The sequence below is a fragment of the Tsukamurella spumae genome (assembly GCF_012396015.1).
Taxonomy (GTDB): Bacteria; Actinomycetota; Actinomycetes; order Mycobacteriales; family Mycobacteriaceae; genus Tsukamurella; species Tsukamurella spumae.
The window spans coordinates 113,750-169,229 of record NZ_JAAXOQ010000005.1; the positions used below are offsets into that span (position 1 = coordinate 113,750).

General features: G+C 70.3%; 58 protein-coding genes, 1 tRNA gene and 2 pseudogenes (2 of these 61 cut by a window edge). 41 read left to right on the forward strand and 20 right to left on the reverse strand.

Annotated elements, in window-relative coordinates:
- The 7 genes from HF999_RS05390 to HF999_RS05420 all read left to right on the forward strand — a co-directional run.
- On the forward strand, positions 1–1,249 hold the 3' portion of the coding sequence (locus tag HF999_RS05390; RefSeq protein ID WP_312854028.1) for a phage portal protein. It extends 80 nt beyond the left edge of the window; only the last 1,249 of its 1,329 coding nucleotides appear in the window; its start codon lies off the left edge, out of view; the stop codon is at positions 1,247–1,249.
- Positions 1,246–1,794: a hypothetical protein gene (locus tag HF999_RS05395; RefSeq protein ID WP_168544876.1), complete on the forward strand. Its 549-nt coding sequence runs from the start codon at positions 1,246–1,248 to the stop codon at positions 1,792–1,794. The genes HF999_RS05390 and HF999_RS05395 overlap by 4 nt, the downstream gene beginning before the upstream one ends.
- The gene (locus HF999_RS05400; RefSeq protein WP_168544877.1) at positions 1,791–2,231 is read left to right on the forward strand and encodes a hypothetical protein; all 441 of its coding nucleotides are present in this window, start codon (positions 1,791–1,793) and stop codon (positions 2,229–2,231) included. Before HF999_RS05395 ends, HF999_RS05400 begins: the two co-directional genes overlap by 4 nt.
- Positions 2,179–3,186, forward strand: a complete 1,008-nt coding sequence (locus tag HF999_RS05405) for a phage major capsid protein (RefSeq protein WP_168544878.1) — start codon at positions 2,179–2,181, stop codon at positions 3,184–3,186. Before HF999_RS05400 ends, HF999_RS05405 begins: the two co-directional genes overlap by 53 nt.
- Positions 3,187–3,189: 3 nt before the next feature.
- Positions 3,190–3,510: a hypothetical protein gene (locus tag HF999_RS05410; RefSeq protein WP_168544879.1), complete on the forward strand. Its 321-nt coding sequence runs from the start codon at positions 3,190–3,192 to the stop codon at positions 3,508–3,510.
- Positions 3,507–3,815, forward strand: coding sequence for a hypothetical protein (locus HF999_RS05415; protein ID WP_168544880.1), 309 nt, complete (start codon positions 3,507–3,509; stop codon positions 3,813–3,815). Before HF999_RS05410 ends, HF999_RS05415 begins: the two co-directional genes overlap by 4 nt.
- 181 nt (positions 3,816–3,996) lie before the next feature.
- Entirely contained in the window at positions 3,997–4,239 is a 243-nt protein-coding gene (locus HF999_RS05420) for a hypothetical protein (RefSeq protein WP_168544881.1), read from the forward strand.
- A gap of 68 nt (positions 4,240–4,307) precedes the next feature.
- Here the strand turns inward: HF999_RS05420 and HF999_RS05425 are convergent.
- Positions 4,308–4,381: transfer RNA gene (locus tag HF999_RS05425), tRNA-Pro, on the reverse strand.
- 136 nt (positions 4,382–4,517) lie between these two features.
- Here HF999_RS05425 and HF999_RS05430 point away from each other — a divergent pair.
- On the forward strand, positions 4,518–5,183 hold the full coding sequence (locus HF999_RS05430) for a DUF1361 domain-containing protein (RefSeq protein ID WP_168544882.1): 666 nt from the start codon (positions 4,518–4,520) through the stop codon (positions 5,181–5,183).
- Between the two features lie 19 nt (positions 5,184–5,202).
- The gene (locus HF999_RS05435) at positions 5,203–5,523 is read left to right on the forward strand and encodes a hypothetical protein (protein WP_168544883.1); all 321 of its coding nucleotides are present in this window, start codon (positions 5,203–5,205) and stop codon (positions 5,521–5,523) included.
- 40 nt (positions 5,524–5,563) lie between these two features.
- Here HF999_RS05435 and HF999_RS05440 read toward each other — a convergent pair whose 3' ends face one another.
- From HF999_RS05440 to HF999_RS05450, 3 genes are all read right to left on the reverse strand, one after another.
- Positions 5,564–5,932, reverse strand: a complete 369-nt coding sequence (locus HF999_RS05440) for a DUF488 domain-containing protein (RefSeq protein WP_168544884.1) — start codon at positions 5,930–5,932, stop codon at positions 5,564–5,566.
- Entirely contained in the window at positions 5,929–6,702 is a 774-nt protein-coding gene (locus HF999_RS05445; RefSeq protein ID WP_168544885.1) for a uracil-DNA glycosylase, read from the reverse strand. The genes HF999_RS05440 and HF999_RS05445 overlap by 4 nt, the downstream gene beginning before the upstream one ends.
- Positions 6,703–6,940: 238 nt before the next feature.
- Positions 6,941–7,327, reverse strand: a complete 387-nt coding sequence (locus HF999_RS05450; RefSeq protein ID WP_168544886.1) for a DUF1304 domain-containing protein — start codon at positions 7,325–7,327, stop codon at positions 6,941–6,943.
- Positions 7,328–7,518: 191 nt separating this feature from the next.
- On the opposite strand from HF999_RS05450, the gene tig reads away from it, so the two are divergent.
- From tig to aroQ, 5 genes are all read left to right on the forward strand, one after another.
- Positions 7,519–8,931, forward strand: coding sequence for a trigger factor (gene tig / locus HF999_RS05455; protein WP_168544887.1), 1,413 nt, complete (start codon positions 7,519–7,521; stop codon positions 8,929–8,931).
- A gap of 138 nt (positions 8,932–9,069) precedes the next feature.
- Complete coding sequence (locus tag HF999_RS05460; RefSeq protein ID WP_210733490.1) at positions 9,070–9,663, forward strand: ATP-dependent Clp protease proteolytic subunit; 594 nt, start codon at positions 9,070–9,072, stop codon at positions 9,661–9,663.
- Positions 9,664–9,681: 18 nt separating this feature from the next.
- Positions 9,682–10,344 carry an ATP-dependent Clp protease proteolytic subunit gene (locus HF999_RS05465; protein ID WP_168544888.1) on the forward strand — a complete coding sequence of 221 codons (663 nt, stop codon included), beginning with the start codon at positions 9,682–9,684 and terminating at the stop codon, positions 10,342–10,344.
- Between the two features lie 185 nt (positions 10,345–10,529).
- Positions 10,530–11,804, forward strand: a complete 1,275-nt coding sequence (gene clpX, locus HF999_RS05470) for an ATP-dependent Clp protease ATP-binding subunit ClpX (protein ID WP_168544889.1) — start codon at positions 10,530–10,532, stop codon at positions 11,802–11,804.
- Between the two features lie 66 nt (positions 11,805–11,870).
- A complete protein-coding gene (aroQ, locus tag HF999_RS05475; protein ID WP_168544890.1) occupies positions 11,871–12,314 on the forward strand; it encodes a type II 3-dehydroquinate dehydratase in 444 nt (147 codons plus the stop codon).
- Positions 12,315–12,363: 49 nt separating this feature from the next.
- Here aroQ and HF999_RS05480 read toward each other — a convergent pair whose 3' ends face one another.
- Positions 12,364–13,002: a TetR/AcrR family transcriptional regulator gene (locus HF999_RS05480; protein ID WP_168544891.1), complete on the reverse strand. Its 639-nt coding sequence runs from the start codon at positions 13,000–13,002 to the stop codon at positions 12,364–12,366.
- 92 nt (positions 13,003–13,094) lie between these two features.
- Between HF999_RS05480 and HF999_RS05485 the strand changes: the two are divergent.
- Positions 13,095–13,736, forward strand: a pseudogene (locus tag HF999_RS05485) (shikimate dehydrogenase); the annotation flags it as partial.
- Positions 13,737–13,743: 7 nt separating this feature from the next.
- Here the strand turns inward: HF999_RS05485 and HF999_RS05490 are convergent.
- The 6 genes from HF999_RS05490 to pcaH are packed head-to-tail and all read right to left on the reverse strand — an operon-like array spanning position 13,744 to position 19,730.
- Positions 13,744–14,955, reverse strand: coding sequence for an acetyl-CoA C-acetyltransferase (locus HF999_RS05490; protein WP_168544892.1), 1,212 nt, complete (start codon positions 14,953–14,955; stop codon positions 13,744–13,746).
- A gap of 32 nt (positions 14,956–14,987) precedes the next feature.
- Positions 14,988–15,824 carry an IclR family transcriptional regulator domain-containing protein gene (locus tag HF999_RS05495; protein WP_168544893.1) on the reverse strand — a complete coding sequence of 279 codons (837 nt, stop codon included), beginning with the start codon at positions 15,822–15,824 and terminating at the stop codon, positions 14,988–14,990.
- 3 nt (positions 15,825–15,827) lie between these two features.
- Positions 15,828–17,015: a bifunctional 3-oxoadipate enol-lactonase/4-carboxymuconolactone decarboxylase PcaDC gene (gene pcaDC, locus HF999_RS05500; protein ID WP_168544894.1), complete on the reverse strand. Its 1,188-nt coding sequence runs from the start codon at positions 17,013–17,015 to the stop codon at positions 15,828–15,830.
- Positions 17,012–18,370 carry a lyase family protein gene (locus tag HF999_RS05505; RefSeq protein WP_168544895.1) on the reverse strand — a complete coding sequence of 453 codons (1,359 nt, stop codon included), beginning with the start codon at positions 18,368–18,370 and terminating at the stop codon, positions 17,012–17,014. The genes pcaDC and HF999_RS05505 overlap by 4 nt, the downstream gene beginning before the upstream one ends.
- Positions 18,371–18,395: 25 nt before the next feature.
- The gene (gene pcaG / locus HF999_RS05510; protein ID WP_168544896.1) at positions 18,396–19,022 is read right to left on the reverse strand and encodes a protocatechuate 3,4-dioxygenase subunit alpha; all 627 of its coding nucleotides are present in this window, start codon (positions 19,020–19,022) and stop codon (positions 18,396–18,398) included.
- Positions 19,023–19,025: 3 nt separating this feature from the next.
- The gene (gene pcaH / locus HF999_RS05515) at positions 19,026–19,730 is read right to left on the reverse strand and encodes a protocatechuate 3,4-dioxygenase subunit beta (RefSeq protein WP_168544897.1); all 705 of its coding nucleotides are present in this window, start codon (positions 19,728–19,730) and stop codon (positions 19,026–19,028) included.
- 145 nt (positions 19,731–19,875) lie between these two features.
- On the opposite strand from pcaH, the gene HF999_RS05520 reads away from it, so the two are divergent.
- The 11 genes from HF999_RS05520 (at position 19,876) to proB (ending at position 33,135) form a co-directional block, all read left to right on the forward strand.
- Entirely contained in the window at positions 19,876–20,625 is a 750-nt protein-coding gene (locus HF999_RS05520; protein ID WP_168544898.1) for a CoA transferase subunit A, read from the forward strand.
- Positions 20,622–21,296 carry a 3-oxoacid CoA-transferase subunit B gene (locus tag HF999_RS05525; RefSeq protein ID WP_168544899.1) on the forward strand — a complete coding sequence of 225 codons (675 nt, stop codon included), beginning with the start codon at positions 20,622–20,624 and terminating at the stop codon, positions 21,294–21,296. Before HF999_RS05520 ends, HF999_RS05525 begins: the two co-directional genes overlap by 4 nt.
- 13 nt (positions 21,297–21,309) lie before the next feature.
- Entirely contained in the window at positions 21,310–24,012 is a 2,703-nt protein-coding gene (locus HF999_RS05530; RefSeq protein WP_168544900.1) for a valine--tRNA ligase, read from the forward strand.
- Positions 24,009–25,436: a bifunctional tetrahydrofolate synthase/dihydrofolate synthase gene (gene folC, locus HF999_RS05535; protein ID WP_168544901.1), complete on the forward strand. Its 1,428-nt coding sequence runs from the start codon at positions 24,009–24,011 to the stop codon at positions 25,434–25,436. The genes HF999_RS05530 and folC overlap by 4 nt, the downstream gene beginning before the upstream one ends.
- Positions 25,433–25,831 carry a DUF4233 domain-containing protein gene (locus tag HF999_RS05540; RefSeq protein ID WP_168544902.1) on the forward strand — a complete coding sequence of 133 codons (399 nt, stop codon included), beginning with the start codon at positions 25,433–25,435 and terminating at the stop codon, positions 25,829–25,831. The genes folC and HF999_RS05540 overlap by 4 nt, the downstream gene beginning before the upstream one ends.
- Before the next feature lie 63 nt (positions 25,832–25,894).
- Complete coding sequence (ndk, locus tag HF999_RS05545; protein WP_168544903.1) at positions 25,895–26,308, forward strand: nucleoside-diphosphate kinase; 414 nt, start codon at positions 25,895–25,897, stop codon at positions 26,306–26,308.
- A 303-nt stretch (positions 26,309–26,611) separates the two neighbouring features.
- Entirely contained in the window at positions 26,612–29,650 is a 3,039-nt protein-coding gene (locus tag HF999_RS05550) for a translation initiation factor IF-2 N-terminal domain-containing protein (protein ID WP_168544904.1), read from the forward strand.
- A 150-nt stretch (positions 29,651–29,800) separates the two neighbouring features.
- Positions 29,801–30,112 (forward strand): 50S ribosomal protein L21, encoded by a 312-nt coding sequence (gene rplU, locus HF999_RS05555; RefSeq protein ID WP_068571018.1) that lies wholly within the window; start codon positions 29,801–29,803, stop codon positions 30,110–30,112.
- 45 nt (positions 30,113–30,157) lie between these two features.
- Positions 30,158–30,421 carry a 50S ribosomal protein L27 gene (gene rpmA, locus HF999_RS05560; protein ID WP_168544905.1) on the forward strand — a complete coding sequence of 88 codons (264 nt, stop codon included), beginning with the start codon at positions 30,158–30,160 and terminating at the stop codon, positions 30,419–30,421.
- Positions 30,422–30,535: 114 nt separating this feature from the next.
- A complete protein-coding gene (obgE, locus tag HF999_RS05565; RefSeq protein ID WP_168544906.1) occupies positions 30,536–31,996 on the forward strand; it encodes a GTPase ObgE in 1,461 nt (486 codons plus the stop codon).
- Between the two features lie 44 nt (positions 31,997–32,040).
- Positions 32,041–33,135 carry a glutamate 5-kinase gene (proB, locus tag HF999_RS05570; RefSeq protein ID WP_168544962.1) on the forward strand — a complete coding sequence of 365 codons (1,095 nt, stop codon included), beginning with the start codon at positions 32,041–32,043 and terminating at the stop codon, positions 33,133–33,135.
- A gap of 19 nt (positions 33,136–33,154) precedes the next feature.
- Here proB and HF999_RS05575 read toward each other — a convergent pair whose 3' ends face one another.
- Positions 33,155–33,598: an SRPBCC family protein gene (locus HF999_RS05575; protein ID WP_168544907.1), complete on the reverse strand. Its 444-nt coding sequence runs from the start codon at positions 33,596–33,598 to the stop codon at positions 33,155–33,157.
- Between the two features lie 110 nt (positions 33,599–33,708).
- On the opposite strand from HF999_RS05575, the gene HF999_RS05580 reads away from it, so the two are divergent.
- From HF999_RS05580 to HF999_RS05595, 4 genes and pseudogenes are all read left to right on the forward strand, one after another.
- The gene (locus HF999_RS05580; RefSeq protein ID WP_168544908.1) at positions 33,709–34,716 is read left to right on the forward strand and encodes an AurF N-oxygenase family protein; all 1,008 of its coding nucleotides are present in this window, start codon (positions 33,709–33,711) and stop codon (positions 34,714–34,716) included.
- A 111-nt stretch (positions 34,717–34,827) separates the two neighbouring features.
- On the forward strand, positions 34,828–35,445 hold the full coding sequence (locus tag HF999_RS05585; RefSeq protein ID WP_168544909.1) for a ClpP family protease: 618 nt from the start codon (positions 34,828–34,830) through the stop codon (positions 35,443–35,445).
- Positions 35,442–35,950 (forward strand): annotated as a pseudogene (locus HF999_RS05590) (ClpP family protease). The gene HF999_RS05585 and the pseudogene HF999_RS05590 overlap by 4 nt, the downstream one beginning before the upstream one ends.
- A gap of 192 nt (positions 35,951–36,142) precedes the next feature.
- Entirely contained in the window at positions 36,143–37,144 is a 1,002-nt protein-coding gene (locus HF999_RS05595; protein WP_168544910.1) for a glycoside hydrolase family 3 N-terminal domain-containing protein, read from the forward strand.
- A 43-nt stretch (positions 37,145–37,187) separates the two neighbouring features.
- Here the strand turns inward: HF999_RS05595 and HF999_RS05600 are convergent, their stop codons facing one another.
- The gene (locus tag HF999_RS05600; protein ID WP_168544911.1) at positions 37,188–38,054 is read right to left on the reverse strand and encodes a Sir2 family NAD-dependent protein deacetylase; all 867 of its coding nucleotides are present in this window, start codon (positions 38,052–38,054) and stop codon (positions 37,188–37,190) included.
- A gap of 37 nt (positions 38,055–38,091) precedes the next feature.
- Positions 38,092–39,126, reverse strand: coding sequence for a magnesium and cobalt transport protein CorA (locus HF999_RS05605; RefSeq protein ID WP_168544912.1), 1,035 nt, complete (start codon positions 39,124–39,126; stop codon positions 38,092–38,094).
- Between the two features lie 111 nt (positions 39,127–39,237).
- Here HF999_RS05605 and HF999_RS05610 point away from each other — a divergent pair, with 111 nt between their 5' ends.
- The gene (locus HF999_RS05610; protein ID WP_312854029.1) at positions 39,238–40,608 is read left to right on the forward strand and encodes an MFS transporter; all 1,371 of its coding nucleotides are present in this window, start codon (positions 39,238–39,240) and stop codon (positions 40,606–40,608) included.
- 13 nt (positions 40,609–40,621) lie between these two features.
- Complete coding sequence (locus HF999_RS05615) at positions 40,622–41,977, forward strand: MFS transporter (RefSeq protein ID WP_168544913.1); 1,356 nt, start codon at positions 40,622–40,624, stop codon at positions 41,975–41,977.
- Between the two features lie 92 nt (positions 41,978–42,069).
- Here HF999_RS05615 and HF999_RS05620 read toward each other — a convergent pair whose 3' ends face one another.
- From HF999_RS05620 to HF999_RS05640, 5 genes are all read right to left on the reverse strand, one after another.
- Positions 42,070–42,822 (reverse strand): isocitrate lyase/PEP mutase family protein, encoded by a 753-nt coding sequence (locus HF999_RS05620; RefSeq protein ID WP_168544914.1) that lies wholly within the window; start codon positions 42,820–42,822, stop codon positions 42,070–42,072.
- Between the two features lie 320 nt (positions 42,823–43,142).
- Positions 43,143–43,535, reverse strand: coding sequence for an ectoine synthase (locus tag HF999_RS05625; protein WP_168544915.1), 393 nt, complete (start codon positions 43,533–43,535; stop codon positions 43,143–43,145).
- The gene (ectB, locus tag HF999_RS05630) at positions 43,536–44,831 is read right to left on the reverse strand and encodes a diaminobutyrate--2-oxoglutarate transaminase (protein WP_168544916.1); all 1,296 of its coding nucleotides are present in this window, start codon (positions 44,829–44,831) and stop codon (positions 43,536–43,538) included.
- Positions 44,832–44,866: 35 nt separating this feature from the next.
- Positions 44,867–45,397: a diaminobutyrate acetyltransferase gene (gene ectA, locus HF999_RS05635; protein WP_168544917.1), complete on the reverse strand. Its 531-nt coding sequence runs from the start codon at positions 45,395–45,397 to the stop codon at positions 44,867–44,869.
- 157 nt (positions 45,398–45,554) lie between these two features.
- Entirely contained in the window at positions 45,555–46,418 is an 864-nt protein-coding gene (locus HF999_RS05640) for a ribokinase (RefSeq protein ID WP_168544918.1), read from the reverse strand.
- Between the two features lie 40 nt (positions 46,419–46,458).
- Here HF999_RS05640 and HF999_RS05645 point away from each other — a divergent pair, with 40 nt between their 5' ends.
- The gene (locus HF999_RS05645) at positions 46,459–46,839 is read left to right on the forward strand and encodes a VOC family protein (protein WP_168544919.1); all 381 of its coding nucleotides are present in this window, start codon (positions 46,459–46,461) and stop codon (positions 46,837–46,839) included.
- 75 nt (positions 46,840–46,914) lie between these two features.
- Complete coding sequence (locus HF999_RS05650) at positions 46,915–48,300, forward strand: LLM class flavin-dependent oxidoreductase (protein WP_168544920.1); 1,386 nt, start codon at positions 46,915–46,917, stop codon at positions 48,298–48,300.
- On the opposite strand, the gene HF999_RS05655 is transcribed toward HF999_RS05650, so the two are convergent.
- Complete coding sequence (locus tag HF999_RS05655; protein WP_168544921.1) at positions 48,287–49,897, reverse strand: alkaline phosphatase D family protein; 1,611 nt, start codon at positions 49,895–49,897, stop codon at positions 48,287–48,289. The genes HF999_RS05650 and HF999_RS05655 overlap by 14 nt on opposite strands.
- A 217-nt stretch (positions 49,898–50,114) precedes the next feature.
- On the opposite strand from HF999_RS05655, the gene HF999_RS05660 reads away from it, so the two are divergent.
- The 7 genes from HF999_RS05660 to mutM all read left to right on the forward strand — a co-directional run.
- Positions 50,115–51,530 carry an MFS transporter gene (locus HF999_RS05660; protein WP_168544922.1) on the forward strand — a complete coding sequence of 472 codons (1,416 nt, stop codon included), beginning with the start codon at positions 50,115–50,117 and terminating at the stop codon, positions 51,528–51,530.
- 21 nt (positions 51,531–51,551) lie between these two features.
- On the forward strand, positions 51,552–52,112 hold the full coding sequence (rsmD, locus tag HF999_RS05665) for a 16S rRNA (guanine(966)-N(2))-methyltransferase RsmD (RefSeq protein WP_168544923.1): 561 nt from the start codon (positions 51,552–51,554) through the stop codon (positions 52,110–52,112).
- Positions 52,109–52,582 (forward strand): pantetheine-phosphate adenylyltransferase, encoded by a 474-nt coding sequence (gene coaD / locus HF999_RS05670; RefSeq protein ID WP_168544924.1) that lies wholly within the window; start codon positions 52,109–52,111, stop codon positions 52,580–52,582. Before rsmD ends, coaD begins: the two co-directional genes overlap by 4 nt.
- 130 nt (positions 52,583–52,712) lie before the next feature.
- Positions 52,713–53,513, forward strand: coding sequence for a DivIVA domain-containing protein (locus tag HF999_RS05675; RefSeq protein WP_168544925.1), 801 nt, complete (start codon positions 52,713–52,715; stop codon positions 53,511–53,513).
- A gap of 50 nt (positions 53,514–53,563) precedes the next feature.
- The gene (locus HF999_RS05680; protein ID WP_168544926.1) at positions 53,564–54,148 is read left to right on the forward strand and encodes a YceD family protein; all 585 of its coding nucleotides are present in this window, start codon (positions 53,564–53,566) and stop codon (positions 54,146–54,148) included.
- Positions 54,145–54,921: a ribonuclease III gene (gene rnc, locus HF999_RS05685; protein WP_168544927.1), complete on the forward strand. Its 777-nt coding sequence runs from the start codon at positions 54,145–54,147 to the stop codon at positions 54,919–54,921. The genes HF999_RS05680 and rnc overlap by 4 nt, the downstream gene beginning before the upstream one ends.
- Positions 54,921–55,480 carry the 5' portion of a bifunctional DNA-formamidopyrimidine glycosylase/DNA-(apurinic or apyrimidinic site) lyase gene (gene mutM / locus HF999_RS05690; RefSeq protein WP_168544928.1) on the forward strand. The gene runs 304 nt beyond the window's last position, so 560 of the gene's 864 nt are visible here — the first part of the coding sequence; it begins with the start codon at positions 54,921–54,923; its stop codon lies off the right edge, out of view. The genes rnc and mutM overlap by 1 nt, the downstream gene beginning before the upstream one ends.

Here is a 55,480-nt window from a genome sequence, read left to right on the forward strand (position 1 = left end):
CGCCGGCAGCCAGCCGCTCGCCTTCCTCTCGCCCGAGGCGCGCAAGGCCCTCGGCGACCGCCTCGGCCGCATGTCCAGCAACATCCCCCGCCTGGCCGTGAACAGTGTGGCCGAGCGGCTGCGGGTGACCGGGTTCACCGGCGCTGACGTGTGGGCCGACTGGATCCGCAACGACCTCGACCAGCTCGCCCCGGTACTGCACCGCGAGGCGCTGTTGCTCGGCACCGGCTACGCGCTCGTCTGGGCCGGGCCGGATGGCCGCCCGCAGGTGAGCATCGAGAGCGCGCGGCAGTGCTCGATGATCCTCGACCCCGGCACCCGCCGCCCTGTGGCCGCGGCGAAGCGGTGGACCACCGACACCACCACCGAGGCCACGATCTTCGAGCCCCACCAGATCACCCGCCTGCGGGCGAACAACACCGGCGCCACCACGGCCGGGTTCACCGTGATCGACCAGTGGGAGAACACCCTGGGCGTCGTGCCGCTGGTGCGACTGGCGAACACCGATCGGATCCTCGGCGACCCCGTCAGCGAGATCGACGACCTGGTGCCGCTCGTCGACGCCCTCAACAAGACCCTCGCGGACATGCTCGTCGGCTCCGAGTTCTACGCCCGGCCCCGCCGCTGGGCGACCGGCCTCGAGCTCGAGGAGCGCGAGCGTCGCGACGACGCGGGCGCGGTGGTCCTCGACGACGAGGGGGAGCCGATCATGGACGCGGTCAATCCCATCGAGGAGAACGACCGCATGGCCGTCAACGAGTCCTCCGAGGGCAAGTTCGGGCAGTTCGAGGCCGCGGACCTCGGCAGCTACGAGTCGTCGGTGCGGATCCTCGTCTCGCAGATCATGGCCGTGTCGTCGCTGCCGGCGCACTACATCGGCGTGCTGTCCTCGCAGCCCTCGTCCGCGGACGCCCTGCGGGCCGCCGAGGCCGCGCTCACCGCCCGCGCCGAGGCCCGGCAGCAGACGTTCGGCCGCGCCTGGGAGCAGGTCGCCCGCCTCATCGTCGCCGTGCGCGACGGGGCAGACCCCGAGACCGTCGAGGCCCGCGTGCAGTGGGCGGACCCGGCGACCCGCTCGGTGGCGCAGGAGGCCGACGCGGTGGTCAAGCTCTACCAGTCCGGCCTGCTGCCCGCGGACTACGCGCTCGCCAAGCTCGGATACTCCGACGACGACGTGGCGAAGATCCGCACCGCGCGCCGCACCGAGCAGCTCGACAAGGCCGCCGTCGACGGCCTGGGCGCGGCGTGAGCGGCTTCGCCGACCGGCTCGCCGCGCTGGCAGCCTCGACCGACCGCCGCGTCATGGCGCTGTACGACTCGTACGAGGCCGGGCGGATCACCGCCGAGGAGTTCGTCGAGCTGGCCGAGCAGGTGCTCGACGCCGGGGCCGAGCGGGCCGCAGCGGTCGCGGACGTGGCCGCCGCCGCGGTCGCCGGGGCCGCGATCGGTGGCGTGCTGCTGCCGCTCGGCGCCCCGCGGCCCTCGCTCGCCGAGCTGGCCGCCGAGGTCGACGCGCAGGATCCCGTCGGCCGGCCCCTGAACACGCTGCTCGACGACCGCACGGCGCTGTCGATCGAGGCGCAGGACCGCGTCAAGGTCACCGGTCAGGCGGTCCTCAAGCGCGCCCTGCGCGAGCACGGCGTCAAGAAGTGGCGCCGCCGCCTCGACGGTGGCGCGTGCGAGCTGTGCCGCAAGCTCGCCGAGACCACGTTGCCGATCACGGCGCGGATGTACCGACACCGCAACTGCGGCTGCACAACTCAACCCATCACCAGCAAGGAGAACGACCAGTGACCGCACCCCAGAGCACCACCGAGACCACCGAGCCGACTGCACCCGAGGGCGAGCAGGCCGCCCCCGACGCGCTCGATACCGAGCCCCAGGACCAGCCCGAGGGTGACACGTTCCCCCGCGCGTACGTCGAGGAACTGCGCACCGAGAACCGTGAGCGCCGCATGGCCGCCGAGGAGGCGACGGGCCGGGCCGACGCTCTCGCCGGCCGCCTGCACGCCGCGCTCGTCGCTGCGACCGGCAAGCTCGCCGATCCCAGCGACCTCCCGTTCGACGCCGCGCACCTCGACGACGACGCCGCCCTCACCGAGGCGATCGACGAGCTGCTCGCCCGCAAGCCGCACCTCGCGGCCCGGCGCGTGGCCGGGGACGTAGGCCAGGGTGCCCGTGGCGGGGCCGAGTCGGTCGACCTCATCGGGCTCATGCGCTCACGCGCCTAACGAACATGGTTGCCACTCAGGCCCGCTCCCGTGCGATACTGGGAGCGGGCCTGATGCCCATTTCCGCCGTGAGGCTCGACGCCGAGGCATTCACACCTCACGTCTGGAGAACATCATGGCTCCCGCCACCACTACCGCGAATCCCACGCTTCTGCAGGAGCAGATCGCCAACATTCTCGTCGCCCCGCTCGAGGCCGCCTCGGTCGTCCTCGCCGCCGGCCCCCAGATCTTCGACACCGCCTCGCCGCTGCGGATCCCGCGACTGACCGGCGGCGCCACTGTCGGGTTCGTCGCCGAGGGCGCCGTCATCCCCGAATCGGGTGTCGCGTTCGACGAGGTCAAGCTCATGCCCTCGGACCGCAAGAGCCTCAAGGTCATCACCAGCGTCACCAATGAGCTGCTGCGGCAGTCCGTGATCGGCCTCGACGCCGTGCTCAAGACCCGCCTGGTCACCGATACCGCGAACGCCCTCGACACCGCGCTCCTGACCGGCACCGGTGCCACCAAGTCGATCACCGGCCTGGTCAACCAGACCGGCGTGCAGACCGGCGTGCTCGACGTGACCGACGCCGACAGCCTGCTCGACGCGCTCGCCCTCGCCCACGCCGCCGAGGTCACCCCGAACCGCTGGTTCATCAACAGCCAGGACTTCATCGCCCTGCGCAAGATCAAGGACACCAGCGGCAAGTACATCCTGCAGGCCGACCTCACCGCGGACGCGACCTACCTCCTGTTCGGCATCGCCGTCACCGTCACCAACAAGCTGCCCGCGGGCAAGGCCGCGCTGGTCGACATGAACCAGGTCGCCATCGCCCGCGACATCGACCCCAGCGTGACCATCGACGCGGGCGGCGACTACTTCAAGACCGACAGCCAGGGCATCCGCGTCGTCACCCGCTACGACCTCGGCCTGCTGCACCCGCAGGGCGTCGTGATCCTCAACAAGGCGCCGTAGCCCGTGGCCGCGACCACCGGTGCCGACGTTGCCTCGCTGCTCGACCGCAGCAGCGAGGCGGCGTTCGTCGCCGTCTGCAACCAGGCCGTGAGCATCGCCCGCGCCCTGTGCTCGGCGTACACCCGCGGCCGCGGCTTCACCGCAGGCGTCGGCACCGACGAGCTCGAGACCGTCGTGCGGCTCGTCGCCATCCGCTACGCCACCAACCCCGAGAACCTGCGCGCCGAACAGCTCGGCGACTACAAGCGCGACATGCAGGTGATCGACGGGTTCACCCTCGCCGAGCAAGTGGTGCTCAACCGCTACCGGAAGCGTGCCCGGTGATCCCCAAGCGGCTCCTGCCGCAGAAGGTCACGTACGCGCCCTACCTCGGCAGCGGCCCCGAGGGCGACGTGTACGACGATCCCATCACCGTGCCGGCGCGCGTGCAGTTCCAGAACAAGCTCATCCGCGACAACACCGGCGTCGAGGTGATCTCCGCGGCCACGATCTACCTACAGCCGCAGACCACACCGCCCACCGTCGGCACGCTCGTCGATCTCCCCGACGGCACCTCGCGCCCCGTCATCGCCTTCGCGCTCACCGTCGGGGCGCGCACCACCGAACTGCTCACCGTCGAGGTGAGCTGAGCGCCGGGGGCCGGCCGGAGAACTAGGAATCCGCCGACCGGCCCCTGGACGCCCACACACGGGCCGCGACCCGATGCAGTCGGGGTACGCGGCAAGGACCGGCACCGTCACGGGTGACATACCGCCGGTCCTGGGGCCGTCCCGCACCACGCGGGGCGGCCCTTTCCCGTACCTTCACGGAATGAACGACGACCGTGTTGCTGCCAAGCTGGCCTCGATCCACTGGAAGGAGGAGCAGTACCTGCGCAACCGCGCCGGCCGCGAGCGCCAGGACCACATAGCGATCCAGCGGTCAATTCTCGAGCGTCATCAGCCGCAAGATGGCGCGTGGGGCGCGCCCTGCACTGGCGATCACGACCCCGCGGTCGCGTGGCCCTGCGAGACGGTTCTCAGCGCCGACAACCCCGTGAACTACCTCGACTAGCGGCAGATCATTGGGCACATACTGGGCACGCGCTCCGCTGATACTGCTCTGACCTGCTGTAAAGCCGGTCGGGATGACAGGATTTGAACCTGCGACCCTTCGCTCCCAAAGCGAATGCGCTACCAAGCTGCGCCACATCCCGTGATCACTTGAGTGACCAGGTAGAGCGTACCCGGGGTGGTGGACCCGACCGCGCCCGCGTCGCTGCGACGAGTCGCGGATGGTTCGTCGGAACTGACTGCTGCTAACCAATTCCTGCAGGCTGGCAAACTGGTCGGATGACGAGAACGCGCGGCACCCTGCTGCTGGCATCCCTGCTCGCCACCACCGTGCTGACCGTGGTCCTCGGGACCACCGACCCCGCCGCGCCGCTCACGTACCCGAGCCGGTTCCTCATCTGGAACCTCTTCCTCGCCTGGATTCCGATGCTGTTCGCGCTCGGCTTCCAGGCGGTGCGGCGCCGCTGGGCGCTCGTCCCGCTCGGGCTGGGCTGGCTGGCGTTCCTGCCGAACTCGCCGTACCTGGTGACCGATCTCGTGCACCTCGGGGACGGCGAGAACATGTGGCGGCACGTGCTCCAGTACGGGTTCGCGGCGTGGACGGGGATCCTGCTCGGCGTGGTCTCGATGCTGCTGGTGCACCGTCGCGTGCAGCGCGAGTTCGGCGCGCGGTGGGGCTGGCTCGTGGTGCTGTTGTCCGTCGGACTGTGCGCGATCGGCGTCGTGATCGGGCGGTTCCAGCGCTGGAACTCGTGGGACCTGGTGACGCGGCCGGACGCCGTCGTGTTCGCCACGCTCGACTGGGTGACCTCGCCCTTCTCGTACGTGCAGTCCACCGGGGTCGCGGCTGCGGTGGCGGCGTTCTTCGGGCTCGCGTACCTGACGATCTTCTCCCTCACGCCGCCGGTCGCCGCGGAGACGGAGGCGGCCCCGGACCGCGTGTGAAGGGCGTACCGTCGACCACGTGTACCTGGAGCGATTCGTCGCGGACGGCTACCTGGACGCCGACCGCGCAGACAGGCTCGGCTGGGAGTCCGGGCGGTACGCCTCGCGGATCTATCTGATCGTGGGCGGGCGGCGCCTGCTCGCGCAGAACCTGCCGCTGTGCTGGGCGGACCTCGATGTCGCGCCGGGCACGCCGATATCCCTGGAAGTCACCAGTGGGAACCGCGGACTGCTCGAGGACGAGCAGCGTGCCATCGCGGGGTTCGCGGACCGCTTCCGCGAGGTTCTGATCCCGCCGCAGCCGCGCCGGGCCGGCCGCTGGTGGTCCCGCAGGGGCTGATGCCCCGCCCGTCGGTGTCGGTCCGAGATGGTCGGATCCGTCAAGCTTCGAGCGGGTCACGCCCCTCGAGGAGGGCGGCCAGGACGTGCGCCTGACTGATCCCTTGCGCCTTGGACGCGGTCAGCAGCGTGACGGGCCCGTTCGCCACGAGCTTCGCGAGATCCGCGTACGCCGCCGCGGCTTCGGGCTCCGCGAGCTCGGCGCGGTAGCGCGAGACGAACTCGGGGTACTTCGCCGGATCGTGCTCGTACCACCGGCGCAGCTCGGTGGTCGGCGCCACCTGTTTGCACCACTCGAACAGGTCGGCCCGGTCCGTGCTGACCCCGCGCGGCCACAGTCGGTCGACGAGGACCCGCTTCCCATCCGTGGCCTCCTCGGCCTCGTACACCCGCTTGACCCGGACCGTCATGTCGCGCCCTCCATCGTTCGCTCGGCTGCGATGCGCCTCGCGTCTCGCAGCACCTCCTCCAGCATGGCCGGTGTGAGTCGTCCGGTGAAGGTGTTCTGCTGGCTCACATGGAAACACCCGAGGACGGTGAGCCGGCGTCCGTCCGGGTGCCGCAGGTCCACGCGTGCGCCGTGGCCGAACTTCGGGCGGGGACGGGGGATGGTCCAGCCGCCCTCCGTGAGCACGGAGAACAGTGCCTGCCAACCGAACCCGCCCAGCACGACGGCGACGCGCACCGTCGGGAGGAGTTCGAATTCGCGCGCCAGGAAGGGGGAGCACGTGCGGCGCTCGTCCGGGGTCGGCTTGTTGTCCGGCGGCGCACAATGGACGGGGGAGCTGATCCGCACGTCGACGAGCTCGAGGCCGTCGTCGATCGCGGTGGCCGTGGGCTGATTCGCCAGGCCCACCGCGTGCAGCGCGGCGAACAACACGTCCCCGCTGCGATCGCCGGTGAACATCCGGCCCGTGCGGTTCGCGCCGTGCGCCGCGGGCGCCAGCCCGACGATGAGGATCGACGCGTCGACCGGCCCGAACCCGGGAATCGGCTTGCCCCAGTAGGTCTGGTCCGCGAAGGACGCGCGTTTGACCCGCGCGACCTCCTCGCGCCAGGCGACGAGCCGCGGGCACGCCCGGCAGGTGGTGATCAGCGCGTCCAGCTCCGGCACGGTCCGCGCGCGTCCCGCCGCCGACGGTGCCGCCTCCGGCCGGGTGGATCGGACTCGCGTGGGCATGCTTCGAGCCTATGCCCGTGGCGGTACGGCGCGGGGGCGACGAACCTCCGCTGGGATGCGAAGAAAACCTGCTCCGGATATGGGCGAGGCCGGTGGCACCTGTAACGCGCCCCGGCCTCTGTTTTCACTGAGCGGTTTACAGTCACGCTCACGAACTTGAGTACCACGATAGCAGGGTTCGTCGAGTATTCGAAATCGTGTACGACGCGCGCAGGTCGAACTCCGGCTGTGGGTGCGTCTACTGCAGTGCGAGCCCGATGCCCAGGAACACCACCGCGAGCAGCGGCGCGACGCCCTGGATCGAGGCCGCGCGGAGCTTGGTCCGGTCGGAGAGGGCCAGCACGAGGGCCGCCGCCAGCATCGAGCCGACGCCCACCAGGATCAGGGTCGCGCCGACCGCGCGCTGCGGCCCGAACAGCGCGAGCCCGAGGAACACCGCGACCGCGAGGAACAGGTTGTAGAAGCCCTGATTGAAGGCGAGCGGCCGGGTGATCTCCGCCGTCTCCTCGGTCGTGCCGAAGGCGCCGCGCGCCCGCGCCGAGGTCCACGCGATCGATTCCAGGTAGAAGATGAAGCAGTGTAGGAGCGCCGCGACGGCGGCGAGGACGAGTCCGACGAGGATCATGCGCTCATCATCGCTGATCGCCCGACCGCCCATGCCCCCGCCCCGGCCCGTCGGCGTCCGCCCGGGCTGTCAGGGGCCCGGAACCGTCGCGTACGATTGTCCGAGTGCCGTGGGCCCGACGGGGCCCCGTGCTGCCCGCAGGAAACCGCACATCAGGCGGCCTCCTGCTGATACCAACCCGAGGAGAACGAGTGAAGAGCACCGTCGAGCAGCTGAGCCCGACTCGCGTCCGCCTGAGTGTCGAGGTTCCCTTCGACGAGCTCGCGCCCGATTTCGATCGCGCCTATGAGACGCTCGCGCAGCAGGTCAACATCCCCGGCTTCCGCAAGGGCAAGGCCCCCGCGAAGCTGATCGAGGCGCGCGTCGGCCGCGATGCCGTGCTCTCGCAGGTGATCAACGACGCGCTGCCCGGCAAGTACAGCCAGGCCGTCCTCGACGCCGAGGTCAAGGCTCTGGGGCAGCCCGAGATCGACATCGACAAGCTCGAGTACGGCGAGACCTTCTCGTTCACCGCCGAGGTCGACGTGCGCCCGGAGATCACGCTGCCCGACTACTCGGCCATCGAGGTCGAGGTCCCGTCGCTCGAGGTGACGGATGCCGATGTCGACGAGCAGATCGAGGGCCTGCGCGCCCGCTTCGGCACCCTCAAGGGCGTCGAGCGCGCCGTCGAGACCGGCGACTTCATCACCATCGACCTGTCGGCCACCGTCGACGGTGCGGACGTCGAGGACGCCAAGACCACCGGTCTGTCGCACGAGGTCGGCAACGGCCAGCTGATCGACGGCCTCGACGAGGCGGTCGTCGGCCTGTCGGCGGGCGAGTCGAAGACCTTCCCGACCACCCTGGTGGCCGGCGAGTTCGCGGGCAAGGAGGCGGACGTCACCGTCGTCGTCGGTTCCGTCAAGGAGCGCGAGCTGCCCGAGCTGGACGACGAGTTCGCCCAGCTGGCGAGCGAGTTCGACACCGTCGACGAGCTGCGCGCCGACCTGCGTGAGCGCGTCGAGCAGAACAAGAAGCTGGGCCAGGCCGCGGACATCCGCGACGCCGTGCTCGACAAGCTGCTCGAGTCCGTCGAGGTCCCGCTGCCCGAGGCCGTCGTCAAGGAGCAGACCGACGCCAACGTGCACGACGTGCTGCACCAGGTGGGCCACAACGAGGAGCTCCTCGAGACCGCGCTCAAGGCGCAGGGCACCACGCGCGAGGAGTTCGAGAACCAGGCCCGCGAGTCGGCCGAGAAGCAGGTGAAGGTCCAGCTGCTGCTCGACGCGATCGCGGACGCCCAGGACGTGCAGGTCGACCAGCAGGAGCTGCAGGAGCACATCCTGTTCCAGTCGCAGCGCTACGGTGTGCAGCCCGCCGAGTTCATCCAGCAGATCCAGCAGGCCGGGCAGCTGCCCGCCCTGTTCCAGGAGGTCCGCCGGGGCAAGGGCCTCGCGGACGTCGTGCTCGAGGTGACGGTCAAGGACGCCGACGGCAACGCCGTCGACACCAAGGCCCTGTTCGACCGTGACGACGCCGGCGAGGAGCTGGCCGAGGAGGCCGCGTCCGAGGAGGCCGTGGTCGCCGAGGCCGAGGAGATCACCGCCGAGGACTCCGCGAAGTAGGCCCGTCGCACGATCGCCCCGCAGCCGGAATCGGCTGCGGGGCTTTCTGCCCTCAGCGGAGCCGGGCGCGCCGGGGGACGTTCCGTCCCTGTGCGTTCGTTAGTGTCGATGTCAGCAAAGAAAGGCAGGGAGCAGCGGATGACCTCCAACCCCATCATGCGGACCGGACTCGCCGGTTTGAACCTCAACGATTCGGTGTACAGCCGCCTCCTGGAGTCGCGGATCATCTTCCTCGGCAGTGAGGTGAACGACGACATCGCGAACCAGCTCTGCGCGCAGATGCTGCTGCTCTCCGCGGAGGATCCGACCAAGGACATCAACCTCTACATCAACTCGCCCGGCGGCAGCATCTCCGCCGGCATGGCGATCTTCGACACCATGGAGTTCGTCGAGTGCGATGTCGCGACCTACGCGATGGGCATGGCGGCGTCGATGGGCGAGTTCCTGCTCGCCGCGGGCGCCAAGGGCAAGCGCTACGCGCTCCCGCACGCGCGCATCATGATGCATCAGCCGTCCGCAGGCATCGGCGGCACCGCGGCCGATATCGCGATCCAGGCCGAGCTCTACCGCAAGACCAAGATCGAGATGAACCGCCTCAATGCGCAGTTCACCGGCCAGTCGATCGAGAAGATCGAGGCCGACGCGGACCGCGACAACTGGTTCACGGCCGAGGAGGCCCGCGATTACGGCTTCGTCGACCACGTCGTCAGCCGCGCGAGCGCCGTCAAGTAGCGAGAGGACTTCACTTCAATGACCGACGGTTTCCCCCAGAACACGGCGCAGGGTCTGCACCTGCCGCCGCAGTCCCGCTACACGATTCCGCAGTTCTTCGAGCGCGCCGCCAACGGTGAGCAGCGGGTCATGGACCCGTACGCCAAGCTCTTCGACGAGCGCATCATCTTCCTCAAGACCCAGGTCGACGAGGTCTCGGCGAACGACGTGATGGCGCAGCTGCTGGTGCTCGAGTCCCAGGACCCGGACCGCGACATCACGCTGTACATCAACTCGCCCGGCGGCAGCGTCTACGACGCGCTCGGCATCTACGACACGATGCAGTACGTCCACTGCGACGTGGCGACGGTCGTGCTCGGCACCGCGGCCTCCGCGGCGGCCATCCTGCTCGCCGGCGGCACGCCGGGTAAGCGCGCCGCGCTGCCCAACTCGACGGTGCTCATCCACCAGCCGCGCAGCGGCGGCGGTGCCCGCGGGCAGGTCTCGGACCTGGAGATCCAGGCGGCCGAGATCGAGCGCGTGCGCAACCGACTCGACGAGATCCTGGCGAACCACACGGGCCAGACCTTCGAGCAGATCCGCAAGGACACCGACCGCGACAACATCCTCACGGCCGACCAGGCCAAGGAGTACGGCATCGTCGACACGGTGTTCCCGTACCGCAAGGCGTCCGCCAAGTAATTCGAGCGGGTGACCGGGGGCGCGACACGCCGCGTGAGCGGGTTCCGCGACCCCCGGCGCCACCTGCAGCAAGCTGTTCATATCGGTCGCCGGGAGTTCGGTTCGCGGGTACCGTCGACATCAGAGATCGGCTGCCCTCGGGACCGCGGGCAGGCCAGTCATCGGCAAGGGAAGTAGGGCACGGCATGGCACGGATCGGGGACGGCGCAGACCTGTTGAAGTGCTCCTTCTGCGGAAAGAGCCAGAAGCAGGTCAAGAAGCTGATCGCCGGTCCCGGCGTGTACATCTGCGATGAGTGCATCGACCTGTGCAACGAGATCATCGAGGAGGAGCTCGCGGAGTCCAGCGATGTGAAGCTGGACGAGCTCCCCAAGCCGGTCGAGATCCGCGACTTCCTCGACAACTACGTGATCGGGCAGGACTCGGCGAAGCGGAATCTCGCGGTGGCGGTCTACAACCACTACAAGCGGATCCAGGCGGGCGAGCGCAAGGACGCGCGCGGCGAGAACGTGGAGCTGGCGAAGTCCAACATCCTCATGCTCGGCCCCACGGGCTGCGGCAAGACCTACCTCGCGCAGACGCTGGCGAAGATGCTCAACGTGCCCTTCGCCATCGCCGACGCCACCGCGCTCACCGAGGCGGGCTACGTCGGCGAGGACGTGGAGAACATCCTCCTCAAGCTGATCCAGGCCGCCGACTACGACGTCAAGCGCGCCGAGACCGGCATCATCTACATCGACGAGGTCGACAAGATCGCCCGCAAGAGCGAGAACCCGTCCATCACGCGCGACGTGTCCGGCGAGGGCGTGCAGCAGGCGCTGCTGAAGATCCTCGAGGGCACGCAGGCCAGCGTCCCGCCGCAGGGCGGCCGCAAGCACCCGCACCAGGAGTTCATCCAGATCGACACGACGAACGTGCTGTTCATCGTCGCCGGAGCCTTCGCCGGGCTGGAGAAGGTCGTGGGCGACCGGATCGGCAAGCGGGGCCTGGGGTTCGGCAACGAGGTGCGCACCAAGAGCGAGGTCGACACCGTCGACCACTTCGCCGACGTGCTGCCCGAGGACCTGATCAAGTTCGGCCTGATCCCGGAGTTCATCGGCCGGCTTCCCGTCATCGCCTCCGTGTCCAACCTGGACAAGGAGTCGCTGGTGTCGATCCTGTCGGAGCCGAAGAACGCCCTGGTCAAGCAGTATCAGCGCCTGTTCGAGATGGACGGCGTGGAGCTCGAGTTCGACGAGGACGCCCTCGGTGCCATCGCCGATCAGGCCATCCATCGCGGTACCGGTGCCCGCGGGCTCCGCGCGATCATGGAAGAGGTCCTCAACCCCGTGATGTTCGACATCCCCTCGCGTGACGATGTCGCGAAGGTCGTGGTCACGGGGGAGACGGTGCGCGACAACGTGCTGCCCACCATCGTGCCCCGCAAGCGCTCGCACGAGCGCCGCGAGAAGAGCGCCTGATTCCCACGCGCCAGCGGGTATCCTGAGCGATACGGATTAACTGTTTCGTACATTAGGAGCTGTGGCATGCCTGGCGAGATCGTCCTTCTCAACGGTCCGAACCTGAATCTGCTGGGACAGCGCGAGCCCGACACGTACGGGCGGGAGACGCTCGACGACGTGGTCGCGCTGGCTCGTTCGCGGGCGGAGCGATTCGGTCTGAAGGTGCGCGCGGAGCAGTCGAACCACGAAGGCGCTCTGATCGATTGGGTTCACGAGGCGCGCCTGGGTGCGGTGGGAGTGGTGATCAACCCCGGCGGTTACACCCACACCTCCGTGGCACTGCGCGATGCGCTGGTGACCCTGGAGGTCCCGCTCGTCGAGGTCCACATCAGCAACGTCCACGCCCGCGAGGCGTTCCGCAGTCACTCGTACGTCTCGCCGGTCGCCACCGGCGTGATCGCCGGATTGGGTATCGAGGGATACGGGCTGGCGGTGGACTTCATCGGTCGCCGGCTGGCCGGCGAATGAGTTCCGCAGCCGGCGTTGGTCTCGGCGGGGCCGGGCCCCGGGGTGGGGCTCAGCGGGCGGTGGCGTAGTCGATCACCACGTCGCCGAGCATGCGGCGCAGATGTTCGCGCCGCCCACCGTCGAGGAGGTCGTAGTCGAAGAGCGCGTTGAAGGTGTGCCGGTTGGCCACCCGGAACACGCAGTACGAGCTGATCAGGACGTGGAGGTCGAGCGCGCTCACGTCAACGCGGAGTTCGCCGGAGGTCACGCCGCGTTCGAGGATGCGCTCCAGCGCGTCGAGCGCCGGGCGCTGCGCCTGCGCGATGTCGTCGATCGCCGCCAGGTTCCGCCCGCGCTGCATGTTCTCGACGCTCACCAGCCGGATGAAGAACGGATGTGCCTCGTGGTGGTCGAAGGTGGCCTCGGCGATCGCGCGCAGCGCGTCGGCGGGTCGCATGTGGTCGACGTCGACCCGGGACTCCTCGAGCCGGATCTCGCGGTAGGCGTTCTCCAGCACCGTGCGGTAGAGCGCGTCCTTGTCGCCGAAGTAGTAGTAGATCATCCGCTTCGTCGTCGCCGTCTGGTCCGCGATCTCGTCGATCCGCGCACCGTCGAGCCCCTTCTCGGCGAACTCGCGGGTGGCCACCTCGAGGATGTCGCGGCGGGTCCGCTCGGGATCGCGCCCGCGCTTGGGTGTCGTGTTCGCCATGGGCACTCCTCGGTGTGGGCGGGTGGCGCGGGGTTCCGTCCCCGGTCCCGCTCATGCTACCGTGACCTAACGCACTAGATAGTTAATAAGGGAGCGTCATTCCGCACCTCGATGAGCTCGACGAGACCGCCGCCACGCTGGGCGCCGTCAACACCGTCAAGATCACCGACGGCAGGCTGACCGGCCACAACACCGACTGCAGCGGGTTCGCGCGCAACCTCGCCGCGGGCCTGGGCGACGGGCCCGCGGACACCGTCGTCCAGGTGGGGGCAGGCGGTGCCGGCGCCGCCGTGGCCTACGCGACCCTGCAGCACGGGGCCCGGACCTTCACCGTGGTCGACAGCGACCGCGGTCGGGCGGAGGCATTGGCGGGACTGCTGCGCGGCCAGTTCGGTGATCGGGACATCCGCACGGGCGAGCCGGCCGGGATCGCGGACGCGCTGGCCGCCGCCGACGGCGTGGTGAACGCGACGCCGATGGGGATGGCCCATCACCCGGGGACCGCCTTCGACACCGCCCTGCTCCGTCCGGATCTCTGGGTGGCCGATGTCGTCTACCGACCCGCGGAGACCGAGCTGCTGCGCGCCGCCGCGGCGATCGGCGCCCGCACGGTGACCGGCGTCGGCATGACGGTGGGCCAGGCCGTGGACGCCTTCCGGATCTTCACCGGCCTGCCCGCCGACGCCGACCGGATGGCCGCCACGGTGGCGGCCCTCCTGGCGGCTGAGGCCTGACCGCGCCCTAGAGCCGCTCGAAGACGGCCGCCAGGCCCTGGCCGCCGCCGATGCACATGGTCTCGAGGCCGTATCGCGCTCCGCTGCGGCGCATCTCACGCAGCAGCGTCGCGAGGATCCGGGCGCCCGTCGCGCCGACCGGATGGCCGAGCGAGATCCCCGAGCCGTGCGGATTGAGCCGCGGGTCGGCGGGGTCGAGGTCCCACTCGCGCAGGACGGCGAGCGTCTGTGCGGCGAACGCCTCGTTCAGCTCGATCACGCCCATGTCGTCGAGCGTGAGCCCGAGGCGGCCGAGGACCTTCGCGGTCGCCGGCACCGGGCCGATGCCCATCGTGCGCGGGGGCACGCCCGCCACGGCCCAGCCCGCGAACCGGGCGAGCGGGTCGAGGCCGAGCTCGGCGGCCTTCTCGGCGGTGGTCACGATGGCGAGGGCGGCACCGTCGTTCTGGCCGCTCGCGTTCCCGGCGGTCACGGTGGACTCCGGATCCTGCTTGATCCGGATCGGCCGCAGGCCGGCCAGCGACTCGACGGTGGTATCGGCGCGCGGATGCTCGTCGCGGTCGACGAGAACGGGCTCGCCGCGCCGCTGGGGGACCGCCACGGGGACGATCTCCTCGGCGAAGATCCCCGCGTCGATGGCCGCGATCGCCCGGCGATGGGACTCGGCGGCCAGGCGATCCTGCTCCTCCCGCGACAGTGAGTACTCCGCGCGCAGGTTCTCCGCGGTCTCGATCATGCCGCCGGGCACGGGGAAGCGGCTGCCGCCGGCCGTGACCCGTGCGCGCGCCAGGCGATCCGCCAACTCGACACCCGCGCCGCGCACACCCCACCGGATGTTGGGATGGGTGTAGAACTCCGCCTGACTCATCGACTCGGCGCCGCCCGCGAGCACCAGATCCGCCGCACCCGAGGCGACGGTGAGGGCACCGTCGATGACGGCCTGCAGGCCCGAACCGCACCGTCGGTCCACCTGACGGCCGGGCACCTCGATACCCAGCCCGGCCTCGAGGGCGGCCACGCGGCCCAGCGCGGGTGCCTCGCCGCCCGGCGACGCCTGTCCGAGGATGACGTCTCCGATCAACGCCCGGTCGATCCCCGACCGCTCGACGAGAGCGGAGATCACCGTGGCCGCCAGCTGCTCCACCGGGACGTCCTTGAAGGCGCCGCCGAAGCGTGCGACGGGGGTGCGGAGGGGTTCACAGATGACGACATCGCGCATGGTGAGAGGGGGCCTTTCGGGGTTGGGTGAGGTCAGCGCCGGACGGCGGCCAAATCGCGCTGGATCGCCTCCGTGGTGCGCAGGAGGGCGGGGAGCAGGGTGTCCTGGATGTCCGCGTCGGTGTAGCGGAACGCGGGGGTGGAGATGTTCAGCGCCGCGACGACCCGGCCGTCCGCGGAACGCACCGGGGCGGCGAGCGAGCGCAGGCCGTTCTCCAGCTCCTGATCGACCAGCGCGTACCCGCGGCTGCCGACGGATCGGATCTCGGCGATCAGGGAGGCGGGATCGGTGAGGGTGCGCTCGGTGAAGGGCTGCGGTGCAGCGGCTTCCAGATTCGCGGCCAGCTCGTCGTCCGGTAGATCGGCCAGCAGGACGCGCCCCATGGAGGTGGCCCACGCGGGCAGGCGCGTACCGATCGAGATCCCCACCGTCATGATCCGCCGAATCGCGACACGGGCCACGTAGACCACCTCGGTGCCGTCGAGGATCGACACCGAGGAGGACTCGTTGACCTCCTCGCTGAGGTCCTGCAGGTGCGGCTCGGCGATCTCCGGCAGCGTCAGGCTGGACAGATAGCTGTAGCCCAGTTCGAGGACGCGAGGCGTGAGCCAGAACAGCGTTCCGTCGCTGCGCACGTACCCCAGCTCGGCGAGGGTCAGGAGGAAGCGGCGGGCCGTGGCGCGGGTCAGGTCGGTGGCGCGGGCGACGTCGCTGAGGGTGCGCCGCGGATTCGCCGCGTCGAACGCCCGGATCACCGACAGTCCGCGGGCGAGCGACTGCACGTATTCGGACGACGGTACCGGTGCTGCGGTATCGGCGCGGGCGTCGCGGGCGGTGCCGGAGCGGAGGCCATCGATGTCGGAGGTCATGCCCTATGCTCCCGCATCCGCCTCGAGGTCGGCGAGCGCAGCCCTGCCGAGGGCGAACCCCTGATTGCTGTTGGGGACGCCGGCGTACACGGCGGTGTGCAGGAGCACCTCGGCCACCGTGCCGGGGTCGATGCCCGCGCGGAACGCCGAGCGCAGGTGCATGTCCAGCTCGTGTTCGTTGCCGACCGCGGTGAGGATCGCGATGGTCAGCAGTCGCCGCTGCTCGTGGCTCAGGCCGGGCCGGGTCCACACGTCGCCCCATGCGGTGCGCGTGATGAAGTCCTGGAAGGGCGCGGTGAAGGTGGTGATGGCCGCGGTCGAGCGGTCCACGTGGGCGTCGCCGAGCACGGCGCGCCGGGTCGCATCGCCCGCGGCGGACGCGGCGGCGCGTCCGGCGTCGTACCCCGACGACCGGGCGATGTGGTCGCGGATGAGCTGGGTGACACGGCCGGCCTGTTCGACGTTGGCCAGGTGCGCTCCCGGGTCGACGGTCACCATGCGCGCGCCGACGATGCCCTCGGCGAGCGTCCGCATCGTCTCCGGGCCGGTCGCCGGGTCCTGCGCGCCCGCGATGACCAGCGTGGGTGCCGTGATGCGACCGAGGTCGGTGCGCGAGTCCCACTCGGCCAATGCCTCGCAGCAACCGGCGTACCCCTCGTCGGAGGTCCCCGCCACCATCGCCCGGCTCCGGGCCACGAGCTCGGGATCCCGTTCGGCGAGTGCGGGGGTGAACCAGCGGGACACCACGGCGTCGGCGATGGACTCCGTGCCGTCCGCCCGGACCGCGGCGGCGCGCTCCCACCAGCCCGCGGGCTCGCCGAACCGCGCCGCGGTGCACAGCAGCGTCAGCGTGAGCACCCGGTCCGGGCGGTGCACCGCGATCCACTGGGCGAGGGCACCGCCCAGGGACAGCCCGACCAGGTGGACGGCGGAGGCGTCGAGGTCGTCGAGCAGTGCGAGCACGTCGGCCGCGAGCTCGGCCACGGCGTACGGCCCGGGGGCGACGGGGGAGTCGCCGTGACCGCGGTGGTCGATCGTCACCACCGTGGCTCCGCCGGAGAGCGCCGCGACCTGCGGCTGCCACATCTGTCGAGTGGATCCGAGCGAGCCCAGGAAGACGACGACCGGAGCGTCGGCGTGGCCGCTGCGGGCGGGGATCACATCGTGGGCGAGACGGAGCGGGGCGGTCATCGGGCTTCTCCTGCAGTGGGTTCGGGGGCGGCGTAGCGGGCCAGGGCGCGGTCGACCAGGTCGCCCGCGTGGCCGAGGTAGCCGGCCGGATCGAGGAGGGCCCGCACGCGGTCGGCGGGCAGGAACTCGAGGATCGGGGGCGCGGTGTCCAGCGGGATCCCCGCCGCGCAGGCGGCCGTGACCCGTTCGCGGGCATCCGGTGCCTGCTCGCCCAGTGCGACGGTGACGCGCTCGGCGAGGAGGGCGCCGCCGGTGACCTCGAGGTTGCGGGCCATGCGATCCGCGTGCACCCGGAGCCCGTCCAGGCTGTCGGCGAGGCGGGCGGCCGCGCCGGCCGTGGTGCGCATCAGGTCGACCAGCGGCTCCCACTCCGCGTGCCACGCGCCGGCGGCGCGTTGCAGTTCGTGGTCCATCGACGCCTGCACGCCGGCCACGAGGCCCGGGGCCCGGCGGGCGCCGGCGCGGGCGGTGATCGCGGCGACGGGGTTGCGCTTGTGGGGCATCGCCGAGGAACCGCCGGGCGCATCCTCGGAGACCTCGCCGAGTTCGGTCCCGGCCAGCAGCACCACATCGGATGCGGCCTTGTCGATCGCTCCCGCAGCGGCGCCGAGCGCCCCGGCGAGGAGGCCGAACGCGCTGCGCTCGGTGTGCCAGGGCACCGTCGCCCGGGGGAGTTCGAGGCGGTCGGCGAGCGCGTCGGCCACCTCGAGCCCGTGCGGGGCGAGTGCCGCGAGGGTGCCGGCCGCGCCGCCGAATTGCACGCGCAGGTCCGCGACCTGCGCGGCGACCGCCGCGGCGGTGCGGCGCAGCCCCGTCAGCCAGGTGGCGGCGAGGACCCCGAAGGTCGTGGGCAGCGCCTGCTGGCCGAGGGTGCGGCCGGCCATCGGGGTATCGCGGTGGGCCGCTGCCAACGCGGCCGCGGCGCGGGCGGCCCGGTCCAGGTCGGCGAGCAGGACGGCGGCGGCGGCGCGGAGCATCAGGACGAGCGCGGTGTCGAGGATGTCCTGGCTGGTGGCGCCGCGGTGCACGTGGCCGGGTGGAACGTCCGGTTGCGTGGCACGCAGCGCCTCCCGCACGACGCCGACCAGCGGGATCACCGGATTGCCGCCCGCGGCGGCCGCGGCACCGAGCGCGCGGGGTGCGAGCGAGGCCGGCGGCTGCTCCCGGAGCACGTCGATCGTCGAGGCGATCGCCCGCGCCGACGACTCGGGGATCACGCCGATGTCGCCCTCCGCGCGGGCCAGCGCCGCTTCCACGCGCAGCATCGCGTCGATCCACGCCGCGTCGTCGAGCTTCGCGGCCGCCGCCGTGGCCCCGAAGACGGGGTCGAACAGTTCGCCTCGATTGCCGGGCACTGCGGTCCTCTCGGTCGGTGGCGGGTCAGAGGGCGAAGAACGGGGTCTCGCCCGAACCGGTGTCCTGGACGTGGATCTCGAACCGGTAGCCGGTCGCGGTGCGCTCGGCGATGAGTCGATGCCGATCGGTTTCCGGCACGAGCGTCAGTACCGGGTCGGTCGCCTGCGCCGCAGTGTCCTCCGGGAAGTAGATCCGCGTCATCAACCGCTCCAGAATGCCGCGTGCGAACAGACCGAGGTTGATGTGGGGTGCCTCGCCGGGCAGGGCTCCGGGCTTCACGGTGCGGATGGTCGCCACGCCGTCGTCGTCGGCGAAGACCCGTGCGAGGTGGCGGAAGCCCGGCGGATCCGACGGTGCGTCGCCCCGCGGGTCGCTCGAGCCGAGGCCGCCGGCCGCATCGGCCTGCCAGGTCTCGAACATGGCGTCGGCGATCGCCTGTCCGGCACCGTCGTAGGCGATGAGCTCGAGGTCGACGGTGCCGGTGGCACCGTCGGGCACGGCGTCCCACCCCTTCTCCCAGCCCGCGAGGAGGCCGATGTGGACGTACGGTCCGACGGTCTGCGAGGGCATCAGGCCGACGGGGACCTCGTCCTGCGCGCGCGAGAACACGGGGTAGCGCGGAGCGTCGGTGTTGCTTCCGGAATCGATCATGGGTCAGGCCTCCTCGAAGGGGGTGGCGCGGGTACCGCGGAGGACGATGTCGAACCGGTACGCGAGAGCCCAGTCCGGTTGGGTGGCGTCGTAGTCGAACGAGGCGATCATGCGCTCGCGAGCAGCCTCGGGGACGGCGTTGTAGATGGGGTCCTGGAAGAAGAAGGGGTCGTCGGGGAAGTACATCTGGGTCACGAGACGCTGCGTGTACGCCCGTCCGAACAAGGAGAAGTGGATGTGGGCGGGCCGCCACGCGTTGTGGTGGTTCCCCCAGGGATAGGCGCCGGGCTTGATGGTGGTGAACCGGTACTCGCCGGTCGCGTCGGTGAGCGCCCGGGCGACGCCGTTGAAGTGCGGGTCCAGCGGGGCCGGCCACGAGTCGTTGCGGTGCCGGTAGCGGCCCGCCGCATTCGCCTGCCACACCTCGATCAGGGTGTCCGGGACCGGCTTGCCGTCCGCGTCCACGACGCGGCCGTGCACGATGATCCGCTGGCCGATGGCCTCGCCGCCGTTGGCCAGGCTCATGTCGCTCTCCGCCGCGTCCACGTCACCGTCGCCGAAGACCGGGCCGGTGAGTTCGCCCAGGCGTTCCGGAATCAGGATCAGGTCCTGCCGGGGGCTGCGCAGCCGCGTCGTCTTGTAGTCCGGCGACAGGAGCGGGGGATGAGTGGCTCCGGGCAGGAAGAGGCGGTCGGAAGAGAGCGGCATGAGCATCCTCGTTCTTGATGTGAACATGTGAACGGTATACGTACATGTTATCCGGCGGGGGTGATGGAGGCAACAGTTCCGGGCCGCGAGTTCGCGATGTGTATATGTGTTCACACAGAGAACGTTTTGGGGTAGCCTGGATCACATGATCAACAAAGTTCATCCCAGCGCGGCGGAGGCCGTCGCTGATATCCCGGACGGGGCATCCCTTGCCGTCGGCGGCTTCGGCCTCGTCGGCATTCCATCCGTCCTGATCGACGCGATTCTGGAGCAGGGCGCCACCGACCTGGAGACGGTGAGCAACAACTGCGGCACGGAGGGGTTCGGCCTCGGCAAACTGCTCGAGGCGCACCGCATCCGTCGCACGATCAGCTCCTATGTCGGCTCCAACAAGGAATTCGCCCGGCAGTACCTCTCGGGTGAGCTCGAGGTGGAGCTGACGCCGCAGGGCACCCTCGCCGAGCGGATGCGCGCCGGCGGCGCCGGCATTCCGGCGTTCTTCACCTCGGCGGGAGTGGGCACGCAGGTCGCCGACGGCGGGCTCCCCCTGCAGTACGACGGGGCCGGCGGCATCGCGGTCGCCTCGGCGCCCAAGGAGACCCGCGAGTTCGACGGCGAGACCTACGTCCTCGAACGCGGCATCCGGACCGACTTCGCCCTGGTCCACGCCTGGAAGGGCGATCGGCTGGGCAACCTGGTCTTCCGCGGAACCGCGCGCAACTTCAACCCCGACGCGGCGACCGCGGGGCGGATCACCATCGCGCAGGTCGAGCATCTCGTCGAACCCGGGGAGCTGGACCCCGCGGACGTGCACACGCCCGGGATCTACGTCCAGCGCGTCGTGGTCGTCGGGCCCCAGGAGACCGGAATCGAGAACAGGACGGTGCAGGCATGAGTTGGACCCGCGACCAGATGGCGGCCCGCATCGCGGCCGATCTGCTGGACGGTCAGTACGTGAACCTGGGGATCGGCATGCCCACGCTGATCCCCGGCCACATCCCCGCCGATCGGGAGGTCGTGCTGCATTCCGAGAACGGTGTGCTCGGCGTCGGTCCGTACCCGTTCGAGGACGAGGTGGATCCGGAGCTGATCAACGCCGGCAAGGAGACCATCACCGTGGCGCCCGGCGCCTCGTTCTTCGGCTCCTCCGAGTCCTTCGCGATGATCCGTGGCGGCCACGTCGACGTGGCGGTGCTCGGGGCGATGCAGGTGAGCGCCCGAGGCGACCTGTCGAACTGGATGGTGCCCGGTGCCATGGTCAAGGGCATGGGCGGCGCGATGGATCTGGTGCACGGTGCGGGCCGCGTCATCGTGATGATGGATCACGTCACCCGCAAGGGCGATCCGAAGATCCTGTCGGAGAACACCCTTCCGTACACCGGTCTGCGATGCGTCAACCGCATCGTCTCCGACCTGGCGGTCATCGACATCACCGCGGACGGCCTGCTCCTGGTCGAGACGGCTCCCGGCGTCGAGGTCGACGAGGTGGTCGCCAAGACCGCCGCGCCGCTGCTCGTGCCCGACCGGAGCTACCAAAGCCCCACGAAACCCGCTCGCGTCCACTGACTAGAATCGGGGGGTGACTACTGCGCCGCACGACTCCGCTCTCGACCGACTCCCCGCCGCCTGGGAGCCCGGTGCGGTAGAGGCGGACATCTACGCCGGCTGGGTGGACGCGGGGTACTTCACCGCCGACAACACCTCGCCCAAGCCCGCCTTCTCCGTGGTCCTGCCGCCGCCGAACGTGACCGGCAGCCTGCACCTGGGGCATGCGCTGGACCAGACCATCACGGACGCGCTGTGCCGCCGCAAGCGGATGCAGGGCTACGAGGTGCTGTGGCTGCCGGGCACCGACCACGCGGGCATCGCCACGCAGTCGCTGGTGGAGAAGCAGCTGGCGGCGGAGGGCACCGACCGTCGGACGATCGGCCGCGAGGCCTTCCTCGAGCGCGCGTGGGCCTTCAAGGAGGCCAGCCACGGCAACATCACCGGCCAGATGCGCCGCATCGGCGTCGGCATCGACTGGTCCCGCGAGCGGTTCACCATGGACGAGGGCCTCTCGCGCGCCGTCCAGACCATCTTCAAGCAGCTCTTCGACGCCGGCCTGATCTACCGGGCCGAGCGTCTGGTCAACTGGTCGCCGGTGCTGCAGACCGGCATCTCCGACCTCGAGGTCGACCACAAGGAGGTCGACGGGGAGCTCGTGTCCTTCCGGTACGGGTCCATGAACGACGGTGAGCCGCACATCGTCTGCGCCACGACTCGCCTCGAGACCATGCTGGGCGACACGGCGATCGCCGTGCACCCCGACGACGAGCGCTACCGCGCGCTGGTGGGCACCACGCTCGAGCACCCGTTCCTGGACCGGCGCATCCCCGTCGTCGCCGACGACTACGTCGACCCCGAGTTCGGTTCCGGCGCGGTGAAGATCACCCCCGCGCACGACCCCAACGACTTCGCCCTCGGCCAGCGGCACGGTCTGCCGATGCCCACGATCATGGACGAGACCGCCCACATCGTCGGCACCGGAACGCAGTTCGACGGACTCGACCGCTTCGCCGCCCGCAAGGCCATCCGCGAGGCGCTGGCCGAGCAGGGCCGCATCGTCAAGGAGGTCCGCCCGTACCGGCACAGCGTCGGCCACAGCGAGCGCTCCGGCGAGCCGATCGAGCCGCGGCTGTCGATGCAGTGGTGGGTCAAGGTGGACCGGCTGTCGAAGGCGGCGGGCGACGCGGTCCGCAGCGGCGACACCACGATCGTCCCCGAATCGCTGGCGCCGCGGTTCTTCGACTGGGTCGACGAGATGCACGACTGGAACATCTCCCGGCAGCTGTGGTGGGGCCACCGCATCCCGGTCTGGTACGGCCCCGCCGACGCCGAGGGTAACCGGGACGTCGTGTGCTGCGGGCCCGACGACGTCCCGCCCGCCGGCTACGAGCAGGACCCCGACGTGCTGGACACCTGGTTCAGCTCGGGCCTGTTCCCGTTCTCCACGATGGGCTGGCCGGACTCCACGGCCGACCTCGCGAAGTTCTATCCCACGTCGACCCTGATCACGGGCTACGACATCATCTTCTTCTGGGTCGCCCGGATGATGATGTTCGGCACCTTCGTCGGCGAGGAGCCGAACGCGCCCGGCAAGGTGCCCTTCCACGAGGTGCTGCTGCACGGGCTCGTCCGCGACGAGTTCGGCAAGAAGATGTCCAAGTCGAAGGGCAACGGCATCGATCCGTTGGACTGGGTGGAGGAGTACGGCGCCGACGCGCTGCGCTTCACGCTGGCCCGCGGCACCATCCCCGGCGCCGATCTCAACGTGGGCGCCGATGCCGCGGCGAGCAGCCGCAAGTTCGCCACCAAGCTGTTCAACGCCACCAAGCTGGCGCTGATGAACGACGCGCACGTCGGTGAGCTCCCGGCGCGCGATCGGCTCACCGACGCCGATCGTTGGATCCTGGACCGCCTCGCCGCGGTGCAGGCCGAGGCCGACGCCGCGTTCGACGCGAACGAACTGGGCAAGGCCTGCGAGGCGCTCTACCACTTCGCGTGGGACGAGCTGTGCGACTGGTACCTCGAGGTCGCCAAGCTGCAGCTGCACGCCGCGAACGACGACGGTGACGCGGAGCTCGGCGAGAACACGCGCCTGGTGCTCGGCAAGGCCCTCGACGTCGTGCTGCGGATGCTGCACCCGACGATGCCCTTCGTGACGGAGGTGCTGTGGAAGGCCCTCACCGGCGGCACCTCGCTGGTGATCGCCGACTGGCCGTCCCGCGACTGGGCGCCCGCCGAGATCCCGGCGGACGGCGTCGAGTCCGCGCGCCGCTTCGCCGACCTGCAGCGTCTGGTGACCGAGATCCGCCGGTTCCGCAGCGACCAGCTGCTCAAGCCGGGGCAGCGGGTCGCCGCGCGGCTCACGGGCCTCGACGACGCGGGCCTGGCCTCGCTCGCCGCCGCGGCCGCGAACCTGTGCCGCCTCACCCCGCCCGAGGAGGGCTTCGCCGCCACCGCGTCGCTCGAGGTCCGGCTGGTCGGGGGCACGGTCACCGTCGAACTGGACACGTCCGGCACCGTCGACCTGGGGGCCGAGCGGGCGCGCCTGGAGAAGGACCTCAAGGCCGCGCAGAAGGAGCTCGACGGGACCACGGCCAAGCTCGGGAACGAGGCCTTCCTGGCCAAGGCGCCCGACGCGGTCGTCGACAAGATCCGCGGGCGGCAGGCCGTCGCGCAGGAGGAGGTCGAGCGGCTGACGGCGCGGATCGCGCAGCTCGGCGGGGGCGCCGCGTGACGGTGCCCGCGTTCGCCGCCGACCCCGACGACCTCGCCGAACTGGCGCAGGTCGAGGCGGAACTGGACCAGCGCTGGCCGGAGACGAAGATCGAGCCCTCGCTCACGCGCATCGCCGCGCTGATGCAGCTGCTCGGCTCGCCGCAGGACGCCTACCCGTCGATCCAGATCGCCGGGACCAACGGCAAGTCCTCGACGGCGCGCATGATCGACTCGCTGCTGCTCGCCTTCTCGCGCCGGACGGGCCGGATCACCAGCCCGCACCTGCAGCTGGCCACCGAACGCATCGCGATCGACGGTGCGCCCCTCACCGCGAAGCAGTACGTCGCGACCTACCGCGAGCTCGAGCCCTTCATCGAGCTGGTCGACGCGCAGTCCGAGGCGGCCGACGGTCCGCGGATGAGCAAGTTCGAGGTGCTCACGGCGATGGCCTTCGCGGCATTCGCAGAGGCGCCCGTCGACGTGGCGGTGGTGGAGGTCGGGCTCGGCGGTACCTGGGACGCCACGAACGTCGTGACGGCCGAGGTCGCCGTGATCACGCCGATCGGTCTGGACCACGTCGAGATCCTGGGCCCGGACATCCCGTCGATCGCGGGCGAGAAGGCGGGCATCATCAAGCGGGCCCCCGAGCGGCTGATCCCCAAGGACACCGTCGTGGTCGTGGGCAAGCAGGAGCCGGCCGCCATGGACGTGCTGCTCCGCAGGGCCGTCGAGGCGGACGCCGCCGTCGCGCGGGAGGGCTCCGAGTTCATGGTCGTCGAGCGGCGCGTCGCCGTCGGCGGACAGCAGCTGACCCTGCAGGGCCTCGGCGGCGTGTACGACGAGATCTTCCTGCCGCTGCACGGCGAGCACCAGGCCAACAACGCCGTGGTCGCGCTCGCCGCGGTGGAGGCCTTCTTCGGCGCGGGCGCGGACCAGCAGCTCGACCTCGACACGGTGCGGGAGGGCTTCGCGAGGGCCGCCTCGCCGGGCAGGCTCGAACGCGTCCGCACCGCCCCGACGGTGCTCATCGACGCCGCGCACAACCCGCACGGCGCGCAGGCGCTGGCGCGCACTCTGCAGACCGAGTTCGGTTTCCACACGCTGATCGGCGTGGTCTCCGTGCTCGCCGACAAGGACGCGATCGGCGTGCTCACCGCCCTCGAGCCGGTGCTCGACACGATCGTGGTCACACACAACGGGTCGCCGCGCGCGCTCGAGGTCGAGCGGCTCGCCGCGATCGCCGAGGAGATCTTCGGCGAGGACCGCGTCGTCACCTCGCCCACCATGGTCGACGCCGTCGAGACCGCGGTCGCGCTCGCCGACGACGAGTCGGACGACGGCTTCGACACCGGTGCGCCGGCCTCGGGCGTCGGCGTGCTCGTGACCGGCTCCGTGGTGACCGCGGGAGTGGCGCGTTCGCTGTTCGGAAAGGAACCCCAGTGAGTACTCAGCGGTTCACGCCGCCCACCAAGGATCCGTGGAAGAGCTTCCGCGGCATCCTGTCCGGCACGCTGATCCTCGAGATGATCGTGATCCTGCTGGCGCTACCGGTGGTGATCAAGCTGACCTCCGGCCTGACCGGTGTCAAGATCGCGTACGTGCTCCTGCTGGCCGCGGCCTGCTTCGCCGGCTGCCTGGTCGTGAAGAAGCCGTGGGCCATCCCCGCGTTCTGCGTGCTGCAGGTGGCCGTCATCGCCGGCTTCGCCGTGCACTGGGGGATCGGCGCGGTGGGCATCGTGTTCGGCCTGGTCTGGGCGTACATCGTCTACATCGAGCGGGACGTCAAGAAGCGCATGGCCGAGGGGCGGCTGCAGGGCCAGGAGCCGATCGCGGACTGATCCGGCACGCCGTCCGGGGGACCGTCGTCGACGGTGACGACCCACCCCGCTACTGTCGTGCTCGTGACTGAGCGGACTCTGATTCTCATCAAGCCCGACGGCGTGCGGCGCGGCCTGTCCGGGGAGATCCTGGCGCGCATCGAGCGGAAGGGCCTGACCATCGCGGCCCTCGAGCTCAAGCACGTCTCCATCGAGGTGGCGCAGGGCCACTACGCCGAGCACAAGGAGAAGCCCTTCTTCGGCTCCCTGCTCGAATTCATCACCTCCGGGCCCGTGGTGGCCGCGGTGCTGGAGGGCCCGCGGGCGATCGCGGCGTTCCGTCAGCTCGCCGGCGGCACCGATCCCGTGGAGAAGGCCGTGCCCGGCACCATCCGCGGCGACCTCGGCCTGGAGACCCAGGAGAACCTCGTGCACGGTTCCGACTCGCCCGAGTCCGCCGCGCGCGAGATCGCTCTCTGGTTCCCCGGTCTCGCCTGACCTGCGTCTACCCACGTCCCTCCGGGCCCGCGCCGCGCGAACCGCGCAGCGCGGGCCCGATACTTTTCCGCCGCGGCTGTGACGTGTGGGATGATGAGTCGGACGCACGTCGGCGCGCGCAACCGCGCAGCACCGACCGGCCCGGCAGCTCGGCGAACACCGAGCAAGCGTGCGCCACGCACGAGACACGTGCAGACCTTGACAAACGTGAGGCCTCAGATCACCTGGAGCCCCACCACACGACACGCCCCCGCGTGGCCGCGACCGAGTAGTGATCGCGCCCGGGGGTCGGTAGGAGATTCAGTGGCCGACAACACGTCGCCGGAAGAACAGAACAACGAAGCCGGGGAAGAGTTCCCGCAGAAGCTGCGCGTGCACGCACTGGCGCGTCTGCTCGGGCTCACCAGCAAGGAGGTGCTCGCGCACCTCGGCGACCTCGGATTCGTCGCGCGCAGCGCGCACTCGAGCATCGACCGCAGCGCCGCCGAGCGGGTCCGCGATCGCATCGCCGAGCTCGCGGGCGGAGCGCCCGATGCCGCTGACCAGCAGGTCGCGCCCGAACCCGCCACCGCGCCGCTCGCCGAGCCCGTCGAGGAGACCCCGTCGCTCTTCTCCGAGGCCGCGGTCATCGAGCCCATCGCCGAGGTGGCCCCGCCGACCATCGACACCACGGTGCCGCTGTTCCTGCAGCCCGAGCAGGTGGAGCCCGCGCCGCGGAAGGCGCGCGCGCCGAAGAAGAAGGACGTCGTCGTCGAGGACGCCGCGGAGCCCGAGGCCCCGGCCGTCGCCGTCGACACCCCCGCGACCGAGCAGGACACCGAGCCCGCCGCCGAGGCCGCGGACGCGGCACCGTCGGGCGACGAGTCCGCGGACGACGAGGGCGCGGGCAACCGTCGCCGCCGCCGGGGCCGTCGTGGCCGGGGCCGCGGGCGCGGCGAGAACGCCGACGAGCAGGACGGCCAGGACCAGGCCGAGCAGGCCGACGGTGCGCCGGCGCAGGGCGCGAGCACCGACGAGCAGCAGCCCGAGGAGGACAGCTCGCCCGCCGCCGAGGCGGCGGACGAGGCATCGTCGGACGACGCCGAGGGCGATGACGTCGAGGACGTGACCGACGGTGGCTCGCGTCGCCGCCGTCGCCGTCGCCGGCGCCGCTCGGGCGCGGGGGAGGACGGCGCCGAGGCGGCCTCGTCCGACGACCCGCCGAACACCGTCGTCCACGAGCGCGAGCCGCGCGAAGCGCGCCAGCGCGCCCGGCGCGACGAGGTGCGCGGCATCAGCGGCTCGACCCGCCTGGAGGCCAAGCGCCAGCGTCGCCGCGACGGCCGCGACACCGTGCGCCGCCGCCCGCCGATCCTCACCGAGTCGGAGTTCCTCGCCCGCCGCGAGGCCGTCGACCGCGTGATGGTCGTGCGCGAGCGCACCGGCGTGGGTCCGTCGCAGGGGCAGGACGGCCACACCGTGCCGCACCCCGCCGACTACACCCAGGTCGCGGTCCTCGAGGACGGCGTGCTGGTGGAGCACTTCGTCACCTCGTCCAGCTCGGCGTCGATGGTGGGCAACATCTACCTCGGCCGCGTGCAGAACGTGCTGCCCTCGATGGAGGCCGCGTTCGTCGACATCGGCCGCGGCCGCAACGGCGTGCTCTACGCCGGCGAGGTCAACTGGGACGCCGCCGGCCTCGACGGCAACGCGCGGAAGATCGAGCAGGCGCTCAAGCCCGGCGACCAGGTGCTGGTGCAGGTCTCGAAGGACCCGGTCGGTCACAAGGGCGCCCGCCTGACCACGCAGATCTCCCTCGCGGGACGCTTCCTGGTGTACGTGCCGGGCGGTGGCTCCGCCGGCATCTCCCGCAAGCTGCCCGACACCGAGCGCAAGCGCCTCAAGGAGATCCTCAAGGAGATCGTCCCCGCCGATGCGGGCGTGATCATCCGCACCGCCTCCGAGGGCGTGAGCGCCGAGGAGCTCGCGGGCGATGTCGCGCGACTGCAGGCGCAGTGGGCCGAGATCGAGGCCGCGTCCTCGCAGAAGGGCGTCAAGGCGCTCTACGAGGAGCCGGACCTGCTGGTCAAGGTCGTCCGCGACCTGTTCAACGAGGACTTCAGCAAGCTCGTCATCGAGGGCCGCAAGGCCTGGGACACCACCTCGAAGTACGTGGGCGATGTTGCTCCCGACCTGATGCCGCGGGTCGAGAAGTTCGAGAAGGCCCACGCCGACGCGCCGGACGTCTTCGCCACCTACCGCATCGACGAGCAGCTCGCGAAGGCGATGGACCGCAAGGTCTGGCTGCCCTCGGGCGGCACGCTGGTCATCGACCGCACCGAGGCGATGACCGTCGTCGACGTCAACACCGGCAAGTTCACCGGCGCCGGCGGCAACCTCGAGGAGACGGTCACCCGCAACAACCTCGAGGCGGCTGAGGAGATCGTGCGGCAGATGCGCCTGCGCGACATCGGCGGCATGATCGTCGTCGACTTCATCGACATGGTCCTCGAGTCCAACCGCGACCTCGTGCTGCGGCGCCTCACCGAGGCCCTGGGCCGCGACCGCACCCGCCACCAGGTCTCCGAGGTCACCTCGCTGGGCCTGGTCCAGATGACCCGTAAGCGGATCGGCACGGGCCTCGTCGAGGCCTTCTCCACGCCGTGCCAGGCGTGCGCCGGCCGCGGCATCATCGTCCACGACGCGCCCGTCGAGTCGTCGGGTGGCGGCGAGGACGCGGGCCGCTCGGGGGAGCGGTCGGAGGGCACGGGCCGCAAGAAGCGCAAGCGCTCCAAGTCCGACGGTGCCGCCCCGGCCCCGGAGGCGCAGCCCGCGCCCGCGAAGGAGCCCGCCGTGCACAAGGGCGAGCACCCGATGTTCCGGGCGATGGCGGCGCACCACGATGAGGACGGCAACGAGACGGCTGTCCCCGCTGAGGCCGCGGTGCCCGCTGAGGCCGCAGCCCCCGCTGAGGCCGCGGCTCCCGCAGCGCCCGCCGAGGCCGCAGCGCCCGCCCAGACGGCGGCGCCCGCTGAGACCGCGGCCCCCGCGGTCGACGCACCGGTGGAGGCGGACCGGAAGCCGGCGGAGCAGCCGGCGGAGCAGGCACCGTCGGCCCCGCGTCGCCGCAGGGTGGCGCGGAAGGCGCCCACCACGACCTCGGCGTCCGCGCAGACGATCGTCGTCGACATCGCGGCACCCGTTCCCGACGCCCCGGCCGCTCCCGCGGGTGATTCCGCGGGGCAGTCGGTCGCGGAGCCCGCGCGCAAGCGGGCCCGGCGCCGTGCCGCGGCCCGGCCCGCGGGCCCTGCGGCGGGCAGCGCCGAGGGTGACGCTGCGAACAAGGCGGACCAGCCGGTTTGACCCTGGCGTCGGCGTTCCCGTAACCTGGGAAGGTCGCTTTTCCGGCGGCGCGCTCGTGCGTGCGCGGTACCGGAGTACTTGCGTGAAGGCGAGCCGCGCACCTGGCGCGCGCTAGAACTACGAGATGTGTTGAAGAGGTAAGCGGAGAAGATGGCCACGTATGCGATCGTCAAGACCGGCGGCAAGCAGTACAAGGTCGCCGTCGGCGACCTGGTGAAGGTCGAGAAGATCGACGGTGAGCTCGGTAGCAGCGTCAAGCTGCCCGTGGCGCTCGTTGTCGACGGTGCGAACCTCACCACCGACGCCGCCGCGCTGGAAAAGATCTCGGTCACCGCCGAGGTCGTGGATCAGGTCAAGGGCCCGAAGATCCGCATCCACAAGTTCAAGAACAAGACCGGCTACCACAAGCGTCAGGGCCACCGGCAGAAGCTCACGGTCGTCAAGGTGACCGCGATCGCCTGACCGGCGAACGAAGACCACTCACACTTTTAGTACAGGAGTAGCCAGATGGCACACAAGAAGGGCGCGTCCAGCTCGCGCAACGGTCGTGATTCCAACGCCCAGCGACTGGGCGTCAAGCGGTTCGGTGGCCAGAAGGTCAACGCCGGTGAGATCCTGGTCCGCCAGCGCGGCACCCACTTCCACCCCGGCGTTCTCGTCGGCCGTGGCGGCGACGACACGCTGTTCGCTCTCGCGGACGGCGCCGTCGAGTTCGGCACCAAGCGTGGCCGCAAGACGGTCAACATCGTGCCGGTCGCTGCGGAGGCCTAGTCCGCGGCAGCAGTACGAAGTCTTCTCGAAGGCGGGCGTGGTCTCCTTGTCAGGGACCCGCCCGCTTTCGTTTTTCCGCCCTCGGGCGGACACCCGGTAGAAAGAGGTTCATCCATGTCCAGGTTCGTCGACCGCGTGACGGTGCATGTCACGGCAGGTAACGGTGGCCACGGCTGCGCCTCGATCCACCGCGAGAAGTTCAAGCCGCTCGGCGGTCCCGACGGCGGCAACGGCGGGCGCGGCGGCTCCGTGGTCCTCGAGGTCGATCCGCAGGTGCACACGCTGCTCGACTTCCACTTCCGCCCGCACCTCAAGGCCACCAACGGCAAGCCCGGCGAGGGCGGGAACCGCGAGGGACGCTCCGGACAGGACCTGGTCCTGAAGGTGCCGGACGGCACCGTCGTCCTGGACACCGACGGCAGGATGGTCGCCGATCTGGTGGGCGCGGGCACGCGGTTCGACGCCGCCCAGGGCGGCCGCGGCGGCCGGGGTAACGCGGCACTGGTGTCGAAGGCGCGCAAGGCGCCCGGTTTCGCGCTGCTCGGCGAAGAGGGCCAGGCGCGCGATCTGGTGCTCGAGCTCAAGTCGGTCGCCGATGTGGGGCTGGTCGGCTTCCCGTCCGCGGGGAAGTCCTCGCTGGTCTCGGTGCTCTCGGCCGCGAAGCCCAAGATCGCCGACTACCCGTTCACCACGCTCGCGCCGAACCTCGGCGTCGTGTCGGCGGGGGAGACCACCTTCACCATCGCCGACGTCCCGGGCCTCATCCCCGGCGCGTCGACGGGCCGCGGTCTGGGACTGGACTTCCTGCGCCACCTCGAGCGGTGCGCCGTGCTCGCGCACGTCGTGGACTGCGCGACCCTGGAGCCCGGCCGTGATCCGGTGAGCGATGTCGACGCGCTGGAGGCCGAGCTGGCCGCGTACCAGCCGGCCCTCGCCGCCGACACCGGCCTGGGCGACCTGTCCGAGCGGCCCCGCATCGTCGTGCTCAACAAGGCCGACGTGCCGGACGCCGAGGAACTCGCCGAGATGGTCCGCCCCGAGTTCGAGGCGCGCGGCTGGCCGGTCTTCGTGATCTCCGCGGTGGCGCACACCGGCCTGCGTGAGCTCACCTTCGCGCTCGCCGAGCTGGTGCAGCGCTATCGCGAGGAGCGGGGGACCCCGGTCGCCCGTCGCCCCGTCATCCGGCCGATCGCCATCGACGAGTCCGGGTTCGAGGTCATCTCCGACCCCGCCCAGCCGGGCGGCTTCATCGTGCGCGGCCCGCGGCCGGAGCGGTGGATCAAGCAGACGCCGTTCGACAACGACGAGGCCGTCGGCTTCCTGGCCGACCGGCTCAACCGGCTCGGCGTCGAGAAGGAGCTGGTCAAGCTCGGTGCGGAGCCCGGTGCCCCGGTCACCATCGGCGATGTCTGCTTCAACTGGGAGCCCTCGCTCGGCACCATCGACGACGTGCCGGTCACCGGCCGCGGCACCGATATCCGGCTCGAGCAGAACGACCGCGTGGGCGCCGCCGAGCGTCGCCACCAGCACGACGTGCGGCGCGGCCTGGCGAGCGACGACGAGGACGACCTGTGACCGAGGCGCCCGCGGCGTCCCACGGCGAGCTGCTCGACGGCGACATGCGGGCCCTCGTCGCGGGCGCCCGCAAGCTGGTGGTCAAGATCGGCAGCTCGGCGCTGACCGATCTCGAGCACGGCCTCGCGTCGGATCGCCTGGACGCGCTGACCGACGCGATCGTCGCGCGCCTGGACCGGGGCACCGAGGTCATCGTGGTCTCCTCCGGCGCGATCGGCGCGGGCATGGCGCCGCTGGGGTTGAAGCGCCGCCCCACGGACCTCGCGACCAAGCAGGCCGTCGCTTCGGTGGGGCAGCTGCAGCTGGCCAACGCCTGGGGCGCGTCGTTCCGGCGCTACGAGCGGATCGTCTCGCTGGTGCTGCTCACCGCGCACGACATCGGTCTGCGCGTGCACGCGGCGAACGCGCAGCGCACGCTCGACCGGCTGCGCGCGCTCGGTGCCGTCCCGATCATCAACGAGAACGACGTGGTGGCCTCGAACGAGGTGCGCTTCGGCGACAACGACCGGCTGGCCGCCCTCGTCGCACACCTGACCGGCGCCGATGCGCTCGTCCTGCTCTCCGATGTCGACGGGCTCTACGACGGTGACCCGCGCAAGGGCGAGGCCTCGCTCATCGCGGCCGTGGACGGCCCGGAGGACCTCGACGGGGTGGTGGCCGGTTCCGGCGGCGCGCTCGGCACGGGCGGGATGGCGTCGAAGCTGTCCGCCGCTCGGCTCGCCGCGGACGCGGGAGTGCCCGTGCTGCTGACCGCGGCGGCGCTCGCCGACCGGGCGCTCGACGGTGCGGACGTGGGCACGGTCTTCCGGCCCCGGGCCGTGCGCCTGTCGGCGCGGCGGTTCTGGGTGCGGCACGCCGCTGACGTCCACGGGGAGCTGGTGCTGGACGACGGTGCCGTGGCCGCGGTCGTGGACCGCCGGCGGTCGCTACTGCCGGCGGGGGTGCACGGTGTGAGCGGCACGTTCTCCGGGGGAGACGTGGTCAACCTGTGCGATGCGGCCGGCACCGTGCGGGCCCGCGGCGTCGTCGCCTACGACCACTCGGAGATCGAGGCGATGCTCGGGCAGGGCACCGCGGAGTTGCCGGAGGGGCTGCGGCGTCCCGTCGTCCATGCGGACGACCTCGTGCCGGTGCGCTGAGCGGCCGATGGCCCCGCGGCTACGCCGCTCCCTCGAGGTCCCGGCGCAGCGCCGCCTCGGAGGCCTTCACGGACTGGACGGCGAAGGGCTCGATGAGCATGCCGAGGGCCTTGCCCGCGAGACCGCCCGGTAGGTCGTAGGTGAACTCGACGGCGAGTTCGGTGCGCCCCTCGTCGACGGCGCGGAACCGCCACCGCGAGGTGGTGCGGAACCCGGAGATCGACTTCAGCGTGATCAGGCTGTCCTCGTCGAACTCCGTGACCTCGACGATGGAGCCGATCTCCTTCGGCCCGATCTTCACCGCGGAGTCGTAGACGGCGCCGAGGCCGTAGTCCTTCGTGCCCTGCGGCACGAACCGGCTGATCCCGAAGAACCACGTCGGCACGGTCCGGTAGTCCGCGACGTGCGCGAAGGCCCGGTCGACGGGGACGGCGGCGGTGGCGGTGTGGTTGATCGTGGTCACGCGGCGACCCTACACGCAGGACCAGGGTATTCATACAGATGGGCTGGAATTGTCCATCGGCGTGGTACGTTCTTGGTTCAAGTGTGTCAGCCGGGTAGTAGGAGGTCGACATGGCACTGCACATCACCCACATGGGACGGACGCGCGGGCGTCCCTTCGAGGGGCAGGCGGAGTACGAGCAGACGCTGGTCGACCTGTCGGAGGCCTCGGTCCAGCGCAATTTCGACCCGTACGTCGACATCGACTGGGACTCGCCGGAGCTGGCGGTCACCCCGGATGATCCGCGCTGGATCCTCGACTCCCGCTTCGATCCGATCGGCCGCACCGAGTGGTATCAGGCGCAGCCGCGGGCCAAGCAGATCGAGATGGGCATGTGGCGGCAGGCCAACGTGGCGAAGGTGGGCCTGCAGTTCGAGTCGGTGCTGATCCGCGGGATCATGCAGTACACGGCCGTTCAGCCGAACAGCTCCCCGGAGTTCCGCTACGCCACGCACGAGGCGAAGGAGGAGTGCCAGCACACGCTGATGTTCCAGGAGTTCGTGAACCGGATCGGCATGGACGTGCCCGGCGGCCCGCTGTGGTTCCGCCGGCTGTCGCCGATCATTCCGTTGGCGGCCACCACTTTCCCGATGATCTTCTACATGGGCGTGCTCGGCGGCGAGGAGCCGATCGACCACGTGCAGAAGCAGTTCCTGCGCTCCGGCATCGAGCAGCACCCCACGATGACCGCGGTCATGCAGATCCACGTGGCGGAGGAGGCGCGGCACATCTCGTTCGCGCATCAGCTGCTCGAGCACCGCATCCCCACGCGCGGCGCGTTCCCGCGGTTCCTGCTCTCGCTCGCGTTGCCGCTCGTGATGCGCTCGCTGCTCACCGCGATCGCGGTGCCGCCGCGCGAGTTCCGCAAGCGCTTCGAGATCCCGCGCGCCGAGTGGAAGCAGATGTACTGGCGCTCCCCGGAGTCGCAGGCCGTCAAGCGCGAGGTGTTCGGCGATGTGCGCCTGCTGGCGGAGAAGACGAAGCTGATGAACCCGGTGTCGCGCCTGCTGTGGCGGGCGCTCGGCATCGACGGCCGCGTCTCCCGCTTCCGCAGCGAGCCCGCCTACGCGGCCGGCTGATCCTCCGCAGACCCGAGGAATCCGATCCGCCTGCGGCGGAGCTGCTGTGAGCGGTTCCGCCCCAGGCGGATTCGTCTTCCTCGGGCACGAGGCCCGCGCCACGATGGGGGCATGACAGACACACCCACCATCCCCAGGTTCAGCGAGCGGGTGCGCCGTGAGCTCTACGACCATCGGGTCGTCGTCCTCGACGGTCCGCTCGACGACGACAACGGCTCCCTCCTCGCCACGCAGATCCTCTCCCTCGCCGCGGTGAGTCCCGGTGATATCGCGCTGTGGATCCATTCGCCCGGCGGCTCCGTGCCGTCCATGCTCGCGATCCGCGATGTCATGCGGCTCGTCCCCTGCGATGTCTCGACCCTGGTGCTCGGCATCGCCTACAGCGCCGGGCAGTTCCTGTTGTCCGCGGGAACGCCGGGCAAACGCCGGGCGCTGCCGCACTCCCGGGTGCTCATGCACCAGGGGTCGGCGGGCATCGGCGGCACCGCCGTCGACATCGAGCTGCAGGCCGGCGACCTCCGGCACACCCGCGACACGGTGCTCGGCCTGATCGCCGAGGACACCGGACGCCCGCTGGAGCAGATCTTCGAGGACTCGCTGCACGACCGCTGGTACACGGCGCAGGAGGCCCGCGACTACGGCTTCGTCGACGAGATCGTGCAGTCCTTCGACACGATCGTCCCGGGCCGCCGCCGCACCGGTTTCGACCTCGCGGGGTTCCCACGATGAGCACCTACACGATCCCCAATGTCATCGACCGGCGCCCCACCGGCGAGCGCATCACCGATGTGTACTCGCATCTGCTTTCGGAGCGGGTGGTCTACCTCGGCACCGGCATCGACGCCGGGGTCGCGAACGCGATCGTCGCGCAGCTGCTGTTCCTCGCCTCGGACGGCGAGGGCGAGATCCAGCTCTACATCAACTGCGAGGGCGGCGATCCCAGTGCGGCCCTGGCGATCTACGACACCATGCGGTACATCCGGCCGCCGGTGGCGACGACGTGCGTCGGGCAGGCCGTCGCGGTCGGGGCGGTGCTGCTCGCGGGCGGCGCACCGGGCCGGCGGATGGGGCTCCCGCACTCGCGGGTCGTGCTGCATCAGCCGTCGGCGCAGGGGCGCGGCACACCGGGCAGACCCCCGAACAGCTGCGCGCCGACACCGATCACGACCGCGTCTTCACCGCCGCGGCGGCCGTCGAGTACGGGCTGATCGACGAGGTGATCGAGGAGGCCTGATGTCGGCGCGGTGGGCGGTGTCGGCCAGCCGTTCCCCGCGCTCGTGCCGCAGCCGGCGCAGGTGGGCGCCGAGCTCGTGCCGGAACAGTGCCTCGCTGCGGGTCTGCATGGGCCTCACGCTACGACGGGCCGGGCCCCGGCACCGTCGGATCCGCTGTGAGCAGCGTGGGGCGGTGCGTACCCTCGGTGGGCATGGTGGACTTCGACCGTCGGACGTTCCTCGTCGCGGGCACGGGTGCCGTGTTCGCGACCCTCACAGCGGTGTCCGCCGGGCGGGCGGTGGCGGCGCCGGACGCGGGGCGGCGGGTGGTGTACTCCTACCGCGGCCTCACGCCGCCCGCTGAGCTGCTCACCAAGGTCTCGCAGGGCCGCGTCGGCGGCATCATCTTCTTCGCGGAGAACATCGCGTCCGCCGGCCAGCTCGCGGAGGTGGCGGCCGAGTTCCGCACGGCGGCGAAGGGCTCGCTGGCGTTGCTCACCGATCAGGAGGGCGGCCAGGTCAACAGGGTTCCCGGCGGTCCCGCCGCGTCCGCGCAGCAGGTGGGCGCGTCCGCGGACCCGGCGTCCGCCGCGCGGGCGCAGGGCTCGGCGGCCGCCGCTGCGCTGGGCGGGGCCGGGCTCACCGGCGACCTGGCACCCGTGCTCGGCGTCCACCGATCCGCCGGCGACTTCCTGGACGCCACGCAGCGCAGCTTCTCGTCCGATCCGAAGGTGGTCGCGGACTGCGGCGCGGCCTTCATCCGGGCCGCGCAGGGCGCAGGGATCTCGGCGTGCGCCAAGCACTTCCCGGGCCTGGGTGCTGCGCCGGCGGGGGCGAACACGGACCTGACCACGGTCACCGTCGACCTGCCGGCTGCGACCCTGCAGTCGGTCGACATGGCGCCGTACTCCGCGGCGATCGCCGCGGGGGTGCGGATGGTGATGCCGTCGTGGGCCGTCTATCCCGCGTTGGACGCGGCGAACCCGGCCGGCATGTCCCGGACCATCCTGCAGACCCATCTGCGCGGCCGGCTCGGCTTCACGGGCACGATCATCACCGACGCGCTGGAGGCGGGGGCCCTCGCCGCGTACGGCTCCACGGGGCAGCGGGCGGTCGCGGCGGTCCGGGCCGGAGCCGACCTGCTGTGCTGCTCCGCTCGGGATGTCGCCCAGGGCGACGAAGCGGCGGCGGCTCTCGCGTACGCCGGCCTCTGACCGCGCGCGGGCGCACCGGCGCGCTCGCCGACGGGGGAGGTGATCAGGGCAGGGCGAGACGCTGGAGCGCGGTGGCGACGTCCACGTCGACGGTGACGTCCGCCAGCTCGTCGCCGCGGGTGCGGCCGCGGTTGACGATGACGATCGGCTTGCCCTGCTTGCGCGCGTGCCGGACGAACCGGAGGCCGGACATCACGGTCAGCGAGGTACCGAGCACGAGGAGGGCCTCGGCATCGTCGACCATCGCGAACGCGCGGGCGACCCGCGGCTTGGGCACGGACTCGCCGAAGTAGACGATGTCGGGCTTGAGGATGCCGCCGCAGGCGCCGCAGTCGACCATCGTGAAGTCGCCGGTGTCCTCGATGACGACATCGGCGTCGGGGGCGACCTCGAGGGCGCCGCGTCCGGCGATCCGCGCGACGAAGCCGGCGTTGAGGGGTTCGAGCTGCGCGTGCAGGTGGTGCCGGCTGATCCGGTTCTCGCAGCTCAGGCAGCGCACCTGGGCGTAGTTGCCGTGCAGGTCGACAACGCCGCGCGAGCCGGCCTTGAGGTGCAGGAGGTCGACGTTCTGGGTGATCACGCCCGTGACGCCGGGCAGCGCCGCGAGGCCACGGTGCGCCGCGTTGGGCAGCGCCGCGTCCATGTGCCGCCAGCCGAGGTGGTTGCGCGCCCAGTAGCGCCGCCGGAACTCGGCGGACCCCAGGAACTGTTGGAAGGTCATCGGGGTGCGACGGGGCGCGTCCGGGCTCCGGTAGTCGGGGATCCCCGAGGCGGTGGAGATCCCGGCGCCGGTCAGCGCCAGGATGCGGCGCTCCCGGAGCAACTCCCGCGCCCGGTCGAGCCGGTCGGTGAAGTCCGCGTCGGGCGCGGTGGCCTCCGCGGGCTCCCAGGCGGGTATCGCAGTGCGCACGTCGTCCAGGCTACTCGCGGTCGCGCCGCGCAGACGTCTACCGCTTGCGCTGTGCCGGATGCGTGCTGGCGAACGGATCGACCTCGGGCGCCTTGTTGCGGCGCAGCCACAGCGCCAGCGCCATCAGCGGGATGAGGAGGCCGCCGATGCCGAGGATCATGAAGTGCCAGAAGCCGTCGATGTGCGAGGTCAGCCACTCGAAGTTCTGGCCGAAGAAGCCGGTGATGAAGGTCAGGGGAAGGAAGATCGTGGCCAGCACCGTGAGCTGCTCCATGGTGCTGTTCTGCCGGGCCGCAGAGTTCGCCTGCTGGACCGAGACGACCGCGATGTTGGCCTGGAGGATCGTGCCGAGGAGGTCGCGCTGGGCGGAGACCTCCTCGTTGACCAGCTGGAGCCGGTCGTAGACATCGCGCAGGTACGGGGCGAGGCGCTCCTCGCCGAGGCTCTTTCCGACGGCGTTGACCACGGCGAGCAGGGGGTGAGCGGCGCGGTAGAAGTTGGTCACCTCGCGGCGGAGCAGGTAGATCCGTTCGGTGGGAGCGACCGCACCGGAGAACACCGTCGCCTCGATCTGCTCGATGTCGTGCTCGAGGCCCGCGACGACCGGCTCGTAGCCGTCGACCACCTGGTCGAGGATGGCCCACAGCACCGCATCGGTGCCCAGTGCGAGGAGTTCCGGCTTCTGCTCGAGCCGGGCGCGGGCCTGATGCAGCTCGCTCGCCACGCCCTGTCTCACGGTGATGACGAAGTCACGGCCGACGAAGACGCTGATCTCGCCGAAGTCGACCTCCTCGCGGTCGTCGTCGTAGCGCGCGGTGCGGAGGATGACGAGTTTGACCGATGCCTCGAAATCCTCGACCTTCGGCCGCAGGTGGTAGTCCTGGGCGTCCTCGACGGCGAGCTCGTGCAGGTCGAAGGCCTGTCGCACGGACTCCATCTCCTCGGGCATCGGTTCGAACAGGCCGAGCCAGACGAAGCCTCCGCGACCGCACAGCCGGGCGGCGTCGAGGGGCGGGAGGGCCGCCTCCGCCTGGCGGGCACCGTCGACGTAGTGGGCGCAATCCACGATCACGGGTTGGATTCAACCGCATTCGCGGGCCACGTGCGTGGCTTCGCGCCGTGCGTTCACCGATCGGTCACGCCCGATCCACATGAATTCGCACATCGAAGTATATTTCGACGGGTGACCACCGAGACCACGCGGGAGCCGTCGATCGCGGCGCGGCTCGACCGGCTTCCGATGACGCGCCTGCACTTCGTCGCGGTGGGGGTGATCGGGCTCGGGCTGTTCTTCGATCAGTACGAGAACTTCCTGGCCGCGACCATCGCGACGGTGCTGAAGAAGGACTTCGCGCTGGGCGCCGACGAGCTCAAGGTGCTCCTGGCCTCCGCGTTCATCGGCCAGTTCATCGGTGCGCTCTTCATGGGCCGCCTCGCCGACCGGTACGGCCGGCGCACCGCGTTCATGCTCAACCTGGCGCTCTACTCGGCGGCCTCGCTCGCGGGCGCGTTCAGCCCGAACGCTGCGTTCCTCGTGGTGACCAGGTTCATCGCGGGCATCGGGATCGGCGGCGAGTTCGCGCTCGCCGATTCCTACCTGTCGGACATCCTGCCGAAGAACGTGCGCGGCAAGTACATCTCGCTGGCCTATGTCGTGTCCTTCCTCGGTGTCCCGGTGGTGGGCTTCGCCGCGCGCTGGCTCACGCCGCATGTCTTCGAGATCGGGGGAGCCGAGCTGCCGGGCTGGCGGTTGCTGTTCGTGTTCGGCGCGTTCGGTTCGCTCCTCGTCTGGCTGGTCCGACGGGGCCTCCCCGAATCGCCGCGGTGGCTGGAGGCGCAGGGGCGCTACGACGAGGCCGACGCCATCGTCCGGCGGTTGGAGGCGCAGGCCCGGGCGGAGGGCCGGGTGCTCGCCGAACCCGATGCGGCGCTGCGCCCCGTGGCGTCCCGGTCGATCACGATCCGCGCGCTCTTCCGCCCGCCGTACCGGCGGCGCACCGTCATGCTGTGGATCGTCTCCGCCCTGGAGGTGTTCGGTTACTACGGTTTCGGCACCATCGCGCCGCTCGTGCTGCTGGCCAAGGGCTACTCGATCCAGACCTCGCTGCTGTTCGTGGCGCTGTCGTACATCGGCTATCCGCTGGGCGCGGCGCTGGCGCTGCCGATCGTCGAGCGGATCGAGCGGCGGTACCTCGTCATCGGTTCGGCGGGGCTGATGGCCGTGTTCGGCGTGTGGTTCGGATTCGCGACGAGTCCCGTCCAGATCGTGCTGGCGGGCTTCCTGTACACGCTGGCCTCCAACCTGTTCTCCAACGCCTACCACGTCTACCTCGCGGACTCGTATCCCACGGCGATCCGCGGGACCGCGGCCGGCGCGGCGTACTCGCTGTCGAAGCTCGTGACCGCGTTCCTTCCGTTCGTTCTGCTTCCGATCCTCGACGATCATGGCAGCGTGTGGGTGTTCGCGGTGGTGGCGGCGGCGATGCTCGCCCTGATGATCACGGTGGCCGTCCTCGGCCATCGGAGCACGGGCCGCTCCGCCGACGAGGTCTAGGACGGAAGGCATCATGACGGAATCGAATGCGACGAAACCTGTCTCGTCGCGGGCGGAGACCAGGCGGGCCATCTGGAACACGCTGCGCGGCAGCTCCGGCAACCTGGTCGAGTGGTACGACGTCTACGTCTACACGGTGTTCGCGACCTACTTCGAGAGCCAGTTCTTCGACAAGGCCGACAAGAACTCGACCGTCTACGTCTACGCGATCTTCGCCGTCACCTTCGTCATGCGCCCGGTTGGATCCTGGTTCTTCGGCCGCTACGCCGACCGGAAGGGCCGGCGCGCGGCGTTGACGATGAGCGTCTCGCTGATGGCGGGCTGTTCGTTCGTCATCGCGATCGTGCCCGGCCGGGAGACGATCGGCCTGGCGGCCGCGGTGATCCTGGTCCTGTGTCGCCTGGTACAGGGCTTCGCGACGGGCGGTGAGTACGGCACGTCCGCCACGTACATGTCCGAGGCGGCGACGCGGGAGCGGCGCGGCTTCTTCTCGTCGTTCCAGTACGTCACTCTCGTGGGCGGTCACGTGCTGGCGCAGTTCATGCTGCTCGTGCTCCTGGGCCTGTTCTCCAAGGCACAGGTGTCCGACTTCGGTTGGCGTATAGCCTTCTTCGTCGGCGGCATCACGGCCATCATCGTGTTCTGGCTGCGGCGGACGATGGACGAGTCGCTGTCCGAGGAGCAGCTGGCCGCGGTGCGCGACGGCAAGGATACGAGTTCGGGCAGCATGCGCGAGCTGCTCACCGGGTACTGGCGAGGGCTGTTGCTGTGCTTCCTCATCACGATGGGCGGCACGCTCGCGTTCTACGTCTACAGCGTCAACGCGCCGGCCATCGTCAAGACTGCCTACACCGACCACGCCCTCGTCGCGACCTGGGTCAACCTCATCGGCCTCATCTTCCTCATGCTGATCCAGCCGATCGGCGGCATGATCAGCGACCGGATCGGCCGCAAGCCGATGCTCGTGTTCTTCGGCGTGGGCGGCGTGATCTACACCTACTTCCTCATCACCTACCTGCCGGACATCCACGTCGCGATCGGCTCGCTCGCGATGGTGTGCCTCGGCTACGTGATCATCACCGGGTACACGTCGATCAACGCACTCGTGAAGGCCGAGCTCTTCCCGTCGCACATCCGGGCCCTTGGCGTGGGTATCGGCTACGCCCTGGCCAATTCGATCTTCGGCGGGACGGCGCCGGTCCTCTACGAGGCCGCGAAGAACTCCGGCCACGTCACCTGGTTCATCGTCTACGTGACGGTGACCATCGCGATCTCGCTACTCGTGTACATCTTCTTCCTGCACAACAAGTCCGAGACCTACCTCGACCGGGAGCGCGGCAGCGCCTTCGCGGTCGACGGTGCGCGGTAGCCGCGCGGGCGGCTACAACCCGGTCTCCCGCAGCACGCGATCGCGCAGCGCGTCGAACCGCTCGCGCGAGAACAGCCCTACGGCTACGGCCGTCAGCGCCAGCGGGAGAGCAGCTCGTTGGACCGTTCGGTGAGCTGCATCTGCCAGATCGGTCCGAAGCTGATCCGGCCCGCGCCGGCGGCGGCGAGGGCGGCCAGGTCGTCGGTCGCGGGATTCGCGATCGCGTTCACGGGGAGGGGCAGGGCGTCCGCGAGGTGCCGGAGCGTGGCCGCGTCATGGAACGCGACCGGGTAGAGCGAATCGGCACCCGCGTCGGCGCACAACTGCATCCGCGCGATGGCGCGCTCGACCCGATCCTCCGCCTCGCCCACCTCGTTCTTGAAGATGTCGGTGCGGGCGTTGATGACGACGTGCACGCCCGCGGCGTCGGACGCGGCGCGGAGAGCGGCGACCAGGTCCGCGTGCTCCTGGGCCCCGCGGAAGCGGCCGCCCTCTCCGTGAACCGTGTCCTCGATGTTCAGGCCCACGGCGCCCGCACCCAGCAGGCCCTCGATGATCCGCTCGGCGGACTGCCCGTACCCGGACTCGATGTCGACGGAGACGGGAACCGGGACCGCCGAGGTGATCTGGGCGACGCGGGTCATCGCCTCGTCGAAGGTCATGCCCTCGCCATCGGGCCTGCCGATCGAATCGGCCATCGGGTGCGACCCGACGGTGAGCGCGGCGAACCCGGCCGCGACGGCGGTGTTCGCGGACCAGGCGTCCCACGTGGTGGGCAGGACGACGGGGTCGCCCTTGCGGTGCAGGGACTTGAGCGTGACGGCCAGATCGGCGAGCGAGGTCATGCCGCCAGTCTGGTGCATCCGCGGCGCGGGCGCCACGGTTCGGGTCGACAGGTCAGTCATCGACCGGAGGGGATGACGCTCCGACGCGATCGCCCCGGACCTTCACGATGTGGATCGCGTGCGCAAAGGGCACGCCCGGGCGGCCCTGCGTATCGCGTCCAACGTGCCCACGGCCGCGGTCGGAGCGTCTACCGAGATCTGCGCCCGCCTCTAGTGCGACGCCGGTGGATTCGTCGATCTCTTGGGCCTCTCGCTGAAGATTTCGAACTCGGCGTCGGCAGCGTGACGTTGTCGTTGAGGAGGGCGTCCCAGTGGGAGTATCAGTCCGCGACCGTGACCAGCGGGTAGACACCGTTCTCGTCGTGCACCTCCGTGCCGACGACGGGCGGATTGAACACGCACAACATGCGCATCCGGGTCCGGGTGGTCACGGTGTGCCGCTCGTTGCCGTCGAGCAGGTACATGGTGCCGGGCGCGAGCGGGTACTCGACGCCCGTCTCGCGATCGAGGAGCGTGCCCTCGCCCTCCACGAGCCAGACGGCCTCGACGTGGTGGGCGTAGTGGAACTCGTTGACGGTCCCGGGCTCGATCACCGTCTCGTGGAAGGAGAACCCGACCTTGTCGCCGCCGAGGACGATCCGCTTGCTGCGCCAATTGCCCGCGGCGACATCGCGCTCGGTGCCGGTGATCTCGTCGGTGGTACGAACGATCATTTAGGACAGCACCTTTCGGGTCGCGGTGGCCAGGATGTCCAGGCCGAGGTCGAGATCGGAGTCGGTGATGGTCAGCGGCGGTAGCAGCTTGACCACCTCATCCGACGGGCCGGAGGTCTCCGCGAGGAGACCCTGCTCGTAGGCGACGGCGCAGACCACGCCGGCCTGGTCGGCGTCGGCGAAGACCAGGCCCTGCACCATGCCGCGCCCGCGGTGGCTCAGCTGCTCGGGGAACTCGGCGCACAGCTCGGTGAAGCGCTTCTCGATGTGCGCGCCCTTGCGGCGGGTCTCCTTCTCCAGGCCCTCGTCCGACCAGAACTCGTCGATCGCGTGCTTGGCGGTGACGAACGCGGGGTTGTTGCCGCGGAAGGTGCCGTTGTGCTCGCCGGGGCTCCACACGTCCAGCTCCGGCTTCATCAGGGTGAGCGCCATCGGCAGGCCGTAGCCGCCGATCGACTTGGACAGGGTGACGATGTCCGGGGTGATGCCCGCGACCTCGAAGGAGAAGAACGGTCCCGTACGGCCGCAACCCATCTGGACATCGTCGACGATGAGCAGCATGTCGTGCCGCTCGCACAGATCGGCCAGGGCGCGCAGCCACTCGGGCCGTGCGACGTTCACGCCGCCCTCGCCCTGCACGGTCTCGACGATGACGCCCGCGGGCTTGTTCAGGCCGCTGCCCGAGTCGTCGAGCACGGCCTCGAACCACTGGAAATCCGGTGCGACGCCGTCGAAGTAGTTGTCGAAGGGCATCGGTGTGGCGTGTACGAGCGGGATGCCCGCGCCGCCGCGCTTCATCGAGTTGCCGGTCACCGACAGTGCGCCCAGCGTCATGCCGTGGAAGGCGTTGGTGAAATTGATGATCGACTCGCGACCCTTCACCTTGCGGGCGAGCTTCAGGGCCGCCTCGACGGTGTTGGTGCCGGTGGGGCCGGGGAACTGCACCTTGTAGTCGAGGCCGCGCGGACGCAGGATCTTGTCCTCGAAGGTCTGCAGGAACTCGCCCTTCGCCACCGTCGACATGTCCAGCGAGTGGGTGATGTGCCCCTCGGAGATGTACTCGACGAGGGCCTGCTTGAGCTTCGGGTGGTTGTGCCCGTAGTTGAGGGCACCGGCACCCGCGAAGAAGTCCAGATAGCGGCGGCCGTCGCGGTCGATCAGCCACGATCCCTCGGCCCGGTCGAAAACGGCGGGCCAACCGCGGGAGTAGCTGCGCACCTGCGACTCGCGGGTGCTGAAGATCGAGGGCTGCTCGAAATCAGCAGTACTGGTGTTCTCGTCGGTCAGGGTGGACATGGTGATCCTCCTAGTGGGCCTGCAGCCCCCGCCGGTCAGGCGGGGTCGATGACGTACAGCTGCTCGGGCTCGTGGGGGTCGGATTGCGTGGGGGAGATGTGGTGCGAGGCGAACAGATCGCGCACCGTGAGAGTGGAACCGCGCTTCTTCGCCACGGAGCCGAACAGCTCCCGGGACGCGGTGTTGGATGCGGTGATCGTGGTCTCCAGGCGTGAAACGCCCGCCACCGCAAGATGATCCAACAGATCGATGAGCATACGCGAGGCGATGCCGTGGCCGCGATGCGCGGCATCCACCGCGACCTGCCACACGAACAGCGTGTCCGGGCGGTCGGGTCGGCGGTAGCCCGTGACGAAACCCGCTACGGCACCGTCGTGTTCGGCGACGATGGAGCTGGCGGCGAAGTCACGGCACAACAGCGTGTACGCGTACGTCGAATTGAGATCCAGAACCTCGGTGTCCCTGGCGATCTCCCACAGTCGGATTCCGTCGTCGATCGACGGGCGACGGGTGGTGACCCCCGATTTCGCGGGGGCCGTGGGATCGCTCTTGTGAGACGGGCTCATCGCTCTCGACGCTAACAATCGCCCCGGTGGAAGTCACCCGCGCTCCGGAATCGGTCACCGGAACACCGGAGTATCCCCAGTGAGCCGGGGTGATGTGAGATGGATCACAATGCGGTGATGGTGAAGCGGGCGGCCGGGCGCGGGGCGGTGCCGAATCTCATCGGGCACCGCCTTGAACGGCGAGAAAGGCATCGATCTCCGCAGCGGACGGCGCCGCCGCCGCTCCGGCACCCGTGGCCGTGAGCGCCCCCGCCGCGTTCGCCCTGCGCAGGCGCTCGGCCGGCGGGAGGTGCCAGTTCGCGGCGAGCGCGCCCGCGAAGGCGTCGCCCGCACCGGTGGTGTCGACGACGCGCACCGCGAATCCCGGCGTCGCGACCTCGCCGTCCGGCCCGGAGGCGCGGGCTCCGTCGCCACCGAGGGTGGTGACGACCTGCGGGACGCGGCGCACGGCCTCCGCGAGCGCGTGCGCCTCGTCCCGGTTCACGATGACCCCGTCGAGCAGGTCGACGAGTTCGTCGGGGAGATCCTGCACGGGCGAGGGGTTGAGCAGGACCACGGTGCCCGCCTCCCGCGCGGTGCGGGCGGCATCGACGACCGTCGCCAGCGGGATCTCCAGCTGCAGCAGCAGCACGTCCGCCGCGGCGATGGCCTGCCGCGCACCGTCGTCGACGAGGACCTCGGCGTTCGCGCCGGGCACCACCACGATGTGGTTCTCTCCGGACGCGTCGACCGTGACATTCGCGAACCCGGTGCTGCCCTGGACCCGGGCCACGCGCGTGACATCGACGCCCGCCGCCGCGAGCGAGTCCAGCACCGTCACGGCGGCGGCATCCTCGCCGACCGCGCCGACGAACACGGTCGCGCCGCCCGCCCGCGCCGCCGACCTCGCCTGGTTGGCACCCTTGCCGCCCTGCCCGAAGGTCACCGACCGTCCGGTGACCGTCTCGCCCGGCCGGGGGAACCGTTCGCACACCGTGACCGCATCGAGATTCACACTGCCCACCACGACCACCGATGTCATGTCCGCACCCTACGACGCACCGCCGCCGTAGGCTCGGTGCATGACCATGATTCGTCCGTTCCTCATGTTCCAGGGCGGCACGGCTGCGGCCGCGATCGACCTGTACGTCGCGGCGTTCGACGGTGCCGTCCTCACGTCGGTCCCGCACGCGGACCCGGCGCAGGGAATTCAGCTGGCCGAGCTGGTGATCAAGGGCGAGCACGTGCTGATCAGCGACAGTGCCGTGGACCACGCCTTCGACTTCACCCCGTCGACCTCGCTGTTCGTCGACTGCGACGATCGGGTCGAGCTGGAGCGCCTCGTCGCCGTGCTCGGCGCGGAGGGCAAGACCTACATGCCGTTGGGCGAGTACGGATTCTCGACCGCCTTCGCCTGGGTGGGAGACAGGTTCGGCGTGTCCTGGCAGCTCAACCTGGCCTGATGGGGGCCGGCGGGATCGCATCATGCTGAGTGCAAGCCTGTGCGGGCCGGGGCGACCCGCCTAGCGTCGGTCGCCATGACTCGCCAGATCCGCTTCAACGCCTTCGACATGAACTGTGTCGCCCACCAGTCGCCGGGGCTGTGGCGTCACCCGCAGGACCAGTCCCATCGCTACAAGGAACTGAGCTACTGGACCGATCTGGCGAAGCTGTTGGAGCGCGGCACCTTCGACGGCATCTTCATCGCCGACGTCCTGGGGATCTACGACGCGTACAACGGCAACGGGGACGCCGCCATCAAGCACGCGGCGCAGGTGCCGGTGTCCGATCCGATCCTGCTGGCGTCGGCGATCGCGGGCGCCACCGAGCACCTGGGGATCGGGATCACCGCGGGCACCGGATTCGAGCACCCGTTCCCGTTCGCGCGCAGGCTGACCACGCTCGACCATCTGACCAACGGCCGGATCGGCTGGAACGTGGTGACCGGCTACCTGCCGTCGGCGGCGAAGAACATGGGACAGCTGGACCAGTTGCAGCACGACGAGCGCTACGACCACGCCGACGAGTACCTCGAGGTCCTGTACAAGCTCTGGGAGGGCTCCTGGGAGGACGATGCGGTGATCCGCGACCGCGAGAGCGGCGTGTTCACCGATCCGTCGAAGGTGCACCCGATCGGACACCACGGCAAGTACTTCGACGTGCCCGGCATCCACGTCGGCGAGCCGTCGCCGCAGCGCAGCCCCGTGATCTACCAGGCCGGTGCGTCGCCCCGAGGCCTGAAGTTCGCGACGGAGAACGCCGAGGCCATCTTCGTGGCCGCGCCGACCAAGGCGATCCTCAAGGACGTGGTGCGGACCGTTCGCGAGGGCCTCGTCGCCAATGGCCGGGACCCGTACTCCGCCAAGGTCTACACCCTCCTGACCATCGTGACCGACGAGACGGAGGCCAAGGCGCAGGCGAAACTCGAGGAGTACCACCGCTACGCGAGCGTCGAGGGCTCGCTGGTCTTCATGTCCGGCTGGATGGGGGTGGACCTGGGCGCCTACGACCCGAGCGACCCGGTGGGCGACGTGCAGTCCAACGCGATCATCTCCGCCGTCTCCAACTTCCAGCAGGCCGATCCGTCCGGCAAGGACTGGACGGTGGAAGACATCGGCAAGTGGGGCCGGATCGGCGGTATGGGCCCGGTGCTCGTGGGGTCCGCGCAGCGCGTCGCCGATGAACTGCAGGAGTGGGTCGACGAGACCGATGTCGACGGTTTCAACCTGGCCTACGCCATCACTCCCGGCACCTTCGAGGACATCGTCGAGTTCATCGTGCCGGAGCTGCGCCGACGGGGCGTGTACCCGTCCGAGTACACCCCCGGGACGCTGCGCCACAAGCTGTTCGGGCAGGGGGATCGGCTCCCCGTCGATCACCCCGCGCAGCGTCACCGCTACGCGGGCGCGGTCACGCCGGCGTGAGTTCCTTGGCGTAGAGGCTCGCTCCCTTCGCGTCGCGCAGGTTCACGGTGAGTGCCCGCGAGCCCGAGTCGATCGTCACCTCGCCGAAGTGCTGGAATCCCTCGGCGGGGGACGCGTTCGGCTTGTCGGGGGCGTGCACGAACTCGTACTGCGCGCCGAAGGTCCCGTCCAGCGGGCTCTTCGGGAAGGCGCCGGCGTTGAGCGGGCCCGAGACGAACTCCCAGAACGGCGAGAAGTCCTGGTACGCGGCCCTGTCCGGGTGGTAGGAGATCGCGGCCGTGTAGTGCACGTCCGCGGTGAGGTACACGACGTTCTTCACGTCCTTGGTCCGCGACAGGATGCGGGAGAACGCGATCTCGCGGCCGAGCGGCGCGCCGTTGTCGCCCTGCGCCACCGCCTCCATCGACTTCGGGCCGTCCGTGGGGTCCGACAGCGCGTCCGGCACGACGATGCTCAGCGGCAGGTCGTTCGCGACCACCTTCCACACCGCCTTCGACGAGTTGAGACCGTCGATGAGCCACTGAGTCTGCTTGGCGCCCAGAATGCCGCCGTCGTCGGTGGTGGCCCAGTTGTTCGGGTTCGGATCCTTGTAGCTGCGCATGTCCAGCACGAACACGTCGAGTAGCGGGCCGTAGGAGATCTTGCGGTAGAGGCGGCCGTCGGCGGCCTCCGTCGGCTGCACGGGCTGCCACTCGCGCCAGGCCCGGTAGGAGAACTCGGCCAGCTTGTTCACATCGGTCTCGGTGTAGCCCTTGCGGTTCTGTCCCGCCAGCGACTCGCCCGGGTACCAGTTGTTGATCACCTCGTGGTCGTCCCACTGGATCAGCTGAGGCACGTTCGCCGCGAACCGGCGGTAGTGCTCGTCGAGCAGGTTGTAGGCGAAGTTGCCGCGGAAGTCGTCCAGGGTCTGCGCGACGTGCGCCTTGGCCGGCGCGGTGACATTGCGGTAGATGCCGCCGTCGTTCTGCTTCTGCGACTCCTCAACCGGGTTGTCGGCGTAGATCGCGTCCCCGGAGTGGATGAAGAAGTCCGGGCGCGCATCGGCCATCGCGCCCATGATCGCCATACCGCCGTCGCGATTGATGCCCCAGCCCTGACCCACCACGTCACCGGACCACAGGAACTTCACGTTCCCCGCCGCCGACGGTGCCGTGCGGAACGTGCCCGCCAGGGCCTCGGACCGCGCGCCGTTCTCGCCCTCCAGAGTGACGCGGTAGTGCACCGTCTGCCCCGGTTCGAGACCAGTGATGCGGAGCCGTCCGGCACCGTCGGACGTCGGGTCCAGCTTCGGGCCCTCGAAGCGGCGCGGGTCGCTGAAGGACTCCGACGAGGCGGTCTCCACGATCATCCGCGCAGGTACGTCCGAGCGGGCCCAGACGAGGGCACCGTCGGTCCGCGGATCGCCCGAGGCGATGCCGTGCGTGAGGCTGGGGCGGCCCCGCACCAGACCGGTCGAGCCGGCCGACGACGAGGCCGCGGCACCGTCGGACGAGGTACCGCAGGCGGACAGCAGTGCGCCGGCGGGGACGAGCAGTGCGCCGGCGGCGCCGGCGCGGAGGGCCGTGCGGCGGGAGAACGGGGACTCACTGAGGGGCATGGACAAGACGATGCCCGGATCGGGTTCCCGCTCGGCGAACACAGGGTTACCAGCGGGGATGCCGGACGGTGTCGACCTGATGAACCAGTGGCGGTGGATCGATCGTTCGATTCTGTTAACGTCGAACACGCGGTAATCACACGTCCGGTGGGCCCAGCGGTGTCTAGCCACAGGCAAGTCCGGTCCGCACGGTGACCAACGCCAGGGGCTGATCTGCATGCCTGATAACTCAACATCGCCTTCCGTGCCCTCCCCGCTTTCGGTAGCGGGACTGCAGGAGACGGAGCAGCAGCGCAAACGCACGCTGCACAAGGCCATCGCCGCGTCCGCGATGGGAAACTTCACCGAATGGTTCGACTACGGCGTCTACGCCGCGACGACGGCCTACCTCACCCACGCCTTCTTCCCGGGGACCCTCGGGACGCTCGGCACACTGCTCGGCTTCGCGGTGTCCTTCGCCCTGCGCCCGCTGGGCGGGTTCGTCTGGGGGCCGCTGGGGGACAGGCTGGGGCGGAAGGTGATGCTGGCCACCACGATTCTGCTGATGGCCGGCTCCACCGCCCTCATCGGCGTGCTGCCGACACACGCCCAAGTGGGTGTCCTCGCCCCCGTCCTGCTGATCGGCCTGCGAGTGATCCAGGGCTTCTCGACCGGCGGCGAGTACGGCGGCGCAGCCACCTTCATGGCCGAGTACTCGCCGGACGGCAAGCGGGGCCGATACGGCAGCTTCCTCGAATTCGGCACGATGTGGGGCTTCGCGGGCGGCACCGCGGTGGTCCTGCTGCTGCAGCAGGTGCTCTCCAGCGATGCCATGTACAGCTGGGGATGGCGGATCCCGTTCTTCATCGCGATCCCGCTCGGTTTCGTCGGCTGGTACCTGCGCAATCAACTCGACGACACCCCCGTCTTCGAGGAGATGGAGCAGGCGCAGGAGGAGCACGGCTCGGCACTGCAGCGGCTCGGCGCCCTGCTCCGCGACTACCGGCGGCCCATCCTGGTGATGTTCGGCCTGGTCATCGCGCTCAACGTCGCGAACTACACGCTGCTGGCATACCTGCCGACCTACCTCAACAGCACGATCGGTCTGTCGGAGTCCCATGCATCCACGGCGATGTTGATCGGTCAGGTCCTGATGGCCGTGTGCATCCCGTTCTTCGGCGCGCTGTCGGATCGCACCGGGCGCAAGCCGATGTGGTGGTTCTCCCTGATCGGACTGCTGGTGATGGCCTGGCCCATGTTCTGGTTGATGGGGCAGGGATTCGGTTGGGCCATCGTCGGATTCGTGGTGCTCGGGCTGCTGTACATCCCGCAGTTGTCCACGATCAGCGCGACCTTCCCGGCGATGTTCCCCACGCAGGTGCGGTACGCGGGGTTCGCGATCTCCTACAACGTGGCGACGGCGGCCTTCGGCGGCACCGCGCCGCTCGTCAACGACGCGGTGGTGGGCCAGTCGGGCTGGATCCTGTTCCCGGCGTTCTACATGATGGGCGCCTGCGTGATCGGCCTGATCGCGCTGCCCTTCCTGCAGGAGACCACGGGCTGCTCGATCCGCGGAACCGAGATCCCCGGGCCCGACACGGACGCCACCCGGTTGGCGCAGATCGATCAGGCCCGGCTCGCCAAGGCGAGCTGATGCCGCCGTTAGGCTGGTGCGATGACCAGGATCATCGCCGGGGCGGCGCGCGGGCGCAGGCTCGCGGTGCCGCCCCGCGGCACCCGCCCGACCTCGGATCGCGTGCGGGAGGCACTGTTCAGCGCGCTGCAGTCGCGTCTGGATTTCGACGGACTGGCGGTCCTCGATCTGTATGCGGGCTCCGGCGCACTGGGCTTCGAGGCACTCTCCCGTGGTGCCGCGCGCGCGGTGCTGGTCGACTCGGATGCCAAGGCGGTCATGGTGATCAACCAGAACGCGCGGACCGTCGGGCTGGACGGGGCCGTGGCGCACCGTCGGGCAGTGCGGGCGTTCCTGGACCTCCCGGCCGAGCCCTTCGACCTGGTCCTCCTGGACCCGCCGTACGACGTGCCTGCGGAGGCCGTCGACGGTGACCTCGCCGCGCTGTCCGGCGGCTGGCTCGCGCCCGGTGCGCACGTGGTCGTGGAGCGCTCAGCGCGGACGCCGGCGGCGACGTGGCCGGAGGGATTCGAGCCCGACATGTCCCGGGACTACGGAGAGACCCGCGTGGAGATCGCCGTCTGGCAGGATGACCGGACATGAGCAAGGCGTGCTGCCCCGGGTCCTTCGACCCCATGACCAACGGCCATCTGGACATCTTCCGCCGCGCCGCACGGATCTTCGACGAGCTCGTGATCACCGTGGTGGTCAATCCCAACAAGCAGGGCATGTTCTCGATCGACGAGCGGATCGCGCTGATCGAGGAGAACGTCGCGGACCTGCCCGGGGTCACCGTCGACCGGTGGACGGGACTGCTCGTGGACTACGCGCGGGAGAACGGCGTGGCGTGCATCCTCAAGGGTCTGCGCAACTCCACCGACTTCGACTACGAGCTGCCGATGGCCGGGATGAACATGCACCTGACCGGCGTCGAGACGGCGTTCCTGACCACCGCGCCGCAGTACTCCTACGTGTCGAGCTCGCTGGTCAAGGAGGTCGCGAAGCTGGGCGGCGACGTGTCCGCGCTGATCCCGCGCAACGTGCAGACCGCGCTGGCGGCCAAGCTGTCGTGAAATCGGCCGATTCCTGCATCACGAGGCCGGATCGGGCCTCGTAGGTCAGGAAACAGCCGATTCCACGACCCCTCGACACGCGGCGGCGGCGTTGCGGCGAAACACCGGTCCCACGCGTCACAATGGGTGCATGTACCGCGTATTCGAAGCACTGGACGAGCTGGGCGCCATCCTGGAGGAGGCGCGCAGCGTCCCCATGACCGCCGGATGCCTCGTGCCCCGCGGGGACGTGCTCGAGCTCCTGGACGACATCCGTGACGCCTTCCCGGCCGATCTGGACGACGCGCAGGACGTGCTCGATCAGAAGGATCGCCTGATCAGCGAGGCGCGCGCCCACTACGACACCACGGTGACGCAGGCGAACTCCGAGGCGGACGCCACGCTGAGCCGCTCGCGCGCCGAGGCGGACCGCCTGCTGGCCGATGCGAAGGCCCAGGCCGACCGCATGGTGGCCGAGGCGCACCAGCACGCCACGGGGCTGGTCGCCGAGGCCCGCGCCGAGGACGAACGGGTCCGACGGGGCGCCCAGCGCGAGTACGAGGCCGTCACCGGCCGCGCGCGGTCCGAGGCGGAGCGCTTGGTGGCCGACGGTAATGCCGCCTACCAGCGGTCGGTCGCCGAGGGCATCGCCGAGCAGGAGCGTCTGGTCTCGGGTACCGAGGTCGTGGCCGCAGCCAAGGGCGAGTCGGATCGGATCATCGATGCGGCGCACGCCGAATCGGACCGCCTCCGCGGCGAGTGCGACGTGTACGTCGATACCAAGCTCGCCCAGTTCGAGGAGGTCCTCGGGGCCACCATGCGCTCGGTGAACCGCGGCCGTCAGCAGCTGCGCACCGCCGCCGGCGTGCACGACTACAGCGACCACGGCGCCGCGGACGGCTACCTCGAGGAGTTCGCGGAGTCGCGCGCGGATACCCACCGGGCTTCTTGACGTACAATCGGGTGTTTGGCTCGACCCCCGACACTTTCCCGAGGTCTGTTGTGAACGAATCCAGCGCGGCCGTGCGCCAGCCGGCCGGCAAGCCGTACGTCCTCGACGTCCGAGCCTTCGGTCGTCGTCCGGGTACCTCTGCGCAGGTGCACCGCACCGTGGCCGCCCCCGAGCGCATCGGTGTCGACCTGATCGGTATCGAGGCCGGCGAGGAGATCGACCTCGACCTGCAGGTCCAGGCCGTGTCCGAGGGGGTTCTCGTGACCGGCACCGTGAGCGCCGACACGACGGGGCAGTGCGCGCGCTGCCTCGGTGACGTGTCCGGCGCCCTGAACCTGTTCCTCACCGAGCTCTACGCCTACCCGGACAGTGAGACGGCGAAGACCACGGACGACGACGAGATGTACCGCATCGACGACGACATGATCGACCTCGAGCAGGCCATCATCGACGGTGTCGGGATGGAACTGAACCTCGATCCCACCTGCTCCCCGGACTGCCGGGGCCTGTGCCAGGTGTGCGGCGAGCGGCTGGCCGACCTCCCCGCGGACCACGCGCACGAGCAGCTCGATCCCCGCTGGGCGAAGCTCGCGCAGTTCTCCTCGGCCGCCGAGGGCGAGGCCGACGACAAGTGAGCAAGCGCCTCCCCGCGCCGCCCGCCACGGACCGCGCCCCGCTGCTGGAAGCACTGGGCGTCGGCCTCGACGACGAGCTGCTCACGCTCGCCCTCACGCACCGGTCCTACGCGTACGAGGCGGGCGGCCTGCCCACCAACGAGCGGCTGGAGTTCCTGGGCGACAGCGTGCTGGGGATCTCGGTGACCGAGTGGCTGTACGTGACTCATCCCGACAAGCCCGAGGGTGAGCTCGCAAAGATCCGGGCCAGCGTCGTCAACATGCACGCCCTGGCGCGGGTGGCCCGCGGGCTGGGGGAGGGCGGCCTCGGCGCGCACCTGTTCCTCGGCCGCGGTGAGGAGCTCACCGGCGGCCGCGACAAGGATTCGATCCTCGCGGATGGTACCGAGGCGCTGCTCGGCGCCGTGCACATCGAGCACGGCATCGACGTCGCGCGCGAGGTGGTCCTGCGCCTGTTCCTGCCGCTGCTGACGGCATCGTCGTCGATGGGGGCCGGCCTGGACTGGAAGACCTCCCTGCAGGAGCTCACCGCCGAGCGGGACCTGGGTGCGCCCGCCTACCGGGTCAGTTCGACGGGTCCCGACCACGACAAGGAGTTCACCGCAGTCGCGGTGATCGACGAGCACGACCTCGGCGAGGGTGTGGGCCGCACCAAGAAGGAGGCCGAGCAACGCGCCGCTGCGGCGGCGTGGAAGTCCTTGGACGACAACGACTCCGAAGCTTCCGGCGATGCGCCGACGGGCGACGCCGAACAGGCCCCCGAGTCGGCCTGATGCCCGAGCTGCCCGAGGTCGAGGTCGTCCGCCGCGGCCTCGTCGATCACCTGGTGGGTCGCGGGATCACCTCCGTCGAGGTCCTGCACCCCCGCGCCGCCCGGCGCCATGCCGCCGGCGAGGCGGACATGATCGGCCAGATCACCGGCTCTGACGTGGAATCCGCGGAGCGTCGCGGTAAGTTCCTGTGGCTGCCGCTCGCGCGCGGCGGCGACCCCGCCGACGCCGCGATCGTCGTGCACCTGGGTATGAGCGGGCAGATGCTGGTGGGCCCGGGCGACGACCGGCACCTGCGCATCCGGGCCTCGCTGTCCGACGGTGCCGTGCTCCGCTTCGTCGATCAGCGCACCTTCGGCGGCTGGGCGGTGGACCCGCTCGTGGAGGTCGCCGGCACGCTCGTCCCGGAATCGGTGGCGCACATCGCGCGGGATCCCCTGGACCCCCAGTTCGATCGGGACGCCGTGGTGCGGCGGATGAAGGCCAAGGACACCGAGATCAAGCGGGTCCTGCTGGACCAGACCGTGATCTCCGGCGTGGGCAACATCTACGCCGACGAGGC

What these genes read in the sequence shown, in the direction of transcription:
- HF999_RS05420 (WP_168544881.1), top strand. Translation starts at nt 3,997, where the DNA reads ATGAACGACGACCGTGTTGCTGCCAAGCTGGCCTCGATCCACTGGAAG.
- HF999_RS05430 (WP_168544882.1), top strand. Translation starts at nt 4,518, where the DNA reads ATGACGAGAACGCGCGGCACCCTGCTGCTGGCATCCCTGCTCGCCACC.
- HF999_RS05440 (WP_168544884.1), bottom strand. Translation starts at nt 5,932, where the DNA reads ATGACGGTCCGGGTCAAGCGGGTGTACGAGGCCGAGGAGGCCACGGAT.
- HF999_RS05445 (WP_168544885.1), bottom strand. Translation starts at nt 6,702, where the DNA reads ATGCCCACGCGAGTCCGATCCACCCGGCCGGAGGCGGCACCGTCGGCG.
- HF999_RS05450 (WP_168544886.1), bottom strand. Translation starts at nt 7,327, where the DNA reads ATGATCCTCGTCGGACTCGTCCTCGCCGCCGTCGCGGCGCTCCTACAC.
- HF999_RS05460 (WP_210733490.1), top strand. Translation starts at nt 9,070, where the DNA reads ATGACCTCCAACCCCATCATGCGGACCGGACTCGCCGGTTTGAACCTC.
- HF999_RS05465 (WP_168544888.1), top strand. Translation starts at nt 9,682, where the DNA reads ATGACCGACGGTTTCCCCCAGAACACGGCGCAGGGTCTGCACCTGCCG.
- clpX (WP_168544889.1), top strand. Translation starts at nt 10,530, where the DNA reads ATGGCACGGATCGGGGACGGCGCAGACCTGTTGAAGTGCTCCTTCTGC.
- aroQ (WP_168544890.1), top strand. Translation starts at nt 11,871, where the DNA reads ATGCCTGGCGAGATCGTCCTTCTCAACGGTCCGAACCTGAATCTGCTG.
- HF999_RS05480 (WP_168544891.1), bottom strand. Translation starts at nt 13,002, where the DNA reads ATGGCGAACACGACACCCAAGCGCGGGCGCGATCCCGAGCGGACCCGC.
- HF999_RS05490 (WP_168544892.1), bottom strand. Translation starts at nt 14,955, where the DNA reads ATGCGCGATGTCGTCATCTGTGAACCCCTCCGCACCCCCGTCGCACGC.
- HF999_RS05495 (WP_168544893.1), bottom strand. Translation starts at nt 15,824, where the DNA reads ATGACCTCCGACATCGATGGCCTCCGCTCCGGCACCGCCCGCGACGCC.
- pcaDC (WP_168544894.1), bottom strand. Translation starts at nt 17,015, where the DNA reads ATGACCGCCCCGCTCCGTCTCGCCCACGATGTGATCCCCGCCCGCAGC.
- pcaG (WP_168544896.1), bottom strand. Translation starts at nt 19,022, where the DNA reads ATGATCGATTCCGGAAGCAACACCGACGCTCCGCGCTACCCCGTGTTC.
- pcaH (WP_168544897.1), bottom strand. Translation starts at nt 19,730, where the DNA reads ATGCCGCTCTCTTCCGACCGCCTCTTCCTGCCCGGAGCCACTCATCCC.
- HF999_RS05520 (WP_168544898.1), top strand. Translation starts at nt 19,876, where the DNA reads ATGATCAACAAAGTTCATCCCAGCGCGGCGGAGGCCGTCGCTGATATC.
- HF999_RS05525 (WP_168544899.1), top strand. Translation starts at nt 20,622, where the DNA reads ATGAGTTGGACCCGCGACCAGATGGCGGCCCGCATCGCGGCCGATCTG.
- rplU (WP_068571018.1), top strand. Translation starts at nt 29,801, where the DNA reads ATGGCCACGTATGCGATCGTCAAGACCGGCGGCAAGCAGTACAAGGTC.
- rpmA (WP_168544905.1), top strand. Translation starts at nt 30,158, where the DNA reads ATGGCACACAAGAAGGGCGCGTCCAGCTCGCGCAACGGTCGTGATTCC.
- obgE (WP_168544906.1), top strand. Translation starts at nt 30,536, where the DNA reads ATGTCCAGGTTCGTCGACCGCGTGACGGTGCATGTCACGGCAGGTAAC.
- proB (WP_168544962.1), top strand. Translation starts at nt 32,041, where the DNA reads ATGCGGGCCCTCGTCGCGGGCGCCCGCAAGCTGGTGGTCAAGATCGGC.
- HF999_RS05580 (WP_168544908.1), top strand. Translation starts at nt 33,709, where the DNA reads ATGGCACTGCACATCACCCACATGGGACGGACGCGCGGGCGTCCCTTC.
- HF999_RS05585 (WP_168544909.1), top strand. Translation starts at nt 34,828, where the DNA reads ATGACAGACACACCCACCATCCCCAGGTTCAGCGAGCGGGTGCGCCGT.
- HF999_RS05595 (WP_168544910.1), top strand. Translation starts at nt 36,143, where the DNA reads ATGGTGGACTTCGACCGTCGGACGTTCCTCGTCGCGGGCACGGGTGCC.
- HF999_RS05615 (WP_168544913.1), top strand. Translation starts at nt 40,622, where the DNA reads ATGACGGAATCGAATGCGACGAAACCTGTCTCGTCGCGGGCGGAGACC.
- HF999_RS05620 (WP_168544914.1), bottom strand. Translation starts at nt 42,822, where the DNA reads ATGACCTCGCTCGCCGATCTGGCCGTCACGCTCAAGTCCCTGCACCGC.
- HF999_RS05625 (WP_168544915.1), bottom strand. Translation starts at nt 43,535, where the DNA reads ATGATCGTTCGTACCACCGACGAGATCACCGGCACCGAGCGCGATGTC.
- ectB (WP_168544916.1), bottom strand. Translation starts at nt 44,831, where the DNA reads ATGTCCACCCTGACCGACGAGAACACCAGTACTGCTGATTTCGAGCAG.
- ectA (WP_168544917.1), bottom strand. Translation starts at nt 45,397, where the DNA reads ATGAGCCCGTCTCACAAGAGCGATCCCACGGCCCCCGCGAAATCGGGG.
- HF999_RS05640 (WP_168544918.1), bottom strand. Translation starts at nt 46,418, where the DNA reads ATGACATCGGTGGTCGTGGTGGGCAGTGTGAATCTCGATGCGGTCACG.
- HF999_RS05645 (WP_168544919.1), top strand. Translation starts at nt 46,459, where the DNA reads ATGACCATGATTCGTCCGTTCCTCATGTTCCAGGGCGGCACGGCTGCG.
- HF999_RS05650 (WP_168544920.1), top strand. Translation starts at nt 46,915, where the DNA reads ATGACTCGCCAGATCCGCTTCAACGCCTTCGACATGAACTGTGTCGCC.
- HF999_RS05655 (WP_168544921.1), bottom strand. Translation starts at nt 49,897, where the DNA reads ATGCCCCTCAGTGAGTCCCCGTTCTCCCGCCGCACGGCCCTCCGCGCC.
- HF999_RS05660 (WP_168544922.1), top strand. Translation starts at nt 50,115, where the DNA reads ATGCCTGATAACTCAACATCGCCTTCCGTGCCCTCCCCGCTTTCGGTA.
- rsmD (WP_168544923.1), top strand. Translation starts at nt 51,552, where the DNA reads ATGACCAGGATCATCGCCGGGGCGGCGCGCGGGCGCAGGCTCGCGGTG.
- coaD (WP_168544924.1), top strand. Translation starts at nt 52,109, where the DNA reads ATGAGCAAGGCGTGCTGCCCCGGGTCCTTCGACCCCATGACCAACGGC.
- HF999_RS05675 (WP_168544925.1), top strand. Translation starts at nt 52,713, where the DNA reads ATGTACCGCGTATTCGAAGCACTGGACGAGCTGGGCGCCATCCTGGAG.